Source organism: Pseudoalteromonas sp. SWYJ118, from assembly GCF_015864505.1.
Taxonomy (GTDB): domain Bacteria; phylum Pseudomonadota; class Gammaproteobacteria; order Enterobacterales; family Alteromonadaceae; genus Pseudoalteromonas; species Pseudoalteromonas arctica.
In genome coordinates this window covers 1-57671 of sequence record NZ_JADYXC010000010.1, presented here as the reverse complement: position 1 = coordinate 57671, position 57671 = coordinate 1, and the positions used below count along the sequence as shown (strand labels likewise).

Here is a 57671-nt window from a genome sequence, read left to right as displayed (position 1 = left end):
ATGGGAGCCACGATGGCAGTGATAATGCTACTTTTCATGCTCAATATGTATAAAGATAAAAAGAAAAATATAACAGTACTCATTGCTAGTGTTGCCGTATTTGCAGGAAGTTTATTTTTAGTTCGCTCACAAGCGACTGTTGATGATAGCTCATGGATGTCGGCGATGATCCCACATCATTCAATTGCCATACTCACCAGTGACAGGGCAAAAATCAAAGATAAACGCGTTCAAAAGCTAACTACAAATATAATTGAAGCCCAAGAGCGAGAAATAAAAGAAATGCAATGGCTCCTAAAAGATATAGAGCAAAACGGCATTGCACAAACCAATGCTCAAGCACAATTAAGAGCTGTTCCAGATTTCAATTCAAATAAATAAACCGCATAACATAAGGAGTAAAGCATGAGTAAATCAGCCCAACTTTTTAGAATGGCAACAGATGAGCATATTTGTCCGTTTGGTTTAAAATCAAAAGACCTACTAGAGCGAGAGGGATATACAGTTGATGATCAGCTTTTAACTTCTCGAGAGCAAACAGATGAATTTAAAAAACAACACAGTGTAGAAACTACACCTCAAGCATTTATTGATAATAAACGTATAGGTGGCTACGACGATTTACGTGATTACTTTAATAAGCCACAAGCAGCCCAAGAAGGTACAACTTACACGCCCGTGATTGCGATTTTTTCGGTTAGTTTTTTGCTTAGTGTGGCATTTAGTTTTGCATCGGATAATAGCTTATTATCAATGCAAACCGCTGAACTGTTCGTAGCCCTAACAATGGCAGTGTTAGCAATACAAAAGCTTCAAGACTTATTTAGCTTTACTAATTCATTTATAACCTATGACTTAGTCGCTATGAAAGTAGTCAGGTACGCTTATGTATACCCATTTTTAGAAGCATTTGTTGGCATTGGAATGATAGCCGGATTACCAGCCTATATTATTGCCCCTATTTCATTATTCATAGGTGGGGTTGGTGCTGTTTCAGTGATAAAAGCAGTCTATATAGATAAACGAGAGTTAAAATGTGCGTGTGTAGGCGGTGACAGTAACGTACCACTAGGGTTTATCTCTCTAACAGAAAACTTATTTATGATAGCTGCCGGTATTTGGATGTTTGTTAGGTAAATAACAGCTTTAATTTAAAAATATGATGACGAGCTTATTTATAGCACGAACCAGACTCAGTAGTTGAGTCTGGTTCTGCCTGAACTTAAAACGCCATCAATTTGCTCTGGCTTCTCTAAGGTATCTTGAAGTTACAATGAGACTAAAGTTTTTTATTAATTGCATGATTTAAAAAAGCACTAGCCCTCTAACTTTATTAAATAGATCTAATCTAAATTTGATTCCAGGATTCTTTTGGCAATAAATTTTGTGAAATTTTTTCTAGTCCGCTTAGAGCGAATAGCGGTCATTGTGATTGGCTAAATATAATAGTTAATTAGTCAAATTGCTGTTTGCTCACATATACAAGTAAACGTGGTACGAGTAGACATTTACGCGGCTCGCGTACCGTCAAATTGTTACCCCCCTCATTACCTCCACAAACCGATATAATGAGGTAAATATATCAATTAGAAGAAAAACGATTTTAATTGGCGAGTTTAGTGTACTCCAGTATTTTATTGATCTTTAAGCTTAGCACGCTACAAAGCGGTGCGGGGATGAGTGATAGCCAGCCAGGTATTGAGGCGCTAGTTACATTAAGTTGTTCGAGGCGGAGGGTGGACTATATTTATTTAGTCAAGACGATTGAGGCATCTACTTAATAATTGGCTATAAAAAACATCTTATTCTTTTTTATTGACTACAATGAAGCAGCAAAGGGAAATATATAATAATTGAGAGTATTCAATATTATGTGATTCTCCTTCTTTAGAAATCAGCTTGAAAGGAGCAATTTATGCGTTTATTTTCACTTTTTATTGTCATAACCGGTTCTATAGTGACCTCAGTTATTGCCATTATTTTTCTTTTAACATTCCTATCGGATGATACTCAAAGGAGTAGCTTTAGCCATACAATTTACCTAGATGAAGAAAGTGGGAAGATGTATTTTCCTGTAGTAAATAAACTAATGCGTAATTTAAATGAAATATTTAATGTGGACTATACAGCAGATGATTTAAGCAATGAGTATAAGCAAAAACTACTCGAATGCTTTTTCTATATGAATGAGCTCAAAATTGAACCGACTGAGTCAAATAGAATTCATTATCTAAAATCCTGCGAACCTAAGTTTCAAACTAAACCCTAGTGCTTTTACTCGCTGACAAACACGTGCCTCAAGGTGTGTTATAAATACAATCAATTATTATTAGATAATGACTCTTAAGTAAGTGGAATTTGATGCTTTATGTGATTAAGAAGACAACTTACTTTAGAGTCTTAACTTTCAGTTAGTCTCTGTAAAAATGCATTTTATTAGCTCAGCTACTGTAATAGTGTCATGTTGCTTATTTGATTCTCGTAAACCAAATAGAGAAATGAAGTTTTAGTGATTTATTTTAATAGCTTAGTCTATTCCTACCTAACTGTTTAGATATATATAATTTATCATCCGCGACTTTTAGTATTTCAGTTTCCCCCTTTAAGCCTCTCAACGTTGCAATTCCTGCACTGACAGTCAGGTGTTTAAAATTAGAACCACTGTGAGGGATATTCAGTGCACTAATATTTTTTATTACATCTTCGGTTACTAAAATACTTCCCTCTAAATCGGTAGATGGAAGAACTATAACAAACTCTTCTCCTCCAAAGCGAATCACGACGTCGCGAGGTCTTTTTAATGTTTTTTGTATTGTTTGTGCGACAATCTTTAGTGCTTTATCACCTTCTAGGTGGCCATATATGTCGTTAAACTGTTTGAAAAAGTCAATATCTATGAAAATGAGAGCGTAATCTTCATTCATTCTTTTTGCGTTCAGAGCAACTTTTTCAATATGCGTATCAAAATAACGTCTATTGAATACTCCTGTTAAGCTATCTAAAAATACCAAATTAGTTAACTTGTCTCGTTGTAACTTAATCGTCAGATGAGTTTTCACTCGATTAAATACTGTTTTTTTTGTAAAGGGTTTTTGAATAAAATCAACTCCACCTACATCCCAACAGGTATCTTCATTTTCATGTGATGACGTTATAAAAATAATGGGAACATTGCTAATTTCAGGAAGGCTTTTAAGGTATTTACACGTTTCTATTCCGCCCATCCCATCCATTACTATATCCAGTAAAATTAAATCAGGGGTATGGTTTTCGCACCACTTTATGGCTGCTTCACCACTTTCAACAGATTCAACTTTAAAGTGGTTTGAGAGTATTCTTTTCAGTAATAGAACATTTAAAGGCTGATCTTCAACAACTAGCACTTTGGACTCGAACAACTCAATTATTAAGTTTTCATTATTACCAACGCTTTGAGTATTTAATCCCAAAATTATCTCCCTTCCTATAGTCGATCTTGATACTAAAGTTGCAGTAAATCACCAGCTCTAGTTTTTGTTTTTTATCAATAACTTAAAGCATTATAAGAGTAGAATATTGCATGATTTTTAGCAAGCACTGAAGTCATGAAATTAGTTATTTGTGACTAATCATTTGAAATTAATTAATCCTAAAGTACAATTCAATGCTTGGCGTAATCTATATTATAGTTGACTGAATTTTGGCCTATAAGCATAATTTTATGCCTGTGGTAAAAACGACGGCTGGGCAGAATCTATTTAAAATTTTCCCTCTTGCGTATCTATATATGAAACGCAGTGCTACTTTCAACTAAGGTTACTATATTAGAATTAAATTACATTTAAAAATAAGCTTGATTTGTATGATACTTTTGGAGGGCTTAACCTTGACTGATAATTTTAAAATACTGGATGATTTAACTAAAGAGATAAATGAAGGGGCTGGTTATCACAATTTACCAATAGAGCTTTTAATGACTCCTGATTTTATTAAAACACACTCTTGCTTCACTGATTTTGAATGCCTATTGCTTTCAAGTCGCTTGAAAGATAAATACACGACTAATTCAGACTTGTATTCTAGTGCTGAATGGGAGCTTTTTATTAGTAAAAATACAAACGTCAATTCATGGAGAGAGTTGCGAATTAAAGCTGCTATCATATATGTAAAATCAAGATTACCTCATCAGTTATAATCTCCAGAGCAAAGATACTTACTTAAAAATACCACTCTATAACAAGCCTTCGAAATCCTTTTCCATTTTCATTGCTAGTTGATTGAATTTTGGACATGTCAATGATGCACCTTAGATGTGAAATATCTTTATATTTTAGTGATATACATTTCAATATTTAAAGAGCACATCTATACTGTTTTACATGTGCTTATACAAAAGTATTGGGAATGAATGTGCCTGGTAATATAAAAAATTTAGAATCAGAAAACAGAAAGCTAAAACAAACTATTGTTGAACTATCTAAAGAAAGAGATAAATATAAAAAAATCTTTGATGTTTCAGCAGATGCACTTTCAATTATTGATTTAACCTCTAGCAAGTTTATAGAGTGTAATCAATCCGCTATTGATATGCACAGCGTACAAAGCAATGCTAACTTCCTTAACCTTAGCCCTTCTGATTTATCACCTAAGTACCAACCCTGCGGCAGACTCTCTAAAGAAATGGCTAAAGAGTATATAGAAAATACTGTTGTATATGGCTCACAAATCTTCCAGTGGACACACTCTCGCTTAGATGGAACTACTTTCCCTTGCTTGGTGTCGTTAACCTCCTTATCTATTGGTGACAGTCAGTTAATCTTGGCTGTTGGTCGAGATATATCAGACCTAGCAAAAACTCAAGAAAAGCTGAGCACCGAGTATTCAGAAAGAAAACGTTTTGAAAAAGCTTATTTAGGTGAAAAAGAGAAATTTGAAAAATTTGTAGATTTAGCACCTATAGGTATCGTAATAAACGCAATAACTAATGGTAAATTTGAATTTACCAACCAAGAATTCGAAAAAATTACTGGGTATAGTGCCGAAGAACTTAACCAAATGGATTATTGGCAACTCACCCCGAAAAAATACGCAGAGCAGGAGCAAGAGCAATTGGACTCTCTCTCTGAGTACGGTTATTACGGCCCATATCAAAAAGAGTACATTCACAAAAATGGTGAAGTATATCCTGTACTACTTTCGGGTATAAAAATTACAGACAGTAAAGGACAAGTATTCATTTGGTCTGTTGTACAAGATGTTTCATATCAAAAAAATAGTGAGCAACAACTACAACTAGCTAAGGACAAAGCCGATCTATTTGCACTACGTATGCAGTTAGCTAATGATTCAGCAGGAATTGGTGTTTGGGAGTGGGATTTAAAAACAGGAGTGCTAATGTGGGATAACTGGATGTACAAATTACATGGCATTACAGAATCTCAGTTTTCTGGGGCGTATGATGCATGGATAAATATTGTGCATCCTGACGACATTGAAAACATTAAAAACCAGTTAGAAGAAGCTATTAGTGGCAATGGTTCATATGATCCTGAATTTCGTGTTGTTCATCCGGATGGCAACATAAGAACGATGAAAGCAAGCGCCGAAATATTAAGAGATTCACACGGCGAAGCAATTAAGGTGGTAGGCGTAAACTACGATGTTACAGAGCGAGCTGATGCATTACGCGTTTTGTCAGAAGCAAAATTAGCCGCTGAAAATGCTGTAAAGGCAAAAAGTGACTTTTTGGCCAATATGAGTCATGAAATACGCACGCCAATGAATGCGATTCTGGGCGGTCTACAATTACTAAAAAACACTAACTTATCTACCGAATTGAGTACAGTGCTTAAAAATGCATCCTTCTCAGCCCATAGTCTCTTAATCATAATAAACGATATTTTAGATTATTCGAAAATAGAGTCGAATAAATTGCAAATTGAAAGTGTCCAGTTTTCATTAACCGAAGTACTGGAGTCAGTAAAGTATGATCTAGACTCTTTAGTTAGTGGAAAGCGAATTCAGTTTCTCGTTAATAAGGGGAAAAGCTACAACGAATACTGGATAGGTGACTTAGTTAGGGTTAAGCAGATTATATTAAATTTAGCGACAAATGCAGTCAAGTTCACAGAAAAAGGAAGTGTTCAAATAAACGTCAGCAGCCAACTCTATCAAGATAAACAAGCTATTAAGATTGAAATTATCGACTCCGGTATCGGTATGAGTAAAGAGGCTGTTGAGCATATTTTTGAGCGCTTTACTCAAGCTGATACCTCTACAACGAGAAAGTACGGTGGAACTGGGCTAGGTATGTCCATCACAATCAGCTTAATTGAAGTGATGGGGGGTAAAATGGATATTCAAAGTGCATTAGGACGAGGCACAACGATAAGCCTTATTCTGCCTTTAGAACAAGTTGATTTTGCACCTGTTAATAAGGCAAAAAAAGCATTATCCGCCCCTAACTTAGAAGGTAAAAAAATATTAGTTGCAGAAGATAATAACATTAATAAAGTGCTAATAGAGGCAATGCTTAAACGAACTAATGCAAACGTTACAATTGTTGAAAATGGTCTACTGGCTGTCGAAGCGGTCCAATGCAACAAATTCGACTTAGTATTAATGGATATACACATGCCTATAATGGATGGTATTGAGGCCCAACAACAAATACAATCTTTAGATCCGAGCCTTACTGTAATGGCACTTACAGCAAATGTTATGGAAACAGATGTAGAAAACTACTATCGTAAGGGGTTTACCGCACATATTGCAAAGCCGATAGACATAAATAAATTGTATGGAACTCTGAAGCATTATTTCAATAGTTAAGAGTCTGATATTTTGCATTATTTAAATGCCCTTAGGTCATTTATGCTTTTAAAGAAATTTAACTGAAATAGGTTTATTGGCACGTGCCAGACTCTAACTTCGAGTCTGGCTTAGGTTCAAATTTAAGCATCGATCTGTTCTGATACTTCTAACGCATCATCAACATCTATTCCCAAGTACCTGACAGTGCTCTCTAGCTTTCTATGGCCAAGTAGAAGCTGACAGGCTCTTAAATTTTTAGTTTTTTTTGTAAATTAGTGATGGTTTGGTACGTCTCATTGAATGAGTGCCATATTGAGTCTTATCTAACCCAATTGAGGTGACCCAAGAGTCAACTATACGTCCATATTGACGGGTTGAAAGGTGTTCAGAGGAATGAATTCGTGACTTAAACAAGTAATCATAAGAATTGAGAGTGAATTGCTCTATGAGCGCCACAATTGATTTCCTTGTATTTCCAGTAATTTCAAATTGAACAGGCATACCAGTCTTTTTTTGAACGACTATTGCCCGTGATTGGATTGTTTTCCCATGTGCGATGTCATTAACTTTTAGTGAAACTAAATCACACCCTCTTAGTTTGCTATCTATGGCTAGGTTAAATAGTGCTAGATCTCTTATTTTATGAAAAAGTTCCAGTCGTATTCGATAGCCCATATTTGCTGTAATTTTAGAGGTAACTTTTGTCCTACAAGCTTATTTTTATTCCAAGGCTCTTTAGGCTGATATATAGTTAGCTGGTGCATTAGTTGTACTCCGGTGTTTATGGAGTTTTAAGCTTAGCTTGCTACAAAAGAATTCGGGTATGAGCGAATAGCGGTCATTGTGATTGGCTAAAAATAGTTAATTAGTCATATTGGTGTTTGCTCACATATACAAGTAAACGTGGTACGAGCAGACATTTGCGCGGCTCGCGTACCGTCAAATTGTTACCCCCACAAACCGATATAATGAGGAAAATATATCAATTACAAGAAAAACGATTTTAATTGGCGAGTTTAGTGTACTCCAGTTTTTTATTGATCTTTAAGCTTAGCACGCTACAAAGCGGTTCGGGGATGAGTGATAGCCAGGTATTGAGGCGCTAGTTATATTAAGTTGTTCGAGGCGGAGGGTGGACTATATTTATTTAGTCAAGACGATTGAGGCATCTACTTAATAATTGGCTATAAAAAAAACATCTTATTCCCTTTTATTGACTACAGTTTTAGGTGGCTACAGCGGTGCTAAAAACAAGAGTTATTAAAAAGGCGTTAGCCTGTGAATAAGTTACAAAACTTTAAGCATTAAAGCCACTCTTCAGTTTATACTCCTGTCGGCCTTTCCCCTAGCTACGGCATACCCCAAAAAATCACGACACTTCACTCCTCAGAGTGATTCTAAGCGACTTTGTATGAAAAGTGATGCAATTTACCTGTGCCTATGAAATTTCCTTATCGAGCCTCTAAGCTCCATAAAGAGAAGTTTATCAAGGCACGATTAGCTTTTTTTAGCTGGAAGATTGGTGAACGCGTTTTTTAAGGACTATTTTGCACTTAACTCTGTAAAGTCGCGCTCGTTCCTCGCTACGGCTTCGCCTAGTTAAAATTAAAAGCCGCGATATAGTGGGTTAGTTACCCATCCCCCATACATTAACTCTTAATGGGTAATGCTTTTGTAGTTGTTAATGCTTTAAAAGTAATAAAAAAGAAGTTAGAATAATGTTTCTTTTACGTTTATTTAATTATGGAATGATTATGGTAAAAAATTTACTTTTAACATCTTTAATTGGGCTAGTTTCTTTCTCAAGTTTAGCCTCGGAAACTCCACTTTACACTGAATGCTCAACATGTTTTTCTTTCGAACAGTTCAAAAATACAGCAAGATTAAAAGCGAAGGTAGATCGCCCTCGCGATGTTTATGTAATGAATCTAGATAAATCAATTATTGAGAAATTCAATGTTTCTAAGACCATTACAGGGTACAGGATATTAAAAGGAGATAATGAACCTGATGGTCGTGGTGGTCATATTCAAGATGTAAGAATACCTATATATAGTTGGACTGTAGATAGCTATGGTGTAGAGCAGGACGTTTTAAATACTTTTCATAATATATCTGATGCAAAAAGTGCTGTTGTTGCAAGCTTAGCTGGAGTAAGCGCAACTATTGTGCCTAAAAAGATTGCAGGTAGCGCTTGGGACTTAGTTGGATTTGGTGCAAAACAATATGAAGTTTCATCTTATTATAATGAACATACAACCCTAGATCAGGATATATCGAACTTTACAATCGCAGCGGCAAAAGTTTCTGGCGTTGCTGAAATTGAAAAAGTCTTTATGCAGGTTGCTTTTGATGACAAAAGCATTGCAATATATTCGTTATTTGGAATTATTGGTGATGAGCTTATATGGGATTTTGAACATGGTAGAGATGTTGACGGAAACAAAGTTGAACCTACACTTCCTGTAACATCACCACGTACATATACCTTTAAAAAAGGTGGTTTATCAACTTTCTCAAATTTTTATGATGCAGCCGTGCGTTCTGGAGCCCAATTTTACAGTACCTCTGCTAAATCACCTTCTTCTGCAGGACGAGTTTCTTGTGTAGGCGGTAAAGCTCCTGGTTCATATATATGTACTTATACAAAATAATTAATTAAAAAATAGAGCCTTGTAAAACAAGGCTTTAAAATACATGAAAGTTCAACTGCTATGTAACACTATTTCTAACATCCATTATGAACCTTATTAAGTTTTCTTTTGTTGCTCTGATACTTTGAGCTTTGTTAAATGAAGATATAGTAAACATTAATTAATGCAGGGACAGCTACATGAGATTTAGAAAGAGCATCAGAATAGGTAAGGGTTTAAGGGGCAACCTAGGAAAAAAGGGAATTACTAGTATTTCTGTTGGAGGTAAAGGTTGAATTCGAAGAGAGCTTTTATGTTTCATAGCTCTCTTCGATGAATGAACTTAAGTATTCAGCATTGGTCTTTAATTTATTTATCAAACTGTTTTTTCGACTAAGAGCGTTACCGTGATTTTTTGCCTTCTGTTTTTCGATTTTTCGATTTTCATTTCTCGTTTATAGTGCTGTATTAATTCGTTGTTTTCAGTCAGTGTATTTCCAATTTCATCCGATTTTCTTTTTTCCTTTTGATAGCACTCGTTTAAATCTTTTTTAGTCTCCGATATTAGTATTTTTTCAGCTTCAATTTCTGCTTGTTCTTGCTCTACTTCGAGCTTAGCTTGGATGCGGGCATTGTCTAGAAGCGTATGGGTCACACATTAAGAATCTTCAATGTCTGCTAGTTGGCACAAAGCGGTCGGGGAAACTAGTCCAGAAAGTTCTAAGCTGTATTGCCTCTGTTGCATATTTTGCTGTTTAATTTCAATCTAAGTGCCCTGTCACATTATGTTATCCAATATCTTTTAACTGTTCTTAAACTAAGATTGGTAAAAAGTGCAACAGCCTGTTGAGTTGGTCTGTTGCCCGTTTCTTTGGTTATTTTTTTAACAGCTTTTTTAACAAGCTGCTGCGAATTACTTCGCTTTTTAATCGCAGTGTCTGTAGCTGCTTTTTTCTGCCTCTCCTTAATTTCATCGCTTGATAACTTCACTTTTGACTTAATATTTAAATATTCAGGGCAAAAGCCGAACAAGTCTTCCAGGTAATCAGCTAGAGTCTCTTTTCTGTACTTATAGTGTGTTGTTTTTGCTGTTCTAGTTAAACTAACAAGCTCTTCTAATGATAAACCAATTAGCTCATCATTTATTTTTGTTAGCTTTTCAAATGCGGTGTTTTTATTCAGGTGTTGAAACGCAACAAACAGGATAAACGCTGTTTTATCTCGCTTACCCTTCGGCACCCCACCCTTCTTATAAAAATGGTTTTGAATACTGTTAATACATTTTAGCCACCATTCTTTAATGCTATGACCGTAGCGTTGGTGATCTGGTTGCTTTGGTTGCTTTGCTATCTTATTTCTGGGGCTTGAAGCTAAACTAGTTTGGAATTCTAGCTGCGATTTCTCTATATTCTTACGTAAATGACATAGATCTAAACACATCAACAGTTCATCAAATGTATATTTAGTACCAGAGCCAAAATACCTGGCATGCAATCCTGTTCTACTGTGAACAGACCCTGGGACACGCAAAAAACCGCTAATTCTTTTTGTAGCCATAAGATCTACATGCCAAAAACTATCTGACTTTCCAAAACTCTCAATTAGACTTTTAGTAATTTGTTGCCATATCAACTTGTTAATTGCGACTGCATCTACAGGATTGTAGATCCAATAAAGATGTATTCCACCTGAGCCAGAAAGGACATAGCCTGTTGGTGGTGGTAGCTTGCTCAGTTTTAACCTATTGAATACTTCAGGAACAATTTTAGCCTCTGTCCTTCTAACATCAAATGGATCACATTTATCATTAAGATCAATTTCAATCCAATTCGCTGATAGTAGAGCTAGGTTGCTCTCCCTAGGCCAACTAAAAAATTCGTTTGGAGTGTAATAGCAGTCTACTGATTCACTTGTACTATATAATACTCCTCGAACAAACTTACTAGTGTCACGTCTAAAAATTCGAAAATCGGTTAAGCTTTTTGATTTACTGTTCCCAAGTAAATGAATAAATTTTTTAGACTTATGGCATTTACTTAGTAACCCTCGAACATATTTAGGTGTCGTTAATTCAATTAGTGAATAAAACTGACTCGGATAGGCAATAGGATATTCTGGCCACTCAAATTGTGGCCTTGTTTTAAAGGCAAGCATATAATATGAAGATGCAAAGTGCGTTTGGGGTGTCGCCGGTCAAGCAGCCCCTTTCGCCTTCCTTACACCTTCACTCCTTCAAAACGAGCTAGCCATTGCTCAACTGTTTCGCGTTTAAATAGGCGAACTCGACCCAATTTAATAGAAGGTGGTGCTAAACGTTGAACTTGATAAAGGTTGGCATCTTTTCCAGACTCAATAGCCTTGCGCTGGGCGCTCAGACGATTATTAATTGTGCCTGTAGATAGGTGTAAAAGCTCTGACAGCTCTTTTACTGATAAGATCTCTGATGACTGCATATTCGCTCTCCAATACGTAAATTAGAGCAAAGAGATGCCACGTAGCCCTGTGAGCCGTGGACTTGCTAGTGCATATAATTAATATATGCGTACCCTAGTAACCTCTTTTCTACGTATTGAAAGCAGCCCCGAACATTGGGCGCCTGTTTTTTATTAACTTTACTATGTTCTGTGGTAAATCTTTTTATCTCTTTGCATTATAAGTAAGCACAATAAGTATGCTTAAGATGAATTTAAATGAGATATAGTGATAAATCAAGTGAACTTGAGGAATAAAATTGCTTTAAGGCTCAGCTAATGAATTACCGAGCGCTGGATTTTCAAACTATCACTGCAATCATCACAAAGCATAAGCATCCACTTAAACACTGATTGAACATGTGCCTCAGGGTAGTAATTATCAAACTTCTTCACTTTTTCTGAACGATTATAAAACGATGAAAAAGACTCTAGTTGTATATCCCAAACCTCTGATTGCTCGTTACTATAATCGTAAAACATGAAGTCTAAGGTAAGTAGCTCACTAAGTACTTGTGCTTCATTAAGCTTACTTAAGTTATCCCTGATTGATAATAACCTATCCCGACTATTATCTTGGCCTTGCAGCCTGATAAACAAAAAATCAATCGCTGGTAAAAATGCATAAACGTTAAAATTAATCATAAAAAACTACGCAGCTTTTCAACTGCGTAGCCTGTATTTTGTGTAAAAACCCACCTAACAATTGCACCTAACAGAACAACTGTCAAAACTATTTGTAGAACTCACCACGGCTATGCGCGTCTCGCGCTTCTTGCTCTGTGTAGCTATCACCACAATGATCTACATTTCCAGTTCCATCATTGTACTCATCAATGAACTTATCTTGCTCAGACTTATCATCAACATCCAGCAAAATATCAACCGTAACGGCTCCTAAAAACTTAACTGCTTTCCACAACATTTGCTTCACTCGCTTCTATCTAAGTATTCCTTAGTATCGTGAACACATTAAAGCTAAGAAACTCTTAGTTTTCAAGTTAAGAATTAAATATAATGAAAACGAATGATGGTTCACCGTTTCCAAAACGGCTAAAAGAGGCAAGACTAGCAAAAGGACTTTCGCAAAAAAAACTAGGAATACTGGCAGGTATGGATCAGTTCGCGGCGTCGCCTAGAATGAATCAATACGAAAAAGGCGTACACTCACCCGACTTTCAAACAGTGCGCGCGTTAGCTAAAGTATTAGAAGTACCAACAGCTTTTTTTTACTGCGAAGAAGATAATTTAGCCGCTATAATTCTTAATCATAAAACTTATAACGTTAATTGATAACATAAGGCTCTAGGTGTAGAATTAAATGTAGACGATTTATTCGAGGTGGTAATAATGAGTAAAGATAAGAAAAAAATCACAAAAAGTATGATTTTGAGATCTGTTGCTAGTTCAACTGCCATTGAAACTGGCGCAACAGTAAAAACAATAGAAAAAAGGTTAAAAGCAAATAAACTTAAATATGAGTCTCTTTCACTCGCTATTTAATTATACCTCTCACGAGCTTTTCAATGTGTTGGTAATCTCTGTTTACACCCGCTTGAATTGACTTAATGTAAAAATCTTTATACTCATCCCATAAGCTATAATCAAGCGTTCCTTTTCCAGCTTTGCTACACAAAAAATCCATTAACAGCCGGCTTACCCTGCCGTTACCCTCACGAAATGGATGAATTAGAATAAACTCAACATGGCTCTGAGCTAAAAATGATACAAGCTCTTCATCGGTCATTTCTGGTAAGTTATTAAATCGAGATAAATACTCATCTTCAAATACACTAATATGCCTTTCAATTTGCAGAGGTTACATAAACTGAAATCCACCTTTGCCCATATCAACGCTTCTTATTTTACCTGCCCACTCGTATACATTACCTAGCCATTGTCTATGCCAATTAGTAACATTTTGAAAAGAAAAAACGTCATCTTCTGGCTCTGGCGTTGTAAATATTTTTTCATATAGTTTAACTAAAAGAATAGCCTCAACATCATCCATCTCTGCTGCATCAACAATCGCTAACTTGTTCGCTAAAACTAGTTTTTCAGACCCTAGTTGATATTGCGCTTCAATAGAATCAGTCTCGTATTTAGTCATTTAATTACGCCTGAAAATGATTAGTGTAAAAGTGCTTAACAACCAATGCAAGTAACCTTGGTGTAATAACTTTGCCAATTTATGTGATTGTTTAATAATTTAAAACCAATTTTAATAGAGGCATCATGAGCAATAGCCTCTCTTTAAACATTGGGGCTTCGCCCCTGTCCCCCGCTATGTCGAAGCCGAAAATCGGCTTACACATAGCGGGGGACAACACATTCATACTCTTATACGCAGGTTTTATTTGCAGATTGAAAAATATTTCTAAAGTGGTAATCTTATTGCTACTGAAGCTCTAACGAGCCAGAAAAAAACAGGCGCTATTCTGCTGCCTTCAACACGTAGTAACGAGGTAAATACTATCTTTTCAAAGGTAGTAACCAACCAAAAACGGCGCACTCCAGCTGCTGACAACACGTAGAAATGAGGTTAATAATCAGGCGAGATCAGTCCGAGCCTTTCGCATATGCGAAAAACAGGGGCGAATAGGCTTAAGTGCCGCTGAGCTTTATTGCCAGTCAATCTTACAACCTTAATACGACTGGAGTCATACCATGAAATTCGATGCCCTAATCGAAGTCCAAAAACTAAAATTTGAAAGTAAGTTAATCGCAGGAAGCCGTAAAAAAACATCTAAGCTTGATAAACATAAATTCGAGCTAATAGAAATTTACAAGCAAGGGTCAAACATTGTCGAGCTTCAGCGCTGGCTAAAGCGTAAAGGTATCAATGCTCATTGGTCAACAATTCAAAGATGGATTAAAAAACATGGCTAAATTTGCGAAACCAAAAACTCAAGCACACAATGTCATAAAAGGGCTTACAAAAAGTAAGCTTATAAAGTCTCTTGGTACAGCCAGAAATTACGAGCAATCACTTAGCACAGTTGCTTCATGGGCTAAAGATATTGGCATAAACGGTATTCAGGCAATGACCATCAAGCAAGCTCTCAATTATTTAGATTACCGTAAGGAAATAGTGGGTCAAAAGTCACTGGATATGGAGCGCCAAGCTATACAAGCAATGATGAGGCTAAACGGCAAACTTAAAGATAAGCAAACCCTCCCCGTTATTAAATCAATTAATCAGCAAATTCTTAAATCACGCGCCTACACCACAGAGCAAGCACAAATAATATGTAAGCACCAAACATCTAAATATTCATTATCAACACAAATAGCACTCTCTTCGGGGCTTCGTGCGCATGAATTATTGGCCATAGCCAAAGTTGAAGAACGCAAAGCAGATAAACGGCCAGCTTTTGATTCAAAGTGGTCTGGTAGAAACGGTGTACTATATACAGTGACAGGCAAAGGAGGCTTAACACGCGAAGTCCTAATACCTCACGATTTATCAGCTAAATTAGAACTTCGTAAACTTAAACAACCTGCCACTGTTGTTGATAGAAAAATAAACTACTTACAGCGCTACGATATTGGAGGTGGTAAAAAGTGGTCGGATTCATTTAATAAAGCATCAAATCGTACTCTCTCTTTTTCCAATGGCGCACATGGCCTAAGGCATAGCTACGCACAAGAAAGGCTATTAGAGCTGATACTCAACCAATATCCATATCAAATAGCATTAGAAACCGTTTCGCAAGAAATGGGGCATTTTAGGGCTGAAGTTACTGAGGTATATTTAAGATAATCTTTGGAAGCTGTTGTTTAAAAATGAATTTTCATTATGACATCATTTAATTAATAACGTCTTAATTAAAAACTTATAAGCTGAGTTAATTCGCTCGACTCTAGAATAGTGATCTTTATATATTTGTATTAAATATCATTTGTAAATAAGAATGTTACGATCTTAAATAAAAAATACAAAGAAGCTGATGAAAAAACCATTCCTCCAATTTCATATCTATTTAAATAGAAAAATGATGAACGAGCTTCTACACATCTGTGGTATTCAGAGTCGATAAACTCTACTGCATCATAGCATATGGCTGTTATCCTTGTTTCTCTATTTTCCTCTTCCTCAATATCAATTGCAATAAGTAGGCGTATTGGTTCATCTGATAACCTTACAATGACGCTGTTACAAATCGAATTCAACTCATTAATTTTACTCTCAATCCGTATTATTCTGTGCTCAACTTTTTGCTCATTAATTTTATAAGGCTTAGAAAACAAGCCAAACGAGAGAGAGACATCATCAGGCTTGGTACATAAACCTAGCAAAGTGTATATTTCATCAATTAAGGTATTTTTGGTACTAGCTAACGAACCTCGCCTTAGTGTATTGAGGTGAATGAGTAATATTAACAGCCAGCCTATTGCGAAAAACATATAACTCAGTCCAACTCTTTTCCTGAAATACGAAACTGTTCTGCTTTTTTAATACGGTCTTCAATTATTATCAATATTGACTCTAAATTATCATGTTTATAAATTAACTTATTATCTAAATCTAATTTAGTAAAACCATCCTTACGGATTAAACCACCAAAAGCCTCATCAAGGAAAGAGCGTCCATACCTATTCCGTCCAGACAAATCGACTATTACTTTATCAAAAGCACGAAGATCTTTAGCTAAGATTTTTGTCCGGAATGCTTCGCCAGAAGTTTCTGGACAAGTAGGACAATCTTTGTTGTAACGACCATAGGGTTTTGGGTGAAAGTCATTAATTAACGTTATTAATTTCTCTGACATATTAAAGGCTCCATTGAATAAGTGTCCCAGGGATCTTAAATTCCGAATGAGAAACACTGTTTTCATTATCTTCTTCACTCTCGCTGTAGCGATAGAAACCATAATTACTTAGCATAAGTAAGAAGCTATTTTCATTTTTAGTGATTAGCCCCTTAATGCTTTTACTACCCTGTCCATGCTGATCTAGATCTGTAGAAGTAATATCTACATGCATGGCTGCTCTTATCAATTGCTCATCACTTAAAGCTTTCCTTAGAAACTTGATATTTATAATCGCTTTTAGTTTATCTGCTTTAGAATCACTCTCAATCGATTCCTTTGTACACCCAGAGTATTCGCTCGGATAGAGTTGGTTAACTCGAGCTAACATTACCGCATTATTCTCTGATAATGAACTAGGAATACCAATACCTGCATCGTAAATAACAATAAATAAGTTTTCCCCAATTCTATCACAAGTAAACCACCATTTTTTATCTTCATGATTTTCTGTGTCAGGGTAAGCATGCCTACCAACATTCTCGACTGTTTCTTGGATAGCCGAACTTATTTCTTGCTCTTTCTCTGCTGAAGCCCCCTTATAATGATCATCATCTAAGATATAATCGACGATTCGATCACTCAGCTCACTTGCTCTAGAATTATCGCCCATTATAATAGGTAAACTTGGAGCACTATCTATCATTTTCTCTCGTTCTTTTGAACGCAAAAACACACCTGTTTCAATAATAGTTTTATTAACACGCTGAGCTTTCTTTGACCAAATAATACTAATTTTAGTCCTTGCATTATTGATTTCTCTAGCTTGATCTATTATCGAATAAACAACTAAAATCGCAGTAGCCTTTATTACCTTTGTATTTTTAAAAGATAAATAAATACATGCGGGATCTAACAATAAACTTTCACGTAAATTATCAAAGAAACTATGACATAAAATTTCTGAACCTTGAATAAGATCCAAACTCTCAGGAGCATTAATAATCTCACTTCCCCCAAGCTTAAAATTTTTCTTTCTTTCAGAACGTTGATGATCGCGAGATGGGGATAACCTCACCTGTTCTTTGAAATGCATAGCATTCTGTTTTCTGGAGTTTATTTGATATATCTTTTTCATCTATTCGAACCTAAATTCCTTTTAATATAATGATATGGGTATTAAAAAATCTATATCAACACAATAAACTACCCGAACTTATTATTTCACAGTATGTGATATAAAAAGCTCTACGACTTATATGAATCATAATGTTGGCTTATTGCTGCTTTATGTGGAAGCAGTTTCTAAGGGTCATATAGCTTACGATTAGCTCAACCGTAAGCATTATCTTTTCAAGATTAGACTCTAATAATTTATCTAAGTCCACCAAATTCTTAAATTAACTTCTTAATTATAACTAGCTGTTATAATTAAATTTTATAAAAATGGGACATGCCTATAATCTAACTTTATATTTACTCAATAATTTTCCTCCCCCACTCCTCCAAAGCTTTTCTTCTAGCTACCATGTACTCCTGCATATTATAAACCCTCTGAACTCCCTGTAATTGATGATTTAGTATTTTTTCAATCACAATTGGGTCTGTTCCAATATCAGTATCGCCTAAACGAGTCGCGACTGTTCTGCGTAAATCGTGAGGTACAAATTTTGGTACTCCTAATTGCTCTAGTTTACGACTTATAGAGCGCGATAATGAATGCCTATCAATAGGCTGCTCACCTGGGCCTGATTTGTTAGTTGTTGTACTAGGAAATACATATTTAGAATTGAGATAGCCAAATGCTGCCCGTAACTCATCAAGCAAAATAACCATATTTTGAGTAATCGGTACTTTATGGGTTCTTTCGCCATCTTTGTTTTGTTTTACGCGCTCGGCTGGGATTGTCCATATCATTTTGTCAAAATCAAATTCTTGCCACTGTGCGCCTGTAACTTCTATTGGCCGACAACCTGTTAAAGTAATACATTTCAATGCGTAAATAACTTGTTGGCTAACACCTAGCTTTGGTAAGCGTTCAAAAACTTGAATCACTTCGTCAAACTCTAGCGCTCTGGTTCGAGATTTTTCGAGGCCACCCACGCTCTTCTTTTTAACTGTGCTTATTGGGTTACCTTGTATTAAATCTCGCTCAACACCAAAATTAAACATTTGCTTAAGGATGGATAGCGTTTTATTAGCCTGCGTTTTAGAGTCTCTATCAGTTATTGGATCAAGCACTTTTTTAAAAATTTCACGGCGGGTTATTTCTTTAAGTTTATAATTGCCAATAAATGGCAGAATGTCTTTTTCGAACATTCTAATTACTGGGTCTACACCTTTTCGGTTGGCTTTAATGTCTCTTTCAATAAACTCATTTGCAAGCACAGCGATTGTAGGCGAGGTGCTTTCTTGCTTTTCAATCAGCGCTGCTTTCTTTTTTTGTAAAAAAACATCAATACCGCGCGACACATCACCAATATACTGCTTAGCAAGCTGTCTAGCTTCACTCACTGTTATTACAGATGAGTTGCCTAAGGCTAACCTTCTTTCTTTCGAACCTCGGCCTCCTAGGCGGTAATACAGATAATATACCTGTGAGCGCTTTCCTTCTTTACTTGGCTTACCAATATTTAAATAAAAACCGGAGATCTCAGTGTCATTGATTTTGGTAATTTCCAAAGGGATATTTTTGAGTATAGATTCAGTTAATTTTACTTTGATTGACGCCATTTTTCGCACACCTAGAGTTAAGTCAAAACTTTTGTCGCACAGTTATCGCACGAGCTGATTTGAGCTCACTAAACTTCACGTTTGTTCACTAGGTATAATTTAAAAGCTTAATCCTTTCAATAGCAATAACTTACAATTACTTTGAATACTTCACTGTAGAACACTTTTAGCCACTTTTGTACACGATAAAGCACAGGTGATTTTTATGGGGTGGCAGGGGTCGAGAGTTCGAATCTCTCCATACCGACCAATTAACTCCTTTTTAAACAACAACCCTCGTTAATCAAAACCTAACCATCAGTAAACTTTACTTCCAGCAATTCGATAATACTGTATATCTACTTCATATTTTTTTATTATTAATCTTAATACCAACCTGTTTACACTGCACCACTGTGTCTTGTTTTAAAGACCTCTTACTCTCACCAAAAACGTTATCTATTTTAATAAAATAAAGTTAAGCGTATAATTTTCAATCAAATATTAATAATAGGTTTTTAATTAAACTGTACAATGATATCGGTGCGAAACTAAGTTGAATTTAAGGTTCTGTATTAAGTAACTTAGCATAGCGATGATTTAAGTCATTCTGTAAGGGAAATAAAATGAAGATAGGGATAGATCTCGGTACAACTCATAGCGTAGTTGGAATTTGGCAAGATAACGCCGTTAAGCTAATTCCAGATATGGAGGGCAATGTGCTCGTCCATTCAATTGTTGGCTTGTCGGAAGACAATTATATTCTTGTAGGCCAAGCCGCTAGGGATCGATTAGCAACACACCCTGCACATACCATTTCAGAATTTAAACGTTTTATGGGCACTGATAAAACCTTTTCATTGGGCGAACAAAATTATAGCGCAACGGAATTATCTGCCATTTTATTAAAAAGCCTAAAAGAGCAAGCCGAACATTATTTGCAAGAGCCAATCACTGAGGCTGTTATTTCGGTACCTGCCTATTTTAATAATAAACAACGCCAAGCAACGCAACAAGCCGCTTTGCTTGCAGGTTTAAAAGTTGAGCGATTACTTAACGAACCCACCGCCGCAGCACTCGCTTATGGGCTCGATAATAAAGACTGTGAGCAAACTTACTTAGTACTGGACCTTGGTGGCGGTACATTTGATGTGTCGGTTATTGAGGTGTTTAACGATATTTTTGAAATACACGCCTCAGCAGGTGATAACTACCTAGGCGGTAACGACTTTACTAACGTAATTGAAGAAGACCTTTATAAGAAAAATGATTTATACAGAGGTTTTTTCTCAGATAGTGAAAATCGTAATATTTGGTCTTTGTGTGAGCGCTTAAAGTGCCAATTAACTAACGAGCCAGTAGCGAGTTTTAACTTTGAATATAAAGAAAAAACATACCCATATACTCTCACGCTCGAAGATTACCGTACATTGTGTAGCGAGTTAATAGAACGTATTAAGTTTCCTATTAACCGTGCTATGTCTGACGCCGATTTAACACTTGAAGACGTTGATGGGCTTATTCTTGTTGGTGGCGCTACACGTATGCCTATTTTTCAGCAGCAAATTAGTCGTGTATTTTCACGTATACCACAAACCCAATATAACCCTGACCATGCTATTGCCACCGGTGCTGCAATTCAGGCAGGTATGAGCGCACGTGATAAAGAATTAAAAGATGTAATAATGACTGATGTTTGCCCATTCACTTTAGGAGTTGAGGTAAATAATAAACATGGTCAGTCTGAGTTTTTACCTATTATAGAGCGTAACGCAACTATTCCCGTAAGCGAAACTCGTTCTGTTTATTCAGCTCACCCAGAACAAGAAAAAGTCCTAATTAAAATTTACCAAGGTGAACATTACCTCCCTAAAGATAATGTTTTTTTAGGTGATTTAGAAATAGAGCTTGAGCAGTTAAATATAGTACAAGAGTTATATTTAACTTATACCTACGACCTGAATGGTGTACTTGAGGTTGAAGTGACTAATGTTGCAAGTGGCAAAAAATACCGTACTTATGTAGGTGAAAATGAAGAAAGCCTGAGCGAAAGTGAATTGCGTGAACGTTTTGCACGACTTAACGCACTTAAGGTTTTGCCTAAAGATAAACTGGTAAATACTGCATTTAAAGCAAAATTAGAGCGCTTGTTTCAAGAAAACCTAGGAGATAAAAGGCGTGAAATTGGCGAGGCGATTGGCCAATTTATGGAAGTATTGGAAACACACGATAACCACAAAATAGAACGTATGATCGAAAATATAAAGCGCTATCTTAGTTATTAAAATTAGCTATTAAAGTTAGTTATTAAAGTTAACTAATAAAAAATAGTTTCAGTTAAAAAATTACATGCATTAAATAAAGAGTGAAGTAATGAACCATTGGAAAATATTAGGCATTGAAGCCACAACAGATAAACGCCTTATTAAACTCGCTTATACAGAGCTGCTAAAAAAAACATCGCCAGCTGAGTTCCCTCAAGAATTTAAAGATTTACGCAAAGCATACGAGTTAGCCATTAAAGAGGCTAAACAACCTACTCAAAATGAAGACAAAGCACCCAATCAAGTATTTGAAGACGAGTACGAAAAACAAGGGGTTACTAACGAGTCATTTTTTGATGAAGAAGCGCCCTCCTCTGCATCTACAGAAGTTGAAATTGTTAAGCCTCAACCAATTGAACTCAATTGTGTTCGCTCTATTGCAGAGCTGCAAATAGCGCTCAATGAATTATATTGTAATGTGTCATCTCGTAGCGATGTTGAACAATGGAAATTATTATTTTCAGCCCCATTATTTTGGGATGTTGATCAAAGTCAGCAAGTCTTATTCACTTTAATTGATTTCTTGTCAGAGCATTACTTTTTATCTGCCACGGTATTTAAGTTTTTAGATGAGAGTATAAAAATCTCTAGCGAACTCGTCACTAGTAAAAATAATCACTACCGTGAACTTGCTATTGCACTGCACCATTATATCCAGAGCCTACCACTGCGCATAAATTCACCATCAAATATTGATGAGGATATTAGCTTTGAACAACTGCATCAGCATCTTCAGTTACGTAACTTAATAGAAGAACAATGTATATATTCTAAGCTGACAGCAAAGCAGCTAATGATATTAATGCAGCGAGTCAATTTGGTATTTTATAATGACGAGTCACTTTATCTTTATGTGGCTAACTATTTATGGACATTGGATGCATACACAGAAATCAGTAAGTTAGTTGGCTCGTTACCGCCACCTACCGATGCAAGCATAGAACACCTGCGAGATTTACAAGCACACGCAGAATTTAAGCTTGAAAACTATGATATTGCACTCACTATTTATCTTGCGCAGCGAGAACTTATAAAAAGTTTTTATGCGATGAAGATGACTAAAGAGATTGGTCTGTGTTATTTGCACCTTAAAGATTATGAAAAAGCTTATATATTTTTAAACTCTTATTTTTATATTCGTCCTGAGGAAATAGACCTTCGCTCTGCTTTGATTATCGCTCGTCGATACTACATAAAAGATCTTAAAAAAAATGAGGAAAGTAACGCGCTTAAAATAGCGACGTTGCAATTTGAAAATGGTCGCTATCAAGATGCGTTAATAACGACTCAAACATACTCTTTGGTTTTTGACGCTAATTGTAATTATTTGCAAGCTTTATGCCTTGCTAAGCTAGAACGCTTAGATGAAGCATTTGACGTTTTTATCGCCTTTATGAATCTTCATTTACAAAAGCTGGTAGATCCTTGGCCACTACTCGTTGATTTATTTATCTACTGCCCAGACTCAATTGATTTTAATTTGATAATGGAAACTATAGCTAAAAAAATACAGCCATCTCCTAATAAGTTTTACAAAACCCCTCGTGTACTAGGTTCTGTACAAGAGAATATATACTCACAATTAGAACTCAAAACATTAGATCTCCCAGCGACTGACCATGATGGAAAACCCACTAAACCAATGGGTTATGCCCTATATCCAGATTTAGAGTATAAACAGCAATATGCTTGGGCAATGCTACATGCGTTAATGGCTAAATTAGTAAATATCGAAAACGAAGCTGTTAAGAAGCAAGTAAAACAAGCCGCTATTTATGCGATTAAACAAGCTATGCCAAAAATCACACACCAACCAAGTTGGAGCTTAAAGTTTATTCACTTAGCTTTTGATATAGATGATTTTGATACCTGTATTAAGCTTGTAAACATTGCAATTAGCGAGTTTTCTAATTTACCACAAGCTTACTATTACAAAGGCCGATCGCTAGCGGCGTTAGATCAATATAATGAAGCAATACCCGTATTACTATTAGCTGCAGATAAATATGGTGATCAGAGGCTTGGGATATACTCACTTGAATTTGCAGTGGAGTGTTGTGAAAAGCTCGTTGAACTTGGGCAACCAATGCATGCTAATTACAACGATATATGCTTAAAACTACAAACAACAAAGGAGATTGTAGATGCATAATCAAAGTGAAGTACCTTGTGTAATTAAGGATGATACGGACTTAAGCTCAGAGCAAAAATTATGGCTTATTAGCCTCTCAGGGCACCTTTCAATGCAAAATGGCTATTCATTGGATGTCCTAAAACATCATAATAAAAACTATACTGACGAGGCTATTGCTAAAGGAAATTTAAGTATTTTAGATAATGGTTATGGCGTTACAACAAAAGAAGAATTGATTGAAACTTTAAATGTTTTTTATAACACGTCAAATAGCCAAGTTTTTATGAGCTGCATGGCTGAACTCACCAGAAATGATTTATTAGCAACATACAACATTGAAGATAAATTTACCGCCTATCAAAATACGCCTATAGGTATTATGTCTGACTGGGCAGGAATACATAAAATCTCACTGGCTCGTTGTGGTATTAGAGCTTTTGATATTGGTCGCTATGCTTTTTTGTGTCGTTGTGGTGTTACCATTAATTTTTTAACTGAAGAAGAAGCATGGTGTTACCTCAAGCATATTGGAAAACTGGCACAGACCTTATTTGTTAGCTGGCAAGAATATGCAACTAGTTATGTGGTTGGTCGATGTATATGGCAGAAAATTAAAACTCAAGAAATGTACAGCGAGCCAAACCCTGATTTTAATTTTAGTCATGATTTATTTGAAAAAATAAATGATACGGCTGCTACATTGCAAAGTATATTAGCTGATGACGAGCACCCATGGTGCCAATTAGATTGGAAAATAGACTTTTGATCCCAATTGAAACTACAATATTTTGATTTTATAAATACAGATTGAATAACTCCTTTTGCAGCAGAGTTATTCAGTCTAGTTAGTATCAGTATTAGTGCTTGCGTCCTACACCATTACGTACCATGTCTTGGCCTGTTTGGAATACGTCTTCTGTAATCATGCGTGCTAAAAGTAGCTTTTGATTATCGTCAAACACAGCAACAAAACGGCTGCCATCTTTGTTATTAGTAGCCATACCAACACCGGCAACACCTTTAAGTCCAAAACCACCGTTTTCGACATCTATTAAAAAGCTTTCTAGTTCGGCTAAAGTATCAATTACGTCATTTTCATTATTCATTTTAAAACTCTTTTAGTAAGGCCTTGGCTAGGCTTTTAAATCATTATGGTGGCTATTTTATAGAGAAGAGCCAAAAACTTAAACCCTTGGCTCAGGTTAGTAACTAAATCGACTTTATAGCTAACTCTAAATTGCTTAGCGCACAACCAAACTCTTTTGCATTAACGCGATGATACTGCGTGTCACTCGTTGCAGTAAGGCTAATTATAAACTCATCTTGTTGGGCTACCGCACTTTGCTCTTGGCTTAGGCACATCGCTTGAGTAAGTGATCGCAGTTTTGAATTTGTTAAAATTGAGCCAAAACGCTGCACTGGCAGTGGCGGTATTTTTATAGCGGGTAACGCCTCATCTATTGTGCGCTTGCTTAGAGTAAACGTGTTATTGGTAATTTCAATTACACTGCTTGTAGGCCAATACGAGTAGCTATAGCTCTTACTCTCAGGTGGTGCTTTACCTTGGTTAGCTAAATGCACTACACCACTTTTGCCTATTACGGTTATTAAACTACCTTCTGGCGATTTAATAACAACCAAAGCTGTATTTTCATCAATACCAAAGCCATGCTGCATTTGTGTTTTAGTATTACTCGCTTCGCTATTATTTAGCGCAGCTGCGAGTCTAAACGTGCGGTTTTGTTCGCTAAATTGAGTATCTATAACACCAAAATTAAAGCTGCCAAGTCCACCAGCATTAGTGTTATTTTCACCTTTACGAAGTGCCTCAAGGCTTGTCGTATTTGTAAGCATACCCGTCACTTTACTTTGGATTGCTGCGCCCGCGCCTTCACCTACAATTACTGGGCGAGTTTGCAATGCTTGCGTCCACGGGTATGGATTATTGTTTTGATCAAATAATACCTTGTGAGTTAATGCTGCATTACCGCTATTAAACATCACACCGGTACTATTTTTAATAAGTGATACAAGTGCATTAGTGCCACTTTTGCATAAAGCGTATTCGGCCTTTGTGTACTCTGGATAAATTGCTTCCCGGTTATACACATTCATTAATGTATTTCTGAGAGCGGGTAATTCATCGCACGAGTTACTCGTAATCGCTTTAGCAAGTGCTGGCGTTAGTGCTAACCATTGAGTGCTTATATTTGATTGTGCTAAAAGACTCTGCGCTACATCTGCCGACTCATAAGGGTCGCGGCTCGATGCCGTAATAGCAAGCATGGTGGGTTTTGCGTTATTAACTTTTAAACTGCCCGACACAAATTGTAAAATACTATTAGTCGCGACCTCAATATTAAAATCGGTATTTACTTGCTCTTTTAAGCGCTCACCGTTTTTATCAAGTAGCGGCACTTCTAGCATATCAAATACAAAGTTGTATTCTTGCTGAGTCAGGCTTTCTAATTGCTGGTTATTTATATCGCGCCATAGCCATAATAAATCTGTTTTAGATACGCTATTTGACGATTTACCTAGCAAGGTTTTAAGTGTTTTTAATACAGCCGTTTTTGCCTCAACGTTATTATTAGGCCAGTGCTGTGTGATGTTTTTTATTTGAGAGTTATTAACCCTATATAGATTATGTAATTTACCTTCAACAACAGTCTCTTTTTCGCAGTTATTAAGCTTTGCGCTAGTACAAGTTGCAAGCTCTGAGCCCACTAAAATTAAAGTTTGGTTTTGCTCTTGAGCCACTGCATTTATTGAAAAACCAGCACCCAGTAACGCCACTAACATAACTCGTAATTTAGGCTGTTGATTACGTAAAAACGCACATATCATAATGTAAACTCTAATATAAATTATAAAACTAATGTGTTGCAGTTTAACAGCTAGCCACTTGAGCCTAAATATATTTTTATAAATGTTAAATAATTCAAGTCTCTGAAAAGCGATAGGGTTAAGCACTGCATTTAAATACATTGTTTAGTTTGCCAGCTACTCTCGCAAATATTGACTAAACAAATTTAAACCGAGCATTTATTGATCAAATCCATTGTTTAAATTACGGTGGTGCATTGTTTTAGTAACTGAGGTGGAATATGGACTTTTCTAATGAAGAGGTAAATTTTTTAGCTGAGTTATTCAAACCAAATACAAAGCAGCGCTCTCCCCGTAATCATATGCTTACAATGAAAAGCTCTGTACCCGCGAGTATTGCTCACCTTTTTACCCATGCAAATTTAACTTTGCTTGCTGAAGTTGCTAATTACCAACTTTGGTTTCCCCTGCAATTAAAAATTGATGAGTTAGGTGTAATTAACCCCACTTTGAGCGCACCAGAGGTAATTGATACAAAGGGCACTCAGCGAAGTTGGCGTTGGAGTGAGCTAAATATTAAAAGCCAAGGTTTTAATATTGAATCAATTTCCAGTACGGGCATATTTTTAAAACCATTGAAAAATGGAAAAAGCTTAAACAAATTACAGCACATGAGCTTTAACTTGCCTAACAAAGAAAGTATATCAATGGATATAGTACCCGTTAGGCAAAGTAGCTTAGGGATTGCAGCAAAAATAACTCAAATTCATAGCGGGCAAGAGCAACTAAGAGCTTATCTTTTTGAAGAGCACAAACGTCAATTTGCTAAATTATACGAAAACGGCCAATTAGTTGAACAATTAATTTAATAGCCTTAACCACCCTATACTTGCATTTAGTTAACTTTATTTAACGCTGTCTCAATGTTAATCTGTACCCCTATTTATAAATCATAGGGATATGACAATGCCAGGTGCTTTTGCGCACATTACTGCGGTTAATATTGCAACGCAAACCAAGTCACTCACTAAAATGGATATGCCTAAAAAGGCAAAACTTATTTTAAGCAAACGTCAAGCATACCTTGAACTAGGTTGTGTAGCCCCCGATTACCCTTATTTAGCTGTAGCGCAGCCTAGCCAAAATGCATGGGCCGATTTAATGCATTACGAGCGCACGGGTGATTTACTTAAAGCCATGATTGAATACTGTAAAACACTTGAAGATGAAGCATTTGAAAAGTGCTTTGCTTGGTTATGCGGTTATATGGCCCATGTTGCTGCAGATATAACGGTGCATCCAGTTGTTGAATTAAAAGTTGGCCCATATGAGCAAAACCAAACTGCGCACCGTACCTGTGAAATGAACCAAGATGCGTTTATTTGGCAACGTTTAAATTTAGGTGAGTTAGGCTACGCTGATCGCGTACAACAAAATATTGGGTCTTGTACTAACAAAGACGATAATTTTGATACCGATATTGCACAAATTTGGCAACATGCTTTATTAACAGTTCACCCACACTACGCCGCACAACACACGCCTAACTTTAATACATGGCATAACGGTTTTCAGTTTGTAGTAAATAATGCTGAAGAAAGCTATCGGTTATTTGCCTGTGCACGCCATGTTGCTGCTGATTTAGGTTTGTTTTATCCTCGCCCAAACGAAGTAGACTCCACTTTTATTGAACAGCTAAAAACACCGCACGAGCCAATGCATTACAACGATATTTTTGACTTTGCCGTTAGTAACATTCAGCACTATATAACCATTATTGCCAATGCCGTATTTTTAGATACTGATTACAGTGAAATTAAAAACTGGAACCTAGACACAGGCTACGATGAGCACAACACAATGACGGTATGGAGCAAATAGCATGAAACACTTACTCTGCATAAGCTTAATTGTATTACTTAGCGGTTGTTACACTTCAAAAAATAACAATCCAGAAATAATGGCCGATTTAGCCTCGCAATTAAAAGATATTGCTACCGCTGTAGACGGCACTTTAAAGTTTAGTGAAACACCCTATTCATCCACTGATGAGTTATTAAAAGCTGCCGTTAATAACGATTTAAGCAAACTTACGCCCTTTAACGAGTACACGTTTATTGTGGATGTACAAGATGATAACGCCGTATTACTTTTATGTGATGCTGACACTGCTTTAATTGAAGATGCAGGCTGTACTGCGCAATCAGACATACAGCATTGGAAATCGGGAGCTGTGCAACAGTGCAAAATAACTATAAACGCCCAACAACTCTGTAATTAGGTAATAAAACCAAGCTAGCTTTATAGAGCATGCATAGCTCTTAGGTGAGCATGTTCTATATAGTGGCCACTAAATACATTTAAAGTTGAGCTGTCACTTCTTCAGGGTTAAACACTAAGCCATGGCGGCTAACATGTTCTGCAAATCTTTCGGCTGGCATTGGTTTAGCAAAGTAATAGCCCTGAAATTCTTTACACCCCATTTGCGCCATTATTGCTACTTGTTCTTGGGTTTCTACCCCCTCAGCTACACACTTAATATCAAGCTCTTTACACATAGCATGTACTGCCTTAACTAAACTTTTTTGACGCTTTGAGCTCGTTACTTGGCTTATTAATGAGCGATCTAACTTGAGTTTGTTAATTGGGTAGTCGGCAAGGCGTGCAATATTAGAATATCCCACCCCAAAATCATCGACCGAAATAGTAAAACCCCACGATTGCAGTGTTTGCATAAGCTTTAACGAATGGGCTTGGTTAGCCTCAAGGGAAGTTTCAGTCAGTTCTAACTCTATTTGAGGCGGCTTTACGTTAAAGTCGGCAAGGTATTTAACTAGTTTTGACATAAAATCGGTTTGGCTAAAATCAATTAGAGATATATTTATTGCCACCGGCACACTCGGTAAACCCGCTTTAGTCCAATCGGCAATTTGAGCGCACACCTTTTGAATAATCAGGTCGGTTAGCCGACTAACCATTCTGTATTCTTCGGCAATAGGAATAAATACCACTGGCGACACATTACCCAGTATTGGACTGTTCCAACGCGCTAAGGCTTCAAGCCCTATACATTGACCCGTTGCATCTACTTTAGGTTGATAGTGCACCGACAAATCGCCCTGCTGAAGCGCTTCATCTAATAACATTGAAATTTCGTATTTTTCGATAAAAGCTTGTGATTGTTTTTTGTTATAACCACTAAGGGCCATATTACAATTTGCTAGTTTAAGTGCTTCGCATGCATTGCTAAGTACTGTTGCGCTGTTTTTTCCATGATCAGGATACTTTGCAAAACCAAATAAAAATGATTGCTGACACTTAGTACCAAACACATTATATTTTTTATCTAATGTATTTTTTATTTGTATTAATAGCTTATCTTCAAGCTCGTTTTGCGAGTTTGCCACAATTATAAAAGCGAGCTTTCCGACTCCTATATGAGCACACAACAGCGGCTCATCTGGCATCGCTTTTAAACGCTTGTATGCGTTAATCAGTAAGGCTTGAGAGTCGGCTTTAGTGAGCTTTAAATTTAAGTATTCACTATTTGCACTTTGCGCAACAACAATATAAAAACCTTTTTGGTACTTACTTGTTAGCCTATCGCATTGCAGTTCAAACCATTCTCTATTAGGTAGCCTTGTTCGCGAGTCTCTAAAGCGTAATCGTTTGTTTTCTTGTTCCATCATCGATAAATTTTGTTTAATGAGCTGCTCTTGCGTGCAATCGTAAAAGTCGTATACACGGTAGTTTGTGCTCATTGTTATTTGCTGATAACTGGCTTTAAAATAGCTTTTTTTGTACTTCACAATTTTATTTTGCGCATTTGGATCGTCAAAAGATAAAGTAGGAAATAAATGAGAGAGGTTAACGCATTCTTCTTTTAATTCTTTTTTTATACCAAACATATCAATAGCATGTTGATTAAAATCAGTAATGACAAGGTTTTCGTCAACAATAATTTTGGCTTTATTTGATTCGGTGAATAAGCTTCGATAAAGCTCATTTTTGTCTTTAAGGTGTGTATTAGCGCTTATCATTGTTTTGTTTAAACGCTTAGCAGCCACAATTGTGCGTGCTACAGCAAGGGGAATACATATGTTAAAAAATAAAAATATAAGCCCTGTAATGTATAAGTCCGCGTCGGGAAGTTGTTGAGCTATGCCGGTTAAACCCGAGACATCAACGTTATTGATGATCATATAAAACGGCGCAATATTTAATACGCCATAAGCAAGGGCTGTTCTATAACCAAGTAGCATAAGTGCGATTATCGGGCAAGAATACATATACATAGAGCCCACTTTAGCAAGCTCTAGGTCTGTTAAAAATAAGTTCATTGACACGCTAGCAGCTACAATGGCTATTAAAAGTGCATGAGCGCTAAAGTGATAGAAACGCTTACTTGCTATAAGTAAACCACATGCAGTAGCAAGAAAGCTGCTTGTTAATACAACAATATAAATTAAGTTAAATTCAATAGCGCTTGTGTACGTGTGGCACGCCACAGCAAAACATAACACCATTACTAATGATAGAATAATGCGCAGTGCACTTATTCGCCAATTAGCAACCTGACCAGGGGCTGAATAATGGTCATTTAATAAAAAGAATCTATTGAAAAAATGCATAATAAACAACAGTTAAAGCTCATTCTTCTATTAGACATTGATAGCTTGTTAAAATCAATCTAATGAATGTAATTTCTATTTACATAGTTCTATAAAATAGACAAGTGTAAACCTACTTGTTAGCCGTTAAACATTCATTTTTCGAGTGTTTTTACAGTTATCTTCTTTAAGAGCGAAACCGCTGCACCCTAAAAATTCACCGTGCTTAGATTTGCGTTTACGCATTTCGCGACCACACTTTTCACAAATTGGGTGCTGCGTTTTACACTCTGTATTCACACATTGTGAGTACGTGTTTTTATCAATCGATGGGCCACTACAGCTTTTACACACTCGTAATTTAGTTTCGCAAATTTGCGTATTAGTACAACTATAATAATCACCATATTGACCCGTTTTTGGCACAATTAAACCGTCGCTGCACGTACTACACTCTCTTTGCTTTAGTTGCGACTTATTAAACAACGTTGAAGCGATTTGAATGGGATAATTGTCATCTACTAGTTCTTTTACAAACGCTGAGCATGCATAAGGGTCTGCAATTAAATACGCTTTATGTTTAGCGCGCGTAATACCTACATAAAGCAAACGCCTTTCCTCAGAGTGAGTGAATTCATCTTGCTCTGGTAATAACGCCTCCACCAGCACATTATTTTGATTATCGCTAGGAAACCCTAATTTACCTTGTTCAAAACCAATAATAATACAGTAATCGGCTTCAAGCCCTTTGGCACTATGCAATGTCCAAAAATAAAGAGAGTTTGTATGCTTTTTATCTTTTAAATGCTGCTGCACGCTATTTAACATGTATCTATATCGACTAAGTATGGCAATGCTCGCTGATGCATCATTTTTTTGAATAGTGCTTATGCTCTGCTGCACTTTTATTTCTATCGATTTAGTACCTTGGTATAAATCGTCTAATAAAATAACTTGTGGTGTGGTTACTTGTGTATGTGTGCTGATCTGCTTTTTATATTGCTCAGGGTTTTGCATTACAAAACGCCCTGCTACATCACTAATACTATTGTTATATCTAAATGTTTTTTGCAACATAGTAAGTGAGTGGCTGCCCACTAATTCATTAAAGCGTGTAGTAAGCGCTAAATTACCACCCGAGAACCGATAAATTGCTTGCCAGTCATCACCAACAGCAGTAAAGCGTATTCCGTTACCATGTTTTAATATGGCATTTATGAAAGCCATACGCGCGCTTGATATGTCTTGAAACTCATCAACTAAAATGTGGCTCCACACAATATTAAAATCTCCGCTTACTATCGCCTTTGTTGCTTGAATAATCATGTCGTCAAAATCAATGGCACTTTGCGCGTTTAGTTCATTTATATAAGCATCATGAATTTGCACTAACAAGTTTGCATATTGCTGGTAATTTTTAATACCACTTTGCTTAATGCGCTGTGCTATTTGCTTATTATTTAGTTGCTCCACTCGAATAGCTTGTAAACATTTTATGTACTTATCAATGCCTTGCTGTAACTGCCCTGAGTTATTTAAAGTATGAAATATTTCGTCGTTACTTAAAGGTGTTAATTCAACATTATGCTGCTTTAATTGCTTTGCGAGGGTTTGCTCTAGCTTTCCTTCTACCCAGTTGTAATGAAAGGTCTCGAGTAAGGTGGTGCCATTTTGTTTATGCAGTTTTCGCTTAAATGCAACTTGCTCATTATAGTGTTTTTTATCTATATCAGCACGTGTATTCCCTTGCCTATCAATGCCAAAGTGCTCTAGGTAAATATCATATTGAGGTATATAAAAGTCTGGTTGGTATTGCCCACTTAGCTCTGCGCCTTGGCTAAAGTGATAATTCACCTCATAACTGTGCGGTACGCAATTCAAATGTAGCCAGTTTGAAATAAGCACTTCCTGATAACTTTTTACTTTATGACCCGCAAGGCTACGGTATTCGTTATCGCGTACGTACCGCTCGTACTGTGCATTATCTTTAAAGCTAAATATATCAATCGGCTCATGGAGTAAATCTACAAATGCTTTTAAAAACTGTGGCTCGGTTTGTATTTTTTTACTTACCCACCCAGTTAACCAACTATTTAATTGAACTGGGTCAGTTGCAAATTTTGACAACTCGATTGGCTTTTTAGCACTTTGTAGTAATTTAAGCCCAAGCGCATGAAACGTTAAAATAGTGGGTGCTTTGGTATGCAATTTTGCATGCGTGGCGCGTTTAATAAAGCGCTCTTTAAGCTCATTTGCTGCTGTTTTATTATAGGCCAGCACTAAAATTTGCTCAGGCTTGGCAATATTGCATGCTATTAAATCTAAAGACTTTGCTACCATCACAGATGTTTTACCTGTGCCTGCTGCCGCTAATACTAAATTTTTATCGTTATCGCGTATTACCGCTAAGCGCTGCTCTGTTGTTAATGGATTTGACTCTACTTGATTAAAAAAGTCATTTTTAAGAGTTAGTTGTTTTTTTTCATATTTATGGCGCAACTGTGCAATTGCATCGTGAGTATTGGGTGTAGTGCTCAGTATATTTAAAAATTTAATACTACTTTGCGATAAGTGTTGTTGCCACACACTTGTACTTTTAGCGTACTGCTTGGTAAGCAAAAACACATCATTATTAAGTGTTTTTATGGAACTATCACGTAAAAACTCATCTAAAGCATAACGCTTGAGCGAAATCTTTGCGTTATTTACCTTTTGCTCAAGCAGGACTGAAAACCGCGTGTTAAGGGCAGTATTTAAGGTGTTCGCTTGTGCTTTGTTTAAAAAGCTAATTGATGTATTGCTACTGTCGCACAAATTAATTTTGGCGCTAAATAAACGGTTTTTAAGTATTGAGTAATTATAAAAGTCTTTAATTAAAAATGTCCGCGCGGGAGCACGTCTAAAATGCACAACAAGGCGCTCTTGTTCAATAGTTACGTGTTTAATACGGATAAAAAAACGGCCTAGCCAACTTGGAGTAGCAATATACTGCGCCATAATACTCAATATGAAGATATGCTTTACCTTAATTGTAACATACTCTTTTATAATACATTTAGCGCTAAATCGATGCTTACTTAGTAAACAATTTAATTGGTAAGTTAGTTTTTAAACCTGGTGATTAATGTTTTATTTACACCCGTTAACAAATTTAAACATTTATAGATAGCTTGTTGTGTAACAATGCACATATACAAACTTACACTTCATATAATTGTTAGGTATATCCCCAATTAAACAATTATTTACAGCCTAATTAAGTGGTTTAAAGGAGCTAACATGCTTAAAAAATGCATTACCACAACGGCTTTAATTTTAGCATTATGCGCTTGCACGTCAGAAACAGAGTCGGATTTAGTAAAAACACAAGGTATTTGGGCAGGTTTTGAACTAGTTTCTGACGGTAACCGCACGCGTGTTAACGCAGAACTAAATGCAGGCGATGCTAATGGCTCTAACATTGTTTTAAGCGATAGCGACTCATTACAAGCTGTTGTTAATAGCACTGCTATTGTACTTACAAAAGATACCGACTTTTTAGACGTTGATTACCAAGCGTATATAAATGCCACTGACGATAACCAACAGTTTGATATAAAATTTAAACGGGATGATGGCATAAATGCTAATTCGAGCGTGGAGTTGCCTTTAAATTTTATTATTTTAACCCCGAGTAACAGTCAAAATTTTGGTATTAATAGTACTCTTACAGTTCAATTAGATGGCACTGATCCTAACAGTACAAGCCAAGTAGAACTTAGCAGTAGTTGCACTACCAATAATAATGAAACGCTTTTGCAGTCAACATTTTTTGCGCTTAATTCATCTCGCCTTGAAATAAATTTACAAAGTTTAGATATGTTTAGCAGCTCGCAAGTAGATCAAAGTAAAACGTGTGATTTAACAATTAGTGTAAAACGCGATCGATTCGGTAGTATTTCGGGTGAATACGCTAACCAAAGCTATATTAAATCCCAGCAATCGCGCGCTATAAAAAATATGACTTTAACGTTTTAATTTGCACGCTAATTTACTCAGCGTTAAGCTACGCCTTTATTAAGTAACTCTACCAATTGTAGTTGACCTCCTTATTTACAGGAGAGCTAATAACAATTGATATAAAGGTTTATTATGACTAACAGCACATACCCTATTGGCACACCTGGCAAAAAATGGAATAACAACGATAAAGCCCAGTGGTTAGCGCGCCAAAACATTAAACGCAGTTACCAAAACGAAGTCGTAACGCTAATTAATGATCTTAAAAACACCTTAGATATAGAGCAATACGGCGAGCTTAATTACGCCGCTGGCACTTACCCATTATACATATTAAAAACGCCTAACTTTAATGCTAATAAACCAACTGTTTTAATCACCGGTGGTGTACATGGCTATGAAACCAGTGGCGTACATGGCGCACTTAGGTTTGCTAAAACATCGGCTATGCAATATTGCGAACAGTTTAATATTATAATTGCACCCTGCATTAGCCCTTGGGGATATGAAACTATAAACCGCTGGAACCCAGACGCCATTGATCCTAACCGCTCATTTTACGAGGGCAGCCCAGCTCAAGAGTCAGCCGCTATTATGGCGTTTGTAAAATCACTCGATGTAGACTTAGTCGCTCATATTGATTTACACGAAACAACTGACAGCGATAACAGTGAATTTAGACCCGCACTTGCTGCGCGTGAAGGCACTACTAACAATAACTGGAACATACCTGATGGGTTTTATTTAGTTGCAGATACCAAAAAGCCTGAGCCGGAGTTTCAAAAAGTCATTATAGAAAGCGTTGCAAAAGTCACTCATATTGCACCGAGCGATGAAAACAACCAGCTAATAGGCGTACCTCAAGAGCAATTTGGTGTGATTAACTATGCAGCTCGAGAGTTAGGTTTATGTATGGGCTTTACTGATGCACCCTATGTAACTACTACAGAAGTGTACCCAGATAGCCCAACTGCAACAGATGAAGAATGTATTTTGGCACAAGTCGCCGTTATAACAAGCGCACTGAAATATATAAGTACAAACACGCAATAAAAACTGCATATAAAAAATGCCCAAGGAGAATATCTACTTGGGCATTTTTTATGAAACTTTACCAATCTTAGTTTTTATAAAACTGACTGTCTTTGGTTATAGTGATGCTGGCATCTTCTTGCGCTGTTACTATAAATTTAAGTTTAGTTACTTTTCGTTCAATGTCGTAGCCATCGGCTGTTACGGTCACTGGTACGCTTTTCATAACACCCGGTTGAACAAGTGTAGAGCGTGGGCTTGAGAGTATTGCACCAGGTAAACCCTCTATAGCGATGCTGTAATGCAGTGCTTGTTGGGTTTTATTAATAATAGTAAGTGTGTAAGGGTTTTCTACTAAGCCTTCGTAGTTCACTCTGTAGAGCGCATTTCTGTCGCGTAGTACCGAGGCTTCTATTGGAGTACGTTGCAGCATCCATGCAAACATCGATATTATTAACAAAGCCGTTAATGCGCCATATCCTACTAGTTTTAACCTAAATGGATTGGTTTTCCCCCCTTCCATTTGTTTTTCACTCGCGTATTTAATTAAGCCTTTTTCGTAACCAAATTTATCCATGGTATCGTCGCAGGCATCAATACATAAGCCACAGTTTATACATTCATATTGCAATCCATTTCGAATGTCTATTCCTGCAGGGCATACCTCTACACACAAGTTACAGTCTACACAGTCACCTAAGTTAAGCTCTTTTGGATCAGCTTTGCGTTTACGTGGTCCTCGGCTTTCACCTCGCTCGTTATCATATGTAACAAGCAACGTATCTTTATCAAACATAACAGCCTGAAAACGAGAATAAGGGCAAGCAATTGTGCACATTTTCTCGCGTAAAAACCCAGCATTACCGTAGGTGCAAAAAGCAAATAAAAACACCCAAAAGCTCGTTATACCTGACCACTCAAACGTAAGCATTTCCATATACAAACTTTTTGCCGGAATAAAATATGCCATAAACGAGGTAGCGGTTAAAACTGAAATAACAATCCACGCACTGTGCTTAGTTATTTTTTTGCGCCAAGTGCTTAGCGTCCACTGTGATTTATCTAATTTAATTCGCTGATTTCGAGTGCCTTCTATGCGTTGCTCTACCCACGAAAACATGAGCATCCATATAGTTTGCGGGCACGTATAACCACACCAAACCCGACCAAGCCAGTTAGTTACAAAAAATAATGCAAAAGCCCCCACCATAAATAGCAGGGCTAAAATCATAAAATCTTGAGGAAGGAGTGTTAGACCAAAAATAGTAAAAGTTTGCGTTGCCACATCAAGCAGCACAGCTTGTTGTCCGTTATATTGGATCCACGGTATTGCAATAAAAGTTAGCATTAACAGCCAACCTAAATTACGGCGTATGCGCTGAAAAAATCCTTTTTGCTCGCGGATATAAATTGGCCCTTCGGTGTTATAGGGCTTAATGATCATGTCTTCTTCTTTAATATCAAACTTCATAGTACTTGCTTCATAATGACGGGTATTATGCAAGTATTTGCAACTTTCAGACCAAGCTGAAACTTTATTTATATCATTGATATTAAACAGTTTATTTCAACGCAGTAAAATAGAATTCGCGATATTAAACGCGCTGCGCGATATATCACGAATTTTTAGCAATCCCTAACTTTCGCATTTTTGAGCGTAGTGTACTCTCAGGTAAGCCCAATTTAACTGCTGCCCCTTTATAACCCGATATTTGCCAGTGCGATAACGCGAGAACAGAGGTTATATGCTGCTTTTGGGCCTCATCAAGCGTAAGTGAAGGGTTAATAACTACTTCACCACCCGCTTGCAAAGGCTGACTTAGCTGTAGTACAGCCTGATTAGATAAAATAGCTTCGCGTTCAAGTACATTTTGCAGCTCTCTAATATTGCCTGGCCAATTGTAGGCTTGCAGCTGTGTAATTGCTTTTTTACTTAGTCCTTTTAAGTGTTTACCCAGTCGTTTATTTATCTGCGCAATTAAATTAGCGCATAAATAAGGAATATCCTCTTTTCGATCTTTAAGGGCGGGTACTTTTATAGGAAATACATTAAGCCGATAATACAAATCAATTCTAAACGTGCCTTTTTGTACCATTTCCCACAGGTCGCGGTTAGTCGCTGCAATCACTCTAATATTTACTTTTAGCGTATTGCTGCCACCCACACGTTCAAACTCTTGTTCTTGCAGGACTCTCAGTAATTTACTTTGCGCCTCAAGTGGAAGCTCTGCTATTTCATCTAAAAACAAGGTGCCTTTATCAGCAAGTTCAAAACGCCCTTTACGGCGTTCATTTGCACCTGTAAACGCGCCTTTTTCATGGCCAAAAAGTTCCGATTCTAGCAAACTTGGGGTAAATGCGGCGCAATTTACTTTTATAAAGGCTTGTTCGCTACGCTTGCTTAGTCGATACAAATTACGAGCTACTAATTCTTTACCCGTGCCATTTTCGCCAAGTATAAGCACTGTGCTGTCGGTTTCACTTACCAGTTTTATTTGATCTAACATGGTTTGAAATATATGACTTTGTCCAACTAGCCCTGAGTCTTGCCAATCTTCGTTAAGTTCTGCAATTAAGTAGTTGTTTTCATCTTTGAGCTGCTCACTTAAATGATTTACTTGCTCAAGTGCCTCTTGCAAAGCATTTTGTGTTTGTTGTTGCAGTGATATATCGCGAAATACCGCTACAGCACCAATTAACTCATCATTTTTATAAACCGGTGTTGAGGTGTATTCCACTGCAAATGAGCTGCCGTCTTTACGCCAAAAAACTTCATTTTTAACTTCACGACGTTTGCCGTCAAACATGGTGCAATATATTTGGCATTCATCAGCGGGATAAGGTGTGCCATCAGCATGAGTATGGTGATGATATTGGTGTATTTTTTTACCTAATAGTTCGTCAGCGCACCAACCTGTCATGCGCTCAGCGGCAGGATTAACAAACACCGCATTACCCGACAGGTCAAAACCGTATATGCCCTCACCTACTGCGTTTAGCAATAATTTAGGATCGTTTAAAAATTGTTTTATCATAAATGCACCTCGCGAAATATCGCGAGCATTATGGCAATTTTATACATTAAGTGCACTCATTACTTAAAATGCACTTACGTGTAAATTAAAACGCTATAAATAGTGCTGAAATAGCGTTTTTACATCTATTTTTGCACCTAGCCTTGCGGCTATTAAGTAAAGTCCTGCAAGTTTTCGGTGAATAAATAGCGCATCAACGGGCGGTGTATGCCATTGCTGAGATTGCCCACTAAGAGCAAGCCCTGCATTTTTAATTTTGAGCGCTAGTTCGCTATTTTTAAAATCAAACTCCCCTTCTGCTCTCAGTGGCTCGCACGCCATTATGAATAAATCAATGACGTTGTTTTTATACTCATCAACTAAGTCATTTTTAAAATAACCAATGTGTAAAGCCGCTCTAAGTAGGCCTTCTCGGTTGTTTTCACTGCCCGCTTTAAATAAGGCCAAATAAGCGCGGCTGAGCTCAGATGATATTTCTCGCGTTGCACCAAAATCAAATAAAACAATTTTTTGTGTATCAAGCTGATAATGAAAGTTGGCAAAGTTAGGGTCGGTTTGAATGAGTTTAAAATCAAACATCTCTTTAAAAAACAAATCAATTAGTTGTGCTGCAACAAAGCTTTTTTGGTTATTAGGTAGCTCTATAATACTCTCAATCGGCTCAGCCTTTACATATTCCATGGTAAGTACTTGCTGCGTACTATGCTCTGGATATACGTTAGGCACTTTAAAATGGGGATTAGTTGCTAATGCATTTTTATAACGTATTAAGTACTGAGCCTCCCTCTTATAATCAGCTTCGGCCAATAACTGAGCTTTGGCTTCACTAATAAGCGGTTTAATATTAAGATCTTTTGGCAATAATCGAGAAATCGTTAATAACGAAATAACATTGTCGACATCACTCACAACACTTTTTGCAATACCAGGATATTGAATTTTAACAGCCAGTTGCTCACCATTTTCCTTATAAGCTAAATGTACTTGCCCAATAGAAGCCGCAGCAAAAGGTCTTAATTCAATATGAGAAAAACGCGCTAGCCAGTCATCTCCCCATTGCTCTTTTAATACCTCTACAAGTTGTTTATGAGGCATTGGGTTGGCATCTGAGCGCAGCAAAGCAAGTAATTGAGCTAATTCAGGACTGAGTAAGTCACCGGCATCCATTGAAAGTAATTGCCCGAGCTTCATTGCAGCGCCACGTAAATGAGATAGCTGTGTGGCTAGCTTTTCAATATTTTTAGGTTGTAGTAGCAAGCTTTTATTGTCCCAACCTTTACCGGTTAGCGCGCTCTTAGCGCCATCAACTAACATATTGGTAGCAACACCTGTGGCAAGTGAGCCTAATTTTGCAAAGCGAGAAAGCCGAGAAGTGGGAACAGTACGAGGAGCCGCCATAATATTAAAACCTAATTAGCCTGAAAGTCAGGCTAATTAATACGTATATTTTAAGTAGGTCGATCTACTTATAGACTAGGTACTAGCTTAATTGCGCCTTCAACAATTTGTATATCAAGCGGTAGCTTGCTTAATAAAACCATTTTAGGATCGTCCATATTTAATGTATAAACAGGATTTACTGCTAAAAAGGCATTAATTACTTCCATTGCTTGGCTATCAAGTGCGCCTAAATTACCGCTAAAACCACCGGCATCTACACTCGAATCAAGTAACTTAATATTACGTAAAAACACCGCATTTTTCTCACTGTCGTAAAATGGGCTGCCTTCAATTTGAAGCTGTAAACGTACTGGGTATTTTAAAGCAAAAGCGTTAATTTCAGCGCTTGAATCTGCGCCAAGCACAACAACATCGCGGTTATCGGGTCCAATATTCACACTTAAGTCGTTTACATCAAACTGAACTGGCAAACCCATTAAGCTTACTTTCTCACTTAACTTTGGTAATTGTTTACTAAGTACAGACTCAACCTCAGAGTTAGTAAATGAATATACTGATATGCCTTGCGTGGTATTACAGGCAGTTAAAAATAACGCTGCAATAATAACTAAAATTCTCATGAGAACCCTTTTATTTATAATGAAGTAATGATGCTTATAAAAAAGCCGCTATTAAAGCGGCTTATTAAAATAGTAACCAGCATATATTAAACTGGTTCTAGGGCGTGTTGACCTTTGTGGATTGAAATTTGTTCAATCTAGGGTCGATTTAATCGCGGCGTGAGGTTTGTAACCTAGCGGGCTAAGTCAAAACCGAGCAACAAAGAGTTAATCGTCCCTAGAAAGAACCCAAAGGGCAGCGCATGTTTGGCATTTATGCTGCGTTATCGCCTATTTATGGGGAATAACCACACTACATAGACTCTGCCTTGCCTAAATACCAAACAGTCTGCTGCAAATTCAACCACGAAAGGTCAACACGCCCTAGTGTATTAAGCTGCAAGTATCGCTTTAAGTCGCATTAGTGTGTCAGGTTCAACTGAACCGCCACTGAGCGCTAGTAACTGTTTTAAATAATAGTTTAAATCAGCATGTTCGCCACGATGCTTGTCATCTAACATGGCTACTTGTTCTGCCATTCTAAGTGACTTATCAGTTGAGCTTACGTTCGCTAGTATTTCCATGCGCGTAATAAGCTGTTCAGTATTTAATGTTGTTTTAAGCGGTGCTTGGTACTGACTTGGTAACGCTTCATTGTTCTCAAGTGCTGTAATTAGTGCATCTAAATTAGCTTGCTCTGATTTGCTTGTAAGCAATGCAAGTTTATCTTCAATGGCCGCTAGTAGCTTAGTCACTTTTGGCGCTAACGATCTAAACTGTGCATACCCTTTCACTTTTGTTTCTAGGTCGTGCAACTGTGCTCTTTGATTTACATCGCTAAGTGCTGCTTCAAGCTCAGCAAGTTCTGAAACGGCTTGCTTATCTGACTCGTTTTGCTCAAGTTTTTGCTGTTCAAACTCACTACTACGCTTAGTAAATGTTTCATCGTTAAATTGACGAAATTTTTGCCATAACGCATTTTCAGCTTTCAAACCTGCAAAACCAATGGTTTGCCATTGTTGCTGCATTTGCTTCAACTCTTGGCATGCAGCGGCTAAATCATCACTTTGTGACAACTGCTCTGCTTTTTCTACTAACTCATTTTTAAGTGCAGCATTACTTTTATGAAATGCATTTAATAAAGCCAGTACTTGCTGTTGCTCATTTTTATAACGATCGTTTAATGTACGGTATGTTTTAGGATCAACTTTACCTACACTGCGCCACGCTTTGTTTAAACGATTGTATTGGCTTTCATATTGCTTCCAATCAAAATCATCCTCAGCAGTAGGCTGTAAATGAAGTGCATGCATATCGCTAATAATACTTTCGCGTTGTGCTTTAGATGCTTCGCGTTGTACTTCTTGCTCTGCGAAGTAACTACGACAAGGTGCAAATAACAGCTCGATTTTTTCATCAAACTGAGTGCCTTGTTGCTTCTCTTCGTCTGTATCTAAACGACCTAACTCATTCCAACGTTTACGTAGTGCTTTTACCTGCTCAGCACGTTGTTGTGGGTCAGTACACTCTTCACTTACTAATGCGCTTACTTCTTCTAATAAAGCTTCACGCTTTGGTGCAGCAGCGTATTTTTGCCAATCTTTAGCGTCTGCAAGTTGCGCTTCAAGCTCTGCTTTTATGTTTACAAGCGGCTGTTGGTATTGTTCAGTAAGGGTATTAAATAATTCTTCAAACCCTTTAAATACGCCAAAAGCAACGTTAAATCGACCTTCTTCAATCAGGCGTTTAACATCACGTGCTTTGCGTTTTGCTTGGCTTTGATTTTTTTCAAGCGGCTTAACGAGTTCATTCATTGGTGCTAAAAATTGCTTTTTATGCGTGTTTAGCTGTGTTTTAAACGTACTTTGCAGTGCGCCATCTAATATATTTAAATGATTACGCGCTGCTTTAAAGCCATTGTTAAACTCAGTTAAAGTAACATCGTACTGCGCTAAGTCTTCTGCTGGTTTAATTTCACACAATGCTGTAAAAGCGAGCTTGTACTCTTTAATGGCAGCGGTTAGCTCAGGTAGCTTAGCAACTTGAGTAAATAACTTTTCTAACTTACTTACAGCAAGTTTTGATTGCGTGTTATTAGCAAGCTCTGTTTCGCTAATAGCGTGCTTAGCTTGCGCTACTTTTGCATCAAGCCAATCTTGTTGAATTTGCTCTGGCGTTTCAAGACCAAGTTGTAAGGCATTTTCAATTTCTTCGCTTAACGCTTCAAGCGTTGCAAGTGCTAGTAATTGGCGCTGTTGTTGCGCTAATTGTTGCTGCTCTTTATCGTGTACCGCTTGTAGCTGTTCAATGTGTGCATTTAACTTAGTGGTAATCGAAGTATATTTTTCATCAAGCAACTTAACACGGTCATCACTTAACCATTTAAGCTCAAGTGCTTGCCACTGAGCCATTAGCTCGCCCGCTTGTGGATTAACAACACCAAAGTCTGTTTTTTCACGCAAAGCATTTAACTTCGCTAAAATAATACGTGTTGCACCCTCTACTTCAAGTGGCTTTTCTATTGCTAGACGTTCATTTTCAATATGCGTTTCAAGTGCTGTTTTTGCGCCACCCTTTGCATGTTTTACTAATGGCTTAATTAATTGATGAGTAATAACAAGTTCAACTAATTGAGTTTGTAGCTCTTCGCTACCTTCTTTAAATGCTTTTTCTACTAGTTTTGGATTTGCTAAACGTTTTAATAATTTAACGCGTACTTGCAGCTCTTTTTCTGCAAACGCTAACTTTTCTAGTGTTTTTACTGGCGCAAAGCGCTCAATATATTCATTTTTAATTTGCGGTGTTAGTGCACTTTCGCTATTTAAAACAGCATTTGATATTTGCAGCTCTGCTATATCTTTTAATGCCTGATCTTGTTTATACGCTTTCCACCAAAGTGGTAAATCGTTTACTTTTTGTAGTGCTTTGCGGCGTATTTCAGCTGAGCTATCTTCAAGTGCTAACGTGTTTAATATGGTTGCATCACGTTCAATGTCTAATTTTTCGATAGCATCAAGACGTACTTGTTGCTTAGGGTGTTTCCACTTCGGTGTAAAAAGGTGCTTAAAGATCATGTTCACTAAACCTAGCTATTTCGTTGTCTGATTTGAATTCTTTTTGTAGTTGAGCTTTTGTCTTTTGGATCATTTCACCATTAGCACCAATCGTAAATTGCTCATTAGATTGAGCCACCTTTGCTTGATACAACATAACCAACTGCACTGTTTGTTGCTTTTGCTCATCTGATAAAACGGTGCCGTCTGGCCATTTGCCAGTAGAAGCACCGTATTGTAAGCGTTCGAATAATTCGGGAGTAATATTTTGTACAAGATTGTCGATATTCATGTCATTTTTTCTTTTTTAGAGTCACTAAAATAATACGGTTTATAATATACCAAATACAACCTACGCCAATTGCGGCAGTATAAGCATACCACTGAAGCGTTTCTTCTTGCGGTTGTAAAAAGTACAAACAGAAAAAACCACCTAAAAATAAGATAAGCGCCAAAAAGGAGTGATTTAGAAACATCTGCTTTTTTTTAATTCGCTGTTCGCGTTGAAGCTGTAAAACTTGCTCGTCGTTTAGCTCTGCAATGTTACTTTCACAATGCGGACATTGTTTATGTTTATCTGAAATTGATTTTGCACATTTTGGGCAACGAATAATCGCCATACTTCTCTCCATACTACGCATAAAAAAAGCGCCTTTCGGCGCCTTTATTGTACTTGTTTTATTTCTCGTTGTCTTTTTTGAATTTAAACCAATAAGTGATTTAGAAACGATAAACATCCAAGTTACTCACTAAGTTTAATTACTCAGCGTCTTTTGACTGTTTTGCTAGGCGTTTTTCCCAAAAAGTGGCATTTTTAATGCCTAATTTAACTGGGTCAAATATGATTTTTCCGCCCTTTTTCTTCTGTTCTTCATAATCACTTAAACATAATAAAGCAGGCTTAGCTACGAAGAAAATAGCTAAAATACCTAATATGTTAATCCAAGCCATTAAGCCAACGCCAATATCACCAATAGTCCAAATATAACCTGAATTGTTGACCATGCCGTATGCAACCATAAACATAATCACAAATTTCACGATAACAAGCGGAATACTGCCTTTAAAATAACGATTTAAGTAAGCAATATTAGTTTCTGCAATAAAGTAATAAGCAAGTATTGTAGTAAAGGCAAAGAAGAATAATGCAATACCCACAAATGCTTGTCCAAAACTGCCAAATACACTAAATAAAGCCATTTGAGTAAAGGCTGCTGAGCCTACTTCAGTGGCTGCATCAACATTTTGTACAATAAACTGTCCTGCTGGTAACTCACCCACAACATTGTATTGCTGCGTTATTAAAATCATCAACGCTGTTGCTGTACACACAAAAATAGTATCAACATAAACAGAAAAGGCTTGTACTAACCCCTGTTGAGCAGGATGATCTACTTCTGCAGCAGCTGCTGCATGGGGCCCAGTACCTTGGCCTGCTTCATTAGAATATATACCACGTTTGACGCCCCAACCAATAGCAGCACCAAAACCGGCCTGCGCGGTAAATGCATCACTAATAATTAAATAAAATATATCGCCCACTTTATCTAAGTTTAAAAATACAACGATTAGTGCCAATACTATGTAACCAAGCGCCATAAATGGCACCACAATTTGCGTAAAGTTAGCAATACGTTTTATACCGCCAAAAATAATAAATGCTAAAACAATAAGGATAATTGCCAATGCGACTAACTTAAAGCTGCCTACGTCACCAAAGCTAGTAGTGACCATATTTCCATCGCCAAATACTTGGGTAAACGCATTACCTACCGCATTTGCTTGTACGCCGGGCAGAAAAACACCACAGGCAATAATTGCCGAAACAGCAAATAACACAGCTAGCCATTTTTGCCCTAAACAACGGTCAAAATAATATGCTGGGCCACCACGATATTGCCCGTTTTCTTCTGTTTTATAAATTTGGCCTAAAGTAGATTCTGCGTATGCGGTACTTGCTCCTAGAAAAGCAACAACCCACATCCAAAAAATAGCACCTGGCCCACCAAAACCGATAGCTGCTGCAACACCTGCGATATTACCAACACCTACTCGTCCAGATAACGATACTGCAAGGGCTTGAAAAGATGAGATACCTTTATCAGACGTGTTAGGACTAAATAATAGCTTACACATTTCTTTAAAATGTCTAACTTGAGCAAATCGAGTTAACACTGAATAAAACAAGCCTGCGCCTAGGCATAAATAGATGAGTGCATTACTCCAAACAACATCATTAACAGCGCTTACAAAAGCTTCCATGGATATCCTCTATAGTTATATTTATTATTTTTAATTACGAGACTCAGCTTTAGCTACTACGCAACATAAGTTTCACGAAATAAGGTTTTACCTTTCCCGTCCCGACTCATTATTTAATTAATCTTAACTTAAGTACCCCAACCTTGTTAACACTTAATTTTCAAAATATCTAATTAAGGAGCTATTGTAAGGCACCACATCAGTTGTATTTAAATGAAAGTAGATTGATTTGTACCGATACGGTGATGATACGCCGCGAAGAAACGTTAAAAACGTTTTGAAATGAAGTTGCTATATGATTATTATTTTTTGTAAAAGGGGTTTTACTAAAAGTAAAAAGGGCATCAAAACTATTGATACCCTTCAAATAAACGTTTTATCTTAAATTATCAACAATATTAACAATAGCCGCTAATGTATCTTGACCAAACTGATATGAACGACGATCTGACCAGCCGTAATCAGGATCTGGTAAATCGTTGTTATCTTTAAATGGCATTTCAATTGTGTACGTTAATGCTTTAAATTCTTCAGCTGTAGCTGATGAGCCTACTGTAAGGTTAGCTTGGCCTGGCTCATCTTTTGGATAGCCATGTTCATCTTGAAACTCTGGAGTAATAGTTAAAAGCGCTGCTTTAAAGCTATCTTCTAGGCCTTTAAGACGAGCATCGTAACTTGGAATACCTTCACTACCTGCAACAAAGTTATACGGGATAGCTTCATCACCGTGTATATCAAGGTGCATATCTAGGCCAGCTTCACGCATTTTATTAAGCACTAAGTAAACTTCAGGGCTATTTTCCATGCTTGGTGTTTGCCATTCACGATTTAAGTTAACGCCTTTAGCGTTAGTACGCAGATGTCCGCGTGCGCTGCCGTCAGGGTTCATATTTGGTACAACGTAAAATACTGCTTTTGACAATAATGCAGCTGCATGTGGGTCTTCGTCATCAAGTAATTTGTGCAATAGCCCTTCTACATACCACTGCGCCATTGTTTCACCTGGATGTTGACGTGCTGTGATCCAGATGTTTTTCTTATCTTCACTTGGCTCACCAATTTTAAGCACACTCATATCGCGGCCATCGAGTGTTTCACCAAGCGTGATTAATTGGCAAGCGCCTTGGCTTTGTGCCCAAGACAATAAATCTAAATGGCGGTCGTAACTGTATGGTGCAAAGTAAGCAAAGTATACGCTGCCGCACTCTGGTTCAATTTCAAAGCTTAATGTGCCATTTTCATAGCTTGATGGTACACGAAACCATGTTTGACGGTCATATGATGCAACGGCTTGATACCCTTTCCAACCATCTGGGTAAGCTGATTTATCAAGCTCATTAATGTTTAACTTATGCAATTGGTAAGGTGTTGTTTCAAGACGAAAGTGAAACCACTGATAAAATTCAGACTGGTGATCTTTATTAATTTCTAATTGAATATTTAAAGGATCGGTGGCTTCAATAACTTTGATATTACCACTGTCGAAATTGCTGCTGATTTTCATGAAAAAACCTTTAGGTTGAATAAGTTTATCTGCTTATTAATTCACAGAACTGACATTATTTTGTAAATAGTAAAACGAATGTGCATTTTCTTAATTAAAGCCTATCACAAGGCATACGCTTTAAAAATAATACACGACCAAAAAAGCCAGCAACATGCTGGCTTTTAAGTCACTGCAAATAAATTAGCGAGGTAAGCTTGGGAATGACACTTCGGCCATATCGCGCATACAACGAACTACTTGGCAGCTATAACCAAACTCATTGTCGTACCATACATATAAAACAATACGGTTATCTTCAACAATCGTTGCTTGTGAATCAACAACACCTGCGTAACGGCTACCTACTAAATCGGTAGATACAATTTCCGTTGATGCGGTGTAATCAATTTGGTCACGTAAGTCTGAATGAAGTGCTGTATCGCGTAAAAATGCGTTTAGCTCTTCAACTGATGTGCTTGTTGCTAAGTTAAGGTTCAAAATAGCTAGCGACACATTAGGTGTAGGTACGCGGATTGCGTTACCTGTTAATTTGCCTTCAAGCTCTGGTAATGCTTTTGAAACCGCTTTTGCAGCCCCTGTCTCAGTAATTACCATGTTAAGTGCTGCGGCACGGCCACGGCGCTCTGCTTTGTGGTAGTTATCAATAAGGTTTTGATCGTTCGTGTACGAGTGTACAGTTTCAACATGGCCATTATTAATACCAAACTTATCGTTTAGTGCTTTAAGCGTTGGTGTAATTGCATTGGTTGTACAGCTTGCTGCACAAACAATTTTATCTTCGGGTAAAATATCTTTGTTATTAACACCATATACGATGTTTTTGATATTACCTTTTGCAGGAGCTGTTAATAATACTTTTGCAGCGCCCTTACACTCTAGATGCTGGCCAAGGCCCGCTTCGTCTTTCCAAATACCGGTGTTATCAACAATTAATGCATTGTCGATACCGTATTGAGTGTAATCAATTTCGCTAGGAGAGTTGGCGTAAATAACCTGAATGTAGCTACCGTTGGCTTTAATTGCGTTACGTTCTTTATCAATAGTGATTGAGCCATTGAATGGACCGTGAATTGAATCACGACGCAGTAAGCTTGCACGCTTTTCAAGATCACCATCTTTACCGCCACGCACAACAATAGCGCGCAAACGTAAATCTGAATATGGACCTGATTTTTCAATTAATAAACGCGCTAGTAAACGACCAATACGACCAAAACCATACAATACAACATCGCGTGGTTCTTTCGCTGGTAAGTCAGCTATTTCTGCAAGTTCATCTTTTACAAATTCTTCTACTGAGCGGCCTTTTGCAGCTTCAGTGAACAAATAACTATATGCAAGCTTACCAATATCAATACGTGCAGAGTTTAATTCCATTTTGCTGATAGCTTCTAAAAATGGGAAGCTTTCACGCAAACGTAATTTAGTGCCTTCAAACTGAGCAACGGTTTTGTGAGATTTGATAATATCTATAGTACTGGCATTTACGAGAGGACGGCCATATACAGCGATTTCAATACCACGATTACGGTAAAGTTTACCAATGATTGGTTGCATGCTTTCTGCGTAATCTTGGCGCTCTTGCCAACTATTTGTGTATTCTAACTCGTGAGATGAGGTCATTTTATTTACCTAAGTTTATCATTTTGAACGGATAGCCTTTAAAAATGCACTATATTTTGAGAGTAATGCACTTCAGGCTGGGCTATTCTAATTTAATCTGAAGTTATTCTCTACTGTTAGGCGTTAAATGATTGCGTTAGAATAACAAGGTAGATATTCATTTGGGGTTAAGGGATGCTTAAAAAAGCAAGTGTACTATTGGGTTTGCTAACGTTGACAGGGTGTGAAGAGCCCTTGACACTCGCACAAGTGTGCAAAGAAACACCTGGCTTTTGTAGCGACTTAAACAAAGACAGTCACTGCAAGGATGAGCGTTCTGATGTAATTATCAAACGTTACATAGAATACAAAGACCCTACTGATGAAAATAAATACCAATTACTCAAAGACTTTGAATCCTATAACCAATGTATAACTGTGGCTGCCAAAATTGAACATATTAAGTTAAAAGCTAAAAAAACGTCACGTATTGACGGTCAATTAACGAGCATTAAAGAAATGACTCGGTTATATCAAGATACCCAGAATACGAACCATCCAGGTTTGCTCTACTACCAATGGTCACGAAATAATAACCAAAACGCACTGACTAAATTATTGGCGATAGAAAATGACAAAAGTGTAACGCAAAGTGCCGAAATGCAATTTTTTTTAGCATCGTACTATATTAAGTTCGACGATGAAAAAACCATCGATTTGCTTTATAAAACTTTAGAACTCAATAAAAAAGACAACGTACCGAATCCTGAAGTGTATACATCACTTATTAGTCTTTTTTATAAACATGATAAATTTAAGCATGCATATATATTTTCTAAAGTAGCGCAAATGTCGGGGATTGAAAATATTGACGTGTTTGAAATTGAGCAGCAATTAATAACGAATGGTAAAAGCTTAGACAGCCTAGATGTACTTGCAGAGCAAACATTTCAGCAAATAATGGCAGGTGATTTTGTATCTCCTCGAGAGTTTTAATTTATAATCGCAAAAATAACCTAATACCAATCTGTTTATATATGGGGTCTATTTAACGTTAAGGAAATTACGCTAGAACTAGGCAAAAATTTTTGTATCTAGTTGTTCTCGGCAATTGCTCCCTGCATTGCTCTACCTCCTGCATCCATGCAGTCGTAAATAAAACGTTTTTAACGACGTTGTAGTGCAATTTAATTCGTTAAATTGATCAAAGATTTATGCAGGTTGGTATAATTTAATAACTAGGTTATTCAGGCAAATAAAAAGGCAGCTTACGCTGCCTTTTTTTATTTTGCTTTGCTTGTGCCCACTTCTACGCGGGTTTTAAGCTTTTGACCTGGTCGAAAAGTCACCACGCGACGTGCCGAAATAGGAATATCTTCGCCTGTTTTCGGGTTGCGGCCTGGTCTTTCTTTTTTGTCTCGAAGATCAAAGTTACCAAATCCAGAGAGCTTAACCTGCTCGCCTTTTTCTAGCGCTGAGCGGATTTCTTCAAAAAACGCTTCAACTAAATCTTTGGCATCTTTTTTATTGATCCCGAGCTTTTCAAATAGGTGTTCAGCTATGTCGGCTTTAGTAAGCGCCATATCTAGTCCCTCAACGATGCATTAAACTGTTCGGCCAATTCGGCCACCACGTTATCAACTACTAGATTGATATCTTTCTCTTCGAGTGTTCTATCAACCGCTTGCAGTGTTAGAGCAATCGCCAAACTCTTATAATTTGGCTCAATACCTTTGCCCTTATACACATCGAATAAGTTTAGGTCAACCAATTGATTTCCGCCAACTTTTTCGATCACGCTTAAAATGTCGCCAGATTTAACGCTGTCTGCCACTAAAATCGCGATGTCGCGGCGATTTGAAGGGAATTTAGACACCCCTTCTGCTTGCGGTAAATTTCTTTTTTCTATTGCTGACATTTCAATTTCAAAAACAAAAGTTGCGTTGTTGATATCTAACGACTTTTGAGCTTGAGGATGTAAAGCACCAAAAAAACCAACCTTTTTGCCATCAACATATATTACAGCTGATTGACCAGGGTGAAGTCCATCTGACTGCTCGGCTTTAATTTCAAAGCGAGTAACGTCATTAGTAATTGCAAGTAAGGCTTCAACATCACCTTTTAGGTCGTAAAAATCAACGTTACGTTTTTCTTCAACCCAATGTTCACCATTTACAAGACCCGTAATAACGCCGCCAATAACCGGTACTTGGTAAACACCATTTTCTGCACTTTCGTCGCTTATAAATTTAAGACCATGTTCGAATAAACGAATACGAGGCTGTTGGCGATTTTGGTTATACGCTACAGACGCTAATAAACCCGGCATTAAACTTACACGCATCGCTGACATTTCAATTGAAATAGGGTGCGGTAATACCATTGCTTTACACTCTGGGTGTAAAATAGCTTGTGCTTTAGGGTCTACAAAGCTATATGTAATTGCTTCTTGGTAACCACGAGTCACTAACGTATTGCGGAACTTGCTAAGCGCAATAGTTGCTTCGTTATGTGTCGTCATTTTAAGTTTTGCAGTTGGTGCAACATTAGGAATGCTGTTGTAGCCGTAAACACGTGCTACTTCTTCAATTAAATCTTCTTCGATGCGAATATCAAAACGGTAGCTTGGTACGTCCGCACTCCAGCTTTCATTTTCTACTTTAACATCAAGACCTAAACGCATAAGAATATCTGTTACTTTAGCATCATCAATATGATGACCAATAACACGGTCTAAACGTGCACGACGAAGACGTACTTCAGTCACTTTTGGTAGTTTGTCAGCCGCAACAGCTTCAACTACTGGGCCTGCTTGACCACCTACAATCTCAAGTAGAAGTGCTGTTGCACGTTCCATTGCATCATGTTGTAGAGCAAAATCAACACCGCGTTCATAACGGTGTGAAGCATCAGTGTGTAAACCGTAGCTACGTGCTTGCCCTGCAATTGCTACAGGATTAAAAAATGCGCTTTCAAGTAATATATCAGATGTTTTATCTGTAACACCTGATTGCTCACCACCAAAAATACCTGCAATTGCAAGTGCTTTGTTATGATCGGCTATCACAAGTGTTGTGTCGTTTAATTTAGCGGTGTTACCGTCTAATAAAACAAGTTCTTCACCTGCGTTTGCACTACGTACTTTAATACCACCTTCAATCGCATTTAAATCAAACGCGTGCATTGGGTGACCAAGTTCAAGTAATACATAGTTAGTAACATCAACTACTGGGTCGATTGAACGTACGCCACTGCGACGTAATTTTTCAACCATCCAAAGTGGTGTTTCTGCATCAAGGTTAATGCCCTTTATCACACGACCAAGGTAACGAGGACATGCATCTTCATTAACTAGCTCAATTGATACTTTGTCATCAATTGTTGGAGTAACAGCTGGAATATCTAATACGTTTACGTCAATACTATTTAAAACGCCTACTTCGCGTGCTAGACCTTTTATACCTAAGCAGTCACCACGGTTTGGTGTTAAATCAACATCTATAATATTATCATCAAGACCTAGGTAGTCACGTAAATCAGTGCCTACTGGTGCATCGCTTGGCAATTCCATAATGCCGTCGCCTTCTTCGCTAATACCTAGCTCAACAAAAGCACATAGCATTCCGTTTGAAGGTTGGCCGCGTAGTTTGGCTTTTTTAATTTTAAAGTCACCAGGCAGTACAGCGCCCACAGTTGCAACAGCAACTTTAATACCTAAACGACAATTTGGTGCACCACACACGATATCAAGTAGCTCATCGCCACCTACGTTAATTTTGGTAACACGCAGTTTATCTGCATCTGGGTGTTGTCCACATTCAACAACTTCACCTACAACTACGCCATTAAATTTGGCAGCAGCAGGCTCAACGCCATCAACTTCTAGACCAGCCATTGAAAGCTGTTCCGAAAGAGCTTGCGTATCAATAGCAGGATTAACCCACTCTCTTAACCACTTTTCACTAAATTTCATTTTATTGTTTCACTCTTAACGGAACTGGTTCAGGAATTTTAAGTCATTTTCGAAAAATGCACGCAAATCGTTTACGCCATAGCGCAACATAGTTAAACGCTCTACACCCATACCAAAAGCAAAGCCGGTGTATTTTTCTGGGTCAATGCCCACAGACTTAAGTACATTTGGATGTACCATGCCGCAGCCTAGTACTTCTAACCACTTACCGTCTTTACCCATAACATCTACTTCAGCCGAAGGTTCTGTAAACGGGAAGAATGAAGGACGGAAACGAATTTCCATATCTTCTTCAAAAAAGTTACGTAAAAAATCATGCAAAATACCTTTTAGCTCAGTAAAGCTAACATCGGTATCAACCATTAAACCTTCAACCTGATGGAACATAGGTGTATGTGTCTGGTCGTAATCGTTACGGTATACACGTCCAGGTGAAATAATGCGCAGTGGTGGCTGCTCAGTTTCCATAGTACGAATTTGCACGCCACTTGTTTGAGTACGTAGTACTAACTTAGGATTGAAATAAAAGGTATCATGATCAGCACGTGCTGGATGGTGCTCTGGAATATTTAGCGCATCAAAGTTATGAAAATCGTCTTCGATTTCTGGACCAGATTTAACTTCAAAACCTAACTCACCGAAAAAGCTTTCTATGCGCTCAATAGTGCGCGTAACTGGGTGTAAACCGCCAGTAGGCATAACACGCCCTGGTAGAGTTACATCTATAGTTTCAGCAGCTAGTTTTTCTTCAAGTGCTTTACTTGCTAGCAACTCACGCTTTTCGTTGATAGCAGCTTGTACATCTTGTTTAGCTTGGTTTATAACTTGGCCTGCTTCTTTACGTTCTTCAGGTGCTATTTTACCTAACGTTTTAAGTAAGCTAGTGATTTCGCCTTTTTTACCAAGGTAATTAACCCTGATATCTTCTAACTGCGCTATTTCACTGGCACTGGCTACCGCCTCAAGTGCTTGCGCTAATATGTTTTCTAAGTTCATTCGATACCTGACCTTTCACAGAAGGTGATTGCTTAAGAGCGTGTTGGCCTTTCAAGATTGCTTTACAACAGTGTGGTTGGTTATTAAATAAGGTTAAGCATTGGACTGTAGTTTCCTACATAAGTGATGCAATAACGCTAAATAAAGACCAAACACATGCAGTTTGAAGTGTTTATCTCGGAGGCTACTTTCTTTGTTGTTCGGGTTTCGCATATAAATACTACGCTAAAGTCCTCACGACGCGATTAAAGCACTCTTAAGTTAAACAAATTCCAATCAGGAAAGGTAAACACGCTCTGATAATAGCTTATGATAACTGAAAGAAGGGTCTAGATTCTAGACCTACTACAGCTTTAACGTTGATTTTATAAAAGGAATAGTTAATTTTCGCTGTGCTGCCATAGATGCATGATCTAATTTGTCGAGTACATCTAATAAAGCACGCATATCACGGCTTAAACGGGTTAGTAAAAAGCGTGCACACTCATCACTTAATTCAAGGCCGCGCATATGAGCGCGCTTAACAAGTGCTTGTGCTTTATCATCATCACTCATAGAACGAATTTGAAAGGTTGTTCCCCACGTTAAGCGAGACTCTAAGTCAGGCAGCGAGATATTAAGCATGCTAGGAAGTAAATCGGCAGTTACTACTAACATTTTTCCGGGTTCGTTAAACCGGTTAAAAAAGTTGAATAGTGCTTTTTCCCATGCATCATTGCCTGCAACTAAATGCACGTCATCAATACATAGAACATCAAGCGCTTCTAAACCGTCTAATACCATAGGTCCAAAGTCAATTACTTCGCGCATAGACAGCAGCATATTAGATAAGCCACGCTCTTGTGCTTTAATGCAGGTTGCATACAAAAGGTGAGACTTACCCGAATCACCTAACCCACATAAATAAGTATACTGAAACTTTTTAGCTAACTTCGAAAAGCTATCTTTTAAATGGTTAACCTCTAACGAATCTTCCCCACCAAAGTACGATGCAAATGTTTCGTCATCCGGCAAGGTAACCGGTAATGCCATTTGCATCGGCTCAGAAGTTAGCATTATGGCGTTATCCATTGATACTCTAAGCTATTTTTATCAACAACATGATAAAAAGCGCGTGGATCCTCATAATCTTTAAATGAGGAGTCTAACCCTAACCCTTTTTTAAGATCGCTTAGGTTACCAGTGTGGTTTAGTTTAAATTCTACAAATTCTGGTGTTTTACGAACAATATTAACTTGCGTAACAACGCTTAAGTTCAATAATCTTTGTTTTGCTAATTCAACATCAACAAAACTTTGCGTGCCTTTTAATGTTAGCGTGGCCGCGGCTTGTTCATAATAAGCATTTGGATCAATAGCGTACTCGCTTGCAAGGCCTCGAGCTAAGGTATCAATCATTTGACTCACTATTTGCTGCTTATCGCCCGTTAATCTATTTGAATCAAATTGATCATCATTAGTAAAACGCCAATCTAAAATCCAATTTTCGCTATCCGCTTCTTTATACATTCTTGCTGTAATACTTCGCTCAGCACTGTATCGTCTAGAGGCCTCTTCTACTGGTTCTGAAAAGTTACCCCATACCTCAGGAATACCTACTAAACGTCTATCTTGTAAATCAAGTAATGGCACAACGACAGGCAGACCACGGCGTCCTGCTTTGTCATAAATTAACTGCTCTAATTGCGGGTAACTTTCTTGTGTTACTAATTCTCTGCGCCAATTGTCTTCAATACCTAACCATATTGCGACTAATGGGCGTTGTACTCCCCATAAAGGTAAGTTTAACTCTTTGATTAGCGCGTTGATCTTTCGAGCTTCAAATTTAACAACGAGTTTCAATTGTCCATTTGCTCTCTCGTCATATTCAAACTTAAGCATATAATCAGAAATATCTTTAGTACGTTGCTGCGCTAATTTATTTTGATCCGCAGTTTCATCACCACTTACTTTCACTAAAACATTGAGCAAAGCTTTACGACTCGCAGCTAATCGAGTGTCTCGTGTTTTGTCATCCACTTTTAAAATATCTTGATATAGATCAGCTACTTCAACTGCCGACACAGAAAAACAAAATAAAATGGATATGGCGCTAATTAATAATCTATACACAGGCTGTTAGTTCTTGGTTTTAAACTGATTTGATCCTAAATCAAAGACAGTAACAAAGCAAAATTAAATTTGTTATCTAAGGAAATGAGAGTAATTAGCTTTTATAGAAAGTAAAAAAGATTAAATATGAATTAAGATAGTTAAATAAGTAGTACGCTATTCACCTACGTTTAACCTTACTACACTTTTCAAAAACGAGAACCTTTCGGGTTTAGTTTCATCATGAAGGTATTTAATGCAATTACTCGATGATGTTATGGCATTGATTGTTCGTTATTGGTTCACATTTTACTTTCTGCAGACGTAAAGAGCCCGAATTTTTAGATGTTGGCTCTCTACAATTTGAAGCTTGTATAATGTCATAGTGCCCACAGCGGTGGAGAGTCATAGTGAAAATGCTGCGCATTCATTGCTGAGCGGAGATTTTTCATGATTTTAGCGTCGGGAGTCGCTGCGCTCGCCCGACCTACGTGATAGGTGTTGATGTAGTGTGTGTTAATTGTGCGCATTTCACTTTTCTGCAGACGTAAAAAAGCCCGAACCGTTAGATCCGGGCTTTCTACAATGTGAAGCTTGTGTAATGTCATAGTGCCCACAGCGGTGGAGAGTCACGTAGTAAATGCTACTGTATTGGCCGACTGAGATATTGAGGGATTTTGTTGTGATTCTAGCGTCGGGAGTCGCTGCGCTCGCCCGCCCTACGTGATGGGTGTTGATGTGAGTGTGTATTAATTGCACGTATTTTACTTTTCTGCAGACGTAAAAAAGCCCGAATCGTTAGATTCGGGCTTTCTACAATTTGAAGCCTGGTAATGTCCTACTTTCACATAGCAAATGCTACACTATCA

At 37.4% G+C, this 57671-nt stretch carries 51 protein-coding genes and 1 pseudogene (1 of these 52 running past the window's edge); 20 read left to right on the top strand and 32 right to left on the bottom strand.

What is annotated here, in order from left to right:
* The 3 genes from I6F48_RS11325 to I6F48_RS11315 form a co-directional block, all read left to right on the top strand.
* Positions 1-381: the 3' portion of a DUF305 domain-containing protein gene (locus I6F48_RS11325; protein WP_197119446.1), read on the top strand. It extends 132 nt beyond the left edge of the window; the window shows 381 of its 513 coding nt (coding positions 133-513); the start codon falls outside the window, past its left edge; the stop codon is at positions 379-381.
* Between the two features lie 24 nt (positions 382-405).
* Complete coding sequence (locus I6F48_RS11320) at positions 406-1137, top strand: MauE/DoxX family redox-associated membrane protein (RefSeq protein WP_002963060.1); 732 nt, start codon at positions 406-408, stop codon at positions 1135-1137.
* 778 nt (positions 1138-1915) lie between these two features.
* Entirely contained in the window at positions 1916-2269 is a 354-nt protein-coding gene (locus I6F48_RS11315; protein WP_024594344.1) for a hypothetical protein, read from the top strand.
* A gap of 250 nt (positions 2270-2519) precedes the next feature.
* On the opposite strand, the gene I6F48_RS11310 is transcribed toward I6F48_RS11315, so the two are convergent.
* Complete coding sequence (locus tag I6F48_RS11310; protein ID WP_165741888.1) at positions 2520-3449, bottom strand: GGDEF domain-containing response regulator; 930 nt, start codon at positions 3447-3449, stop codon at positions 2520-2522.
* Positions 3450-3865: 416 nt separating this feature from the next.
* Between I6F48_RS11310 and I6F48_RS11305 the strand changes: the two genes are divergently transcribed.
* Both I6F48_RS11305 and I6F48_RS11300 read left to right on the top strand, forming a co-directional pair.
* Positions 3866-4174, top strand: a complete 309-nt coding sequence (locus I6F48_RS11305) for a hypothetical protein (protein WP_139016263.1) — start codon at positions 3866-3868, stop codon at positions 4172-4174.
* A 215-nt stretch (positions 4175-4389) separates the two neighbouring features.
* A complete protein-coding gene (locus I6F48_RS11300) occupies positions 4390-6810 on the top strand; it encodes a PAS domain-containing hybrid sensor histidine kinase/response regulator (protein WP_024592861.1) in 2421 nt (806 codons plus the stop codon).
* Between the two features lie 122 nt (positions 6811-6932).
* Here I6F48_RS11300 and I6F48_RS11295 read toward each other — a convergent pair.
* Positions 6933-7556 (bottom strand): annotated as a pseudogene (locus tag I6F48_RS11295) (tyrosine-type recombinase/integrase).
* A 990-nt stretch (positions 7557-8546) separates the two neighbouring features.
* On the opposite strand from I6F48_RS11295, the gene I6F48_RS11290 reads away from it, so the two are divergent.
* Positions 8547-9446 carry a hypothetical protein gene (locus tag I6F48_RS11290; protein WP_024592860.1) on the top strand — a complete coding sequence of 300 codons (900 nt, stop codon included), beginning with the start codon at positions 8547-8549 and terminating at the stop codon, positions 9444-9446.
* A gap of 179 nt (positions 9447-9625) precedes the next feature.
* Complete coding sequence (locus I6F48_RS11285) at positions 9626-9721, top strand: DUF4236 domain-containing protein (protein WP_081707855.1); 96 nt, start codon at positions 9626-9628, stop codon at positions 9719-9721.
* Between the two features lie 80 nt (positions 9722-9801).
* On the opposite strand, the gene I6F48_RS11280 is transcribed toward I6F48_RS11285, so the two are convergent.
* From I6F48_RS11280 to I6F48_RS11260, 5 genes are all read right to left on the bottom strand, one after another.
* Entirely contained in the window at positions 9802-10080 is a 279-nt protein-coding gene (locus I6F48_RS11280; RefSeq protein WP_197119445.1) for a hypothetical protein, read from the bottom strand.
* A 128-nt stretch (positions 10081-10208) separates the two neighbouring features.
* Positions 10209-11579, bottom strand: coding sequence for a hypothetical protein (locus I6F48_RS11275; protein ID WP_197119444.1), 1371 nt, complete (start codon positions 11577-11579; stop codon positions 10209-10211).
* Between the two features lie 62 nt (positions 11580-11641).
* Entirely contained in the window at positions 11642-11878 is a 237-nt protein-coding gene (locus tag I6F48_RS11270) for a helix-turn-helix domain-containing protein (protein WP_138585717.1), read from the bottom strand.
* A gap of 294 nt (positions 11879-12172) precedes the next feature.
* Positions 12173-12541, bottom strand: coding sequence for a hypothetical protein (locus I6F48_RS11265; RefSeq protein WP_170071148.1), 369 nt, complete (start codon positions 12539-12541; stop codon positions 12173-12175).
* An 88-nt stretch (positions 12542-12629) separates the two neighbouring features.
* Complete coding sequence (locus tag I6F48_RS11260) at positions 12630-12821, bottom strand: hypothetical protein (RefSeq protein WP_008137063.1); 192 nt, start codon at positions 12819-12821, stop codon at positions 12630-12632.
* A gap of 92 nt (positions 12822-12913) precedes the next feature.
* Between I6F48_RS11260 and I6F48_RS11255 the strand changes: the two genes are divergently transcribed.
* Both I6F48_RS11255 and I6F48_RS11250 read left to right on the top strand, forming a co-directional pair.
* Positions 12914-13189 carry a helix-turn-helix domain-containing protein gene (locus I6F48_RS11255; protein ID WP_165722306.1) on the top strand — a complete coding sequence of 92 codons (276 nt, stop codon included), beginning with the start codon at positions 12914-12916 and terminating at the stop codon, positions 13187-13189.
* A 57-nt stretch (positions 13190-13246) separates the two neighbouring features.
* The gene (locus I6F48_RS11250) at positions 13247-13399 is read left to right on the top strand and encodes a hypothetical protein (protein ID WP_165722308.1); all 153 of its coding nucleotides are present in this window, start codon (positions 13247-13249) and stop codon (positions 13397-13399) included.
* On the opposite strand, the gene I6F48_RS21540 is transcribed toward I6F48_RS11250, so the two are convergent.
* The gene (locus I6F48_RS21540; RefSeq protein ID WP_442960988.1) at positions 13392-13694 is read right to left on the bottom strand and encodes a Fic family protein; all 303 of its coding nucleotides are present in this window, start codon (positions 13692-13694) and stop codon (positions 13392-13394) included. The two genes, I6F48_RS11250 and I6F48_RS21540, sit on opposite strands and share 8 nt — an antisense overlap.
* 21 nt (positions 13695-13715) lie before the next feature.
* Complete coding sequence (locus I6F48_RS21355) at positions 13716-14006, bottom strand: hypothetical protein (protein WP_231615220.1); 291 nt, start codon at positions 14004-14006, stop codon at positions 13716-13718.
* A gap of 557 nt (positions 14007-14563) precedes the next feature.
* Here I6F48_RS21355 and I6F48_RS11240 point away from each other — a divergent pair.
* Both I6F48_RS11240 and I6F48_RS11235 read left to right on the top strand, forming a co-directional pair.
* Positions 14564-14785: a hypothetical protein gene (locus I6F48_RS11240; RefSeq protein ID WP_008136222.1), complete on the top strand. Its 222-nt coding sequence runs from the start codon at positions 14564-14566 to the stop codon at positions 14783-14785.
* On the top strand, positions 14778-15659 hold the full coding sequence (locus I6F48_RS11235) for a site-specific integrase (protein WP_197119443.1): 882 nt from the start codon (positions 14778-14780) through the stop codon (positions 15657-15659). The genes I6F48_RS11240 and I6F48_RS11235 overlap by 8 nt, the downstream gene beginning before the upstream one ends.
* 128 nt (positions 15660-15787) lie before the next feature.
* Here I6F48_RS11235 and I6F48_RS11230 read toward each other — a convergent pair whose 3' ends face one another.
* The 4 genes from I6F48_RS11230 to I6F48_RS11215 all read right to left on the bottom strand — a co-directional run bounded on the left by I6F48_RS11230 (position 15788) and on the right by I6F48_RS11215 (position 19380).
* Complete coding sequence (locus I6F48_RS11230; RefSeq protein WP_197119442.1) at positions 15788-16303, bottom strand: hypothetical protein; 516 nt, start codon at positions 16301-16303, stop codon at positions 15788-15790.
* 5 nt (positions 16304-16308) lie between these two features.
* Complete coding sequence (locus tag I6F48_RS11225; RefSeq protein WP_182675720.1) at positions 16309-16668, bottom strand: STAS-like domain-containing protein; 360 nt, start codon at positions 16666-16668, stop codon at positions 16309-16311.
* 1 nt (position 16669) lies between these two features.
* Positions 16670-17785 (bottom strand): hypothetical protein, encoded by a 1116-nt coding sequence (locus tag I6F48_RS11220; protein WP_197119441.1) that lies wholly within the window; start codon positions 17783-17785, stop codon positions 16670-16672.
* A 338-nt stretch (positions 17786-18123) separates the two neighbouring features.
* Entirely contained in the window at positions 18124-19380 is a 1257-nt protein-coding gene (locus I6F48_RS11215; protein WP_197119440.1) for a tyrosine-type recombinase/integrase, read from the bottom strand.
* Between the two features lie 605 nt (positions 19381-19985).
* On the opposite strand from I6F48_RS11215, the gene I6F48_RS11210 reads away from it, so the two are divergent.
* The 3 genes from I6F48_RS11210 (at position 19986) to I6F48_RS11200 (ending at position 24583) form a co-directional block, all read left to right on the top strand.
* On the top strand, positions 19986-21644 hold the full coding sequence (locus I6F48_RS11210; protein ID WP_197119439.1) for an Hsp70 family protein: 1659 nt from the start codon (positions 19986-19988) through the stop codon (positions 21642-21644).
* Between the two features lie 88 nt (positions 21645-21732).
* On the top strand, positions 21733-23835 hold the full coding sequence (locus I6F48_RS11205; protein WP_197119438.1) for a CDC27 family protein: 2103 nt from the start codon (positions 21733-21735) through the stop codon (positions 23833-23835).
* Positions 23828-24583 (top strand): DUF1266 domain-containing protein, encoded by a 756-nt coding sequence (locus I6F48_RS11200; RefSeq protein ID WP_024593049.1) that lies wholly within the window; start codon positions 23828-23830, stop codon positions 24581-24583. The genes I6F48_RS11205 and I6F48_RS11200 overlap by 8 nt, the downstream gene beginning before the upstream one ends.
* A gap of 91 nt (positions 24584-24674) precedes the next feature.
* Here I6F48_RS11200 and I6F48_RS11195 read toward each other — a convergent pair whose 3' ends face one another.
* Positions 24675-24923 (bottom strand): hypothetical protein, encoded by a 249-nt coding sequence (locus I6F48_RS11195; protein WP_007580368.1) that lies wholly within the window; start codon positions 24921-24923, stop codon positions 24675-24677.
* A 103-nt stretch (positions 24924-25026) separates the two neighbouring features.
* A complete protein-coding gene (locus tag I6F48_RS11190; RefSeq protein WP_197119437.1) occupies positions 25027-26664 on the bottom strand; it encodes a cyanophycinase in 1638 nt (545 codons plus the stop codon).
* A gap of 260 nt (positions 26665-26924) precedes the next feature.
* On the opposite strand from I6F48_RS11190, the gene I6F48_RS11185 reads away from it, so the two are divergent.
* The 3 genes from I6F48_RS11185 to I6F48_RS11175 all read left to right on the top strand — a co-directional run bounded on the left by I6F48_RS11185 (position 26925) and on the right by I6F48_RS11175 (position 28924).
* On the top strand, positions 26925-27512 hold the full coding sequence (locus tag I6F48_RS11185; protein ID WP_165728861.1) for a hypothetical protein: 588 nt from the start codon (positions 26925-26927) through the stop codon (positions 27510-27512).
* A 97-nt stretch (positions 27513-27609) separates the two neighbouring features.
* Positions 27610-28524, top strand: coding sequence for a zinc dependent phospholipase C family protein (locus I6F48_RS11180; protein ID WP_165728862.1), 915 nt, complete (start codon positions 27610-27612; stop codon positions 28522-28524).
* A 1-nt stretch (position 28525) separates the two neighbouring features.
* Positions 28526-28924 (top strand): hypothetical protein, encoded by a 399-nt coding sequence (locus I6F48_RS11175; protein ID WP_024593055.1) that lies wholly within the window; start codon positions 28526-28528, stop codon positions 28922-28924.
* 79 nt (positions 28925-29003) lie between these two features.
* Here I6F48_RS11175 and I6F48_RS11170 read toward each other — a convergent pair whose 3' ends face one another.
* Both I6F48_RS11170 and I6F48_RS11165 read right to left on the bottom strand, forming a co-directional pair.
* Positions 29004-31274, bottom strand: a complete 2271-nt coding sequence (locus tag I6F48_RS11170) for a sensor domain-containing protein (RefSeq protein ID WP_197119436.1) — start codon at positions 31272-31274, stop codon at positions 29004-29006.
* 126 nt (positions 31275-31400) lie between these two features.
* Positions 31401-34250: a UvrD-helicase domain-containing protein gene (locus tag I6F48_RS11165; RefSeq protein ID WP_197119435.1), complete on the bottom strand. Its 2850-nt coding sequence runs from the start codon at positions 34248-34250 to the stop codon at positions 31401-31403.
* Positions 34251-34532: 282 nt separating this feature from the next.
* Here I6F48_RS11165 and I6F48_RS11160 point away from each other — a divergent pair, with 282 nt between their 5' ends.
* Together I6F48_RS11160 and I6F48_RS11155 are read left to right on the top strand one after the other, a co-directional pair.
* Entirely contained in the window at positions 34533-35270 is a 738-nt protein-coding gene (locus I6F48_RS11160; RefSeq protein ID WP_024593058.1) for a hypothetical protein, read from the top strand.
* Between the two features lie 114 nt (positions 35271-35384).
* Complete coding sequence (locus I6F48_RS11155; protein WP_197119434.1) at positions 35385-36305, top strand: M14 family metallopeptidase; 921 nt, start codon at positions 35385-35387, stop codon at positions 36303-36305.
* A gap of 67 nt (positions 36306-36372) precedes the next feature.
* On the opposite strand, the gene ccoG is transcribed toward I6F48_RS11155, so the two are convergent.
* The 10 genes from ccoG to I6F48_RS11105 all read right to left on the bottom strand — a co-directional run bounded on the left by ccoG (position 36373) and on the right by I6F48_RS11105 (position 49764).
* Positions 36373-37755, bottom strand: a complete 1383-nt coding sequence (gene ccoG / locus I6F48_RS11150) for a cytochrome c oxidase accessory protein CcoG (RefSeq protein ID WP_197119433.1) — start codon at positions 37753-37755, stop codon at positions 36373-36375.
* Between the two features lie 145 nt (positions 37756-37900).
* Positions 37901-39319: a sigma-54 interaction domain-containing protein gene (locus I6F48_RS11145; protein ID WP_197119432.1), complete on the bottom strand. Its 1419-nt coding sequence runs from the start codon at positions 39317-39319 to the stop codon at positions 37901-37903.
* A gap of 93 nt (positions 39320-39412) precedes the next feature.
* Positions 39413-40717 carry an ABC1 kinase family protein gene (locus tag I6F48_RS11140; RefSeq protein WP_024593062.1) on the bottom strand — a complete coding sequence of 435 codons (1305 nt, stop codon included), beginning with the start codon at positions 40715-40717 and terminating at the stop codon, positions 39413-39415.
* A 68-nt stretch (positions 40718-40785) separates the two neighbouring features.
* Positions 40786-41340 (bottom strand): DUF1439 domain-containing protein, encoded by a 555-nt coding sequence (locus tag I6F48_RS11135; RefSeq protein ID WP_197119431.1) that lies wholly within the window; start codon positions 41338-41340, stop codon positions 40786-40788.
* Positions 41341-41711: 371 nt separating this feature from the next.
* Positions 41712-44393: a DUF349 domain-containing protein gene (locus tag I6F48_RS11130; RefSeq protein WP_197119430.1), complete on the bottom strand. Its 2682-nt coding sequence runs from the start codon at positions 44391-44393 to the stop codon at positions 41712-41714.
* Entirely contained in the window at positions 44383-44664 is a 282-nt protein-coding gene (locus I6F48_RS11125; protein WP_007378333.1) for a YeaC family protein, read from the bottom strand. Before I6F48_RS11125 ends, I6F48_RS11130 begins: the two co-directional genes overlap by 11 nt.
* A gap of 1 nt (position 44665) precedes the next feature.
* Positions 44666-44992, bottom strand: a complete 327-nt coding sequence (locus tag I6F48_RS11120) for a hypothetical protein (RefSeq protein ID WP_024593065.1) — start codon at positions 44990-44992, stop codon at positions 44666-44668.
* 139 nt (positions 44993-45131) lie between these two features.
* Positions 45132-46634, bottom strand: coding sequence for an alanine/glycine:cation symporter family protein (locus I6F48_RS11115; RefSeq protein ID WP_197119429.1), 1503 nt, complete (start codon positions 46632-46634; stop codon positions 45132-45134).
* A gap of 376 nt (positions 46635-47010) precedes the next feature.
* Entirely contained in the window at positions 47011-48138 is a 1128-nt protein-coding gene (locus I6F48_RS11110) for a M14 family metallopeptidase (RefSeq protein ID WP_197119428.1), read from the bottom strand.
* 183 nt (positions 48139-48321) lie between these two features.
* Positions 48322-49764: a glyceraldehyde-3-phosphate dehydrogenase gene (locus tag I6F48_RS11105; RefSeq protein WP_007580346.1), complete on the bottom strand. Its 1443-nt coding sequence runs from the start codon at positions 49762-49764 to the stop codon at positions 48322-48324.
* A gap of 174 nt (positions 49765-49938) precedes the next feature.
* On the opposite strand from I6F48_RS11105, the gene I6F48_RS11100 reads away from it, so the two are divergent.
* Entirely contained in the window at positions 49939-50739 is an 801-nt protein-coding gene (locus tag I6F48_RS11100; RefSeq protein WP_024593069.1) for a DUF2989 domain-containing protein, read from the top strand.
* Positions 50740-51026: 287 nt separating this feature from the next.
* Here I6F48_RS11100 and ihfA read toward each other — a convergent pair whose 3' ends face one another.
* The 5 genes from ihfA to I6F48_RS11075 all read right to left on the bottom strand — a co-directional run bounded on the left by ihfA (position 51027) and on the right by I6F48_RS11075 (position 56823).
* Positions 51027-51326 carry an integration host factor subunit alpha gene (gene ihfA, locus I6F48_RS11095; protein ID WP_002960690.1) on the bottom strand — a complete coding sequence of 100 codons (300 nt, stop codon included), beginning with the start codon at positions 51324-51326 and terminating at the stop codon, positions 51027-51029.
* A gap of 2 nt (positions 51327-51328) precedes the next feature.
* A complete protein-coding gene (gene pheT, locus I6F48_RS11090) occupies positions 51329-53716 on the bottom strand; it encodes a phenylalanine--tRNA ligase subunit beta (protein ID WP_024593070.1) in 2388 nt (795 codons plus the stop codon).
* Between the two features lie 15 nt (positions 53717-53731).
* Complete coding sequence (gene pheS / locus I6F48_RS11085) at positions 53732-54712, bottom strand: phenylalanine--tRNA ligase subunit alpha (protein ID WP_002960692.1); 981 nt, start codon at positions 54710-54712, stop codon at positions 53732-53734.
* Positions 54713-55057: 345 nt separating this feature from the next.
* Positions 55058-55768, bottom strand: a complete 711-nt coding sequence (gene hda / locus I6F48_RS11080; protein ID WP_007580342.1) for a DnaA regulatory inactivator Hda — start codon at positions 55766-55768, stop codon at positions 55058-55060.
* Positions 55768-56823 carry a DUF2066 domain-containing protein gene (locus I6F48_RS11075; protein ID WP_197119427.1) on the bottom strand — a complete coding sequence of 352 codons (1056 nt, stop codon included), beginning with the start codon at positions 56821-56823 and terminating at the stop codon, positions 55768-55770. The genes hda and I6F48_RS11075 overlap by 1 nt, the downstream gene beginning before the upstream one ends.
* Positions 56824-57671 lie beyond the last annotated feature (848 nt).

Bases quoted from the DNA above. Each gene is read 5' to 3' on its own strand.
- I6F48_RS11320 (WP_002963060.1), top strand. From the start codon at position 406: ATGAGTAAATCAGCCCAACTTTTTAGAATGGCAACAGATGAGCATATT.
- I6F48_RS11315 (WP_024594344.1), top strand. From the start codon at position 1,916: ATGCGTTTATTTTCACTTTTTATTGTCATAACCGGTTCTATAGTGACC.
- I6F48_RS11290 (WP_024592860.1), top strand. From the start codon at position 8,547: ATGGTAAAAAATTTACTTTTAACATCTTTAATTGGGCTAGTTTCTTTC.
- I6F48_RS11285 (WP_081707855.1), top strand. From the start codon at position 9,626: ATGAGATTTAGAAAGAGCATCAGAATAGGTAAGGGTTTAAGGGGCAAC.
- I6F48_RS11275 (WP_197119444.1), bottom strand. From the start codon at position 11,579: ATGCTTGCCTTTAAAACAAGGCCACAATTTGAGTGGCCAGAATATCCT.
- I6F48_RS11270 (WP_138585717.1), bottom strand. From the start codon at position 11,878: ATGCAGTCATCAGAGATCTTATCAGTAAAAGAGCTGTCAGAGCTTTTA.
- I6F48_RS11265 (WP_170071148.1), bottom strand. From the start codon at position 12,541: ATGATTAATTTTAACGTTTATGCATTTTTACCAGCGATTGATTTTTTG.
- I6F48_RS11260 (WP_008137063.1), bottom strand. From the start codon at position 12,821: ATGTTGTGGAAAGCAGTTAAGTTTTTAGGAGCCGTTACGGTTGATATT.
- I6F48_RS11255 (WP_165722306.1), top strand. From the start codon at position 12,914: ATGAAAACGAATGATGGTTCACCGTTTCCAAAACGGCTAAAAGAGGCA.
- I6F48_RS11250 (WP_165722308.1), top strand. From the start codon at position 13,247: ATGAGTAAAGATAAGAAAAAAATCACAAAAAGTATGATTTTGAGATCT.
- I6F48_RS21355 (WP_231615220.1), bottom strand. From the start codon at position 14,006: ATGACTAAATACGAGACTGATTCTATTGAAGCGCAATATCAACTAGGG.
- I6F48_RS11240 (WP_008136222.1), top strand. From the start codon at position 14,564: ATGAAATTCGATGCCCTAATCGAAGTCCAAAAACTAAAATTTGAAAGT.
- I6F48_RS11235 (WP_197119443.1), top strand. From the start codon at position 14,778: ATGGCTAAATTTGCGAAACCAAAAACTCAAGCACACAATGTCATAAAA.
- I6F48_RS11230 (WP_197119442.1), bottom strand. From the start codon at position 16,303: ATGTTTTTCGCAATAGGCTGGCTGTTAATATTACTCATTCACCTCAAT.
- I6F48_RS11225 (WP_182675720.1), bottom strand. From the start codon at position 16,668: ATGTCAGAGAAATTAATAACGTTAATTAATGACTTTCACCCAAAACCC.
- I6F48_RS11220 (WP_197119441.1), bottom strand. From the start codon at position 17,785: ATGAAAAAGATATATCAAATAAACTCCAGAAAACAGAATGCTATGCAT.
- I6F48_RS11215 (WP_197119440.1), bottom strand. From the start codon at position 19,380: ATGGCGTCAATCAAAGTAAAATTAACTGAATCTATACTCAAAAATATC.
- I6F48_RS11210 (WP_197119439.1), top strand. From the start codon at position 19,986: ATGAAGATAGGGATAGATCTCGGTACAACTCATAGCGTAGTTGGAATT.
- I6F48_RS11205 (WP_197119438.1), top strand. From the start codon at position 21,733: ATGAACCATTGGAAAATATTAGGCATTGAAGCCACAACAGATAAACGC.
- I6F48_RS11200 (WP_024593049.1), top strand. From the start codon at position 23,828: ATGCATAATCAAAGTGAAGTACCTTGTGTAATTAAGGATGATACGGAC.
- I6F48_RS11195 (WP_007580368.1), bottom strand. From the start codon at position 24,923: ATGAATAATGAAAATGACGTAATTGATACTTTAGCCGAACTAGAAAGC.
- I6F48_RS11190 (WP_197119437.1), bottom strand. From the start codon at position 26,664: ATGATATGTGCGTTTTTACGTAATCAACAGCCTAAATTACGAGTTATG.
- I6F48_RS11185 (WP_165728861.1), top strand. From the start codon at position 26,925: ATGGACTTTTCTAATGAAGAGGTAAATTTTTTAGCTGAGTTATTCAAA.
- I6F48_RS11180 (WP_165728862.1), top strand. From the start codon at position 27,610: ATGCCAGGTGCTTTTGCGCACATTACTGCGGTTAATATTGCAACGCAA.
- I6F48_RS11175 (WP_024593055.1), top strand. From the start codon at position 28,526: ATGAAACACTTACTCTGCATAAGCTTAATTGTATTACTTAGCGGTTGT.
- I6F48_RS11170 (WP_197119436.1), bottom strand. From the start codon at position 31,274: ATGCATTTTTTCAATAGATTCTTTTTATTAAATGACCATTATTCAGCC.
- I6F48_RS11165 (WP_197119435.1), bottom strand. From the start codon at position 34,250: ATGGCGCAGTATATTGCTACTCCAAGTTGGCTAGGCCGTTTTTTTATC.
- I6F48_RS11160 (WP_024593058.1), top strand. From the start codon at position 34,533: ATGCTTAAAAAATGCATTACCACAACGGCTTTAATTTTAGCATTATGC.
- I6F48_RS11155 (WP_197119434.1), top strand. From the start codon at position 35,385: ATGACTAACAGCACATACCCTATTGGCACACCTGGCAAAAAATGGAAT.
- ccoG (WP_197119433.1), bottom strand. From the start codon at position 37,755: ATGAAGTTTGATATTAAAGAAGAAGACATGATCATTAAGCCCTATAAC.
- I6F48_RS11145 (WP_197119432.1), bottom strand. From the start codon at position 39,319: ATGATAAAACAATTTTTAAACGATCCTAAATTATTGCTAAACGCAGTA.
- I6F48_RS11140 (WP_024593062.1), bottom strand. From the start codon at position 40,717: ATGGCGGCTCCTCGTACTGTTCCCACTTCTCGGCTTTCTCGCTTTGCA.
- I6F48_RS11135 (WP_197119431.1), bottom strand. From the start codon at position 41,340: ATGAGAATTTTAGTTATTATTGCAGCGTTATTTTTAACTGCCTGTAAT.
- I6F48_RS11130 (WP_197119430.1), bottom strand. From the start codon at position 44,393: ATGATCTTTAAGCACCTTTTTACACCGAAGTGGAAACACCCTAAGCAA.
- I6F48_RS11125 (WP_007378333.1), bottom strand. From the start codon at position 44,664: ATGAATATCGACAATCTTGTACAAAATATTACTCCCGAATTATTCGAA.
- I6F48_RS11120 (WP_024593065.1), bottom strand. From the start codon at position 44,992: ATGGCGATTATTCGTTGCCCAAAATGTGCAAAATCAATTTCAGATAAA.
- I6F48_RS11115 (WP_197119429.1), bottom strand. From the start codon at position 46,634: ATGGAAGCTTTTGTAAGCGCTGTTAATGATGTTGTTTGGAGTAATGCA.
- I6F48_RS11110 (WP_197119428.1), bottom strand. From the start codon at position 48,138: ATGAAAATCAGCAGCAATTTCGACAGTGGTAATATCAAAGTTATTGAA.
- I6F48_RS11105 (WP_007580346.1), bottom strand. From the start codon at position 49,764: ATGACCTCATCTCACGAGTTAGAATACACAAATAGTTGGCAAGAGCGC.
- I6F48_RS11100 (WP_024593069.1), top strand. From the start codon at position 49,939: ATGCTTAAAAAAGCAAGTGTACTATTGGGTTTGCTAACGTTGACAGGG.
- ihfA (WP_002960690.1), bottom strand. From the start codon at position 51,326: ATGGCGCTTACTAAAGCCGACATAGCTGAACACCTATTTGAAAAGCTC.
- pheT (WP_024593070.1), bottom strand. From the start codon at position 53,716: ATGAAATTTAGTGAAAAGTGGTTAAGAGAGTGGGTTAATCCTGCTATT.
- pheS (WP_002960692.1), bottom strand. From the start codon at position 54,712: ATGAACTTAGAAAACATATTAGCGCAAGCACTTGAGGCGGTAGCCAGT.
- hda (WP_007580342.1), bottom strand. From the start codon at position 55,768: ATGCTAACTTCTGAGCCGATGCAAATGGCATTACCGGTTACCTTGCCG.